Genomic DNA, 56984 nt, shown 5'->3' on the forward strand with positions numbered 1-56984 from the left:
GGATCACCTCCTCGGCCTTCACCTGAACCCGGGTCGACTCCGGCGGCAGCCGCTCGCCCTCCTCGTCCTTCGGCTGGTACGTCCGGGAGATGCCGGACAGCGCCGCCTGCTTCTGCAGGGTGTGGTGGCTCGCGGTGAGCTCGGCGAACGAGCGGCTCTTGACGCCCTTCTCCACGGCGATGATCTGGTTCAGCTTGGCCATCGTGTCTGCTTTCGTCGTTGTATTCCGGCCGGTCCTCGGCGGCGACGGGATGGGTCGTTCGGCGTCGGAGGCTACCTTTCGCCGGCAACCGTCCAGCACCCGATTTCGCCCCGCGGAGTCGTCGCGCGGGCGCTACGCCACCCGCCCGGCGCCGGGCGGGCCCTCGGGAGGACCGAAACGTCGGAGGGGCGACGTAGCCTCGATCGCATGACCGGGAGAGGTCGAAGCGCGGCCACCACCGGCGCCTGGTCCGCGCCCGCCGCGGCGAGCGCCGCCGAGTGGATCGCGCCGGCCGGCGACACCTGGTACCGCCCGGCGCCGCCGCCCGTCGACCTCGCCGGGGGCCTGGCAGTCGGCTGGGCCGCACGGATGGCCGGGCGATACCGGCTGGTTCCGGACGGCTCGGTGGAGCTGCTGTGGCTCGACACCGGCGCGGTCTGGCTCTGCGGCCCGGAAACCACCGCCTGGCAGACCGACCTGCCGCGGCCGGTCGAGGCGGTCGGCATCCGGTTTCGCCCCGGGCAGGCGGCCGCGGCGCTGCGGCTGGACGTCGCCGAACTGCGCGACCGGCGGGTGCCGGTGGACGACGTGTTCGGCGCCCGGTTCGCGCGCCGGCTGGCCGACCAGCTCGACACGGCGCGGGACCCGTCGGCCCGGCTCGACCTGCTGCACGGTACGGCCCGGGGTTGGCTGGCCGAGGCGGCCGAGCCGGATCCGGTCGCCGCCACCGTCGCCGGGCTGCTCGGTGCCGACCCGGCCACCTCGGTGACCGAGCTGGCCGACGAGGCCGGCCGCAGCGGCCGGCAGCTGCACCGGCGATGCCAGGCCGCCTTCGGGTACGGGCCGGCCACCCTGCGGCGGATCCTCCGGCTGCAACGGTTCCTGGCGCTGGCCCGACGCACCGACGCCGGGCTCGCCACGCTGGCCGTCCTCGCCGGGTACACCGACCAGCCGCACCTGTCCCGGGACTGCCGGCAGATCGCCGGCGTCAGCCCCGCGGTACTCGTGGGCGCCCGCCCGGCACCGCTCGCGCCGGCCGGCCGATGACCGATTCGTACACGACGAGGCGGGCGCGGCGGCGCAGGATGAGGGCATGAGTGAGATCGCGCAACGGCACCACAAACTCGCCGCCGAGTTCGATCGACGGGTCGTCGCGGTACCGGACACCGCATGGGACAACGCGTCGCCGTGCACCGGCTGGACGGCGCGCGACGTGCTCCGGCACGTACTGGAAACCTCGTACCGGGACATGCCCGCGCACGTCGGGCTGACCGTGACGATCGGCTCGGTGGACGACGACCCGGTCGGCTCCTGGCGCGGTGCCCGGGACCAGATGCAGGAGATCCTGGCCGATCCGGCGCGCGCCGGGCTGGAGTACGACGGCATGTTCGGGCGCACCTCGTTGCAGCAGACCGTCGCCGGCTTCTGCCTGTTCGACCTGCTGATTCACGGTTGGGACATCGCCCGCGCGACAGGCGGCGACGAGACATTGCCGGCCGACGAGGTGCACTCCACGTACGAGCAGGCGGTCGGGATGGGCGAGATGCTGCGTACCGACGGGGTGTGCGGGCCGGCCGTGCCGGTTCCGTCGGACGCGCCGGAACAGGACCGGTTGCTCGGCCTGCTCGGCCGCGACCCGCGGCACTGACCTGGTCGCCGAATCGGACGCTGAGCGGCGCCGGACCATCGGCGCCGACGCTCGGCGCGCCGGTGCTGCCGCCGCCCGCGTCGCCCGGCGCCGCGGTGGCTCTACCGCCGGCGGTCGCATCGGCGGGCGGTGCGCGGCAGGTGCGTGTCAGTTCGCGCTGTGGCGGGCGCGCGGCCAGCTGTGCGGCTGGCCGTCGGTATGCGGCGGCGTGTGGCCGGCGGTCGCGCCGGGTGGCGGTGCCCCGGGAGTGCTGTCGGCGGTTGCGTGGGCGGCGGTGTGGCGGGTGCGCGGCCAGCGGTGTTGCCGGCCGTCGGTATGTGGCCGGCGGTCGGGTCGGGTGGCGGTGCCCCGGGAGTGCTGTCGGCGGCCCGGTCCGGCGGCGGTGCCCCGGGAGCACTGTCGGCGGTCGCGTCGGGCGGCGGTGCGGTGGGGGTGCTGCCGGCGGTCGGGTCAGTTGGCGGTACGGCGGGCGTCGATCACGCCGGTCAGGTAGCTCTGCACCAGGTCGGTCACGATCTGCTGGGTGGTCGCGTCGGCGCTCGGCGCCTTCCCGTCGGTGCGGCCGACGACGACGTAGAGCAGGTAGTGCCCGTACGGCTGGAGGGTGAAGGCGGTCGGCGACTTCGCCAGCTTGCTCGCCCCCGGCGCGGACAGCGCGGTCAGCGCGCCGTCGCCCGCCTTGCCGAGATTCTTGATCTTGTCGGTGGCCGCCTGGGCGCCGCCCGAGTCGGCCAGGTTGGCGATCCCGATGGTGGCCACGTACCCCTTGGCCGGCGCGGCCACCGTCGCCCGGACCACCTGGTCGCATTTGTACTGCGCGAGCACGCCGCCGACCTGGCCGCGGGCCGCCTTGGCGCAGTCGGTCAGCGGCTTGTCCCGGGCGAGTACGTGATAGACGGCGTCCCGGCCCGGATCGGGGTGCAGGTCGTCGTCGCCGAAGACCTCCTTGACGGTCAGCGGTGCGGGATCGGTGGCCCGCGCGCTGACGTCGATCGGTGACTTCTCCGGCGTGGGGCTGCCGGTCGGCGACTGCGCCCGGGCGGACGGGCTGGTCGACGGCTTGTCGGTCGAGCTGCGCCGGACCAGCGCGTACGACCCGGCGAGCAGGCCCGCCAGCACGACCACGGCGACGATGCCGGCCAGTACCTTCGGCCACAGCCGCGGTCCGCGCTCCGGCGGTGGCGAGACGGTGACCGGCGGCGACACGTCCGCCGGCGTTCCGCCGCCTTGCTGGTACCGGTCGTCGTTCGGTGTGCCGGGCTGCCACCCGCCCGACGGTGGGAACGGCTCGGGCGCGTCCCAGCCCGGCGGGGCGAACCCGGCCTCGTCGGGCCGCGGCGTCGTGGACCCGCCGCCGAGCGGTGCGGTGCCGCCCGCGGGCCAGCCGCCGCCCGGACCGCCCGGACCGCCCGGACCGCCGGGCAAGCCCGCCGGCCCGAAGCCGGGGCCGCCCTGGAAGCCGCCGCCTGGGCCGCTCGGGGCGTCCTGGAATCCGGCCGGCCCGAAGCCGGGGCCGCCCTGGAATCCGCCGCCTGGGCCCCTCGGGGCGCCCTGGACTTCGCCTGGGCCGCTCGGGATGTCCTGGAAGCCGGACGGGGGGATGCCGTGGCCGGCTGGGGCACCGAGGCCGGTGCCGCCCGCAGGGCTGTCGCTACCCGGGCTGCCCGCGGCGGCCTGAAAACCGGAGGGCCCAAAGCCTGGGCCGCCCGCGGTGCCCTGGAATCCGGCGAGCCCGCCGCCTGGGCCGCCCGGGGCATCCTGGAAGCCACCCGGGCTGCCCGCGGTTCCGAGTCCGCCGCCTGGGCCGCCCTGGGCGTCCTGGTAGCCACCCGGGCTGGCCGGGGTGGCGGGGAGGCCGGCGGGGCCGTCACCTGGGCCACTTGCGGCGCCGGGGAAGCCAGCGAAGCCGCCCGGCCCGGCCGAACCCGGGCGGGCGGCGGGGCCGAAGCCGGGGCCGGCTGCGGTGCCGAAGCTGGGGGCGGTGCCGGCTGCGGTGCCGAAGCTGGGACCGGCGCCGAAGCTCGGTGGCGGGGTGAACGGTGGCGCGGCCGGCGGTGGTACCGACGACTGCGTGGTGGGTTGCTCGTCGGACGGTCCCGGCCTGCCGGCACCGTTCGGGGCGTCGGGGAAGCGCTCGGGGCCACCCGGATACCGTGGGTCCCGGTGCGTCATGCGCGCCAGCGTACCCAACCTTTTCGAGGGGACCAGCCGTGTCGAACGACCACTACTTCTCCGCGGATCCGGCCGCGCCGGCGACCCGGGTGCAGGTGTCGTTCACCGCGGCCGGTCGGGAACTGGAACTGACCGCCTCCGCCGGCGTGTTCTCCGCGTCCCGGCTGGATCCGGGCACCGCGGTACTGCTGCGCAAGGCGCCGTTGCCGCGCCGCGCCGGCACCCTGCTCGACCTCGGCTGCGGGTACGGGCCGATCGCGGCGACGCTCGCGGTCAGCGCGCCGGACGCCACCGTGTACGCGGTGGACGTGAACGGCCGCGCGCTGGATCTGGTGCGCGAGAACGCGGCGCGGATCGGGGCCGCCGACCGGGTCGTACCGGCGACGCCCGACCAGGTGCCGGCGGACGTCCGGTTCGACGAGATCTGGTCGAACCCGCCGATCCGGATCGGCAAGCCGGCGCTGCACGAGCTGCTGGAGACCTGGTTGCCGCGGCTCGCGCCCGGCGGGGTGGCCTGGCTGGTGGTGTCGCGCAACCTCGGCGCGGACTCGCTGGCCGGCTGGCTGACCGAGCGCGGCTACGCCGTCGACCGGCACGCCAGCCAGAAGGGGTACCGGGTGCTCAGCGTCAGCCACCGTGCCGACGCGCCGGAGAGTTGATCAAGCGCTGGCGAAGTTGATCAAGCGCTGGCGAAGTTGATCAAGGGATCGGGACACTCGGTGCTGGGCCATCGTGTACGAATCCCTTGATCAACGACCGCCTCCCTTGATCGACGACCGCCTCCCTTGGTCGACGACCGCCTCCCTTGGTCGACGACCGCATCCCTTGATCAACGACGCCATCGCTTGGTCGATGGCCGCGTCTCTTGATCGACTCGGGCGACGGTGCGAATTGGGTTCGCGTTCCGGGCGGTGGGGCGGCAGACTCCGGTAGCCGTGGGGTATGTGGACGTGGCCGGGGTGGCGCAGGTGTTGCCGGATGGCCGGGAACTGTTCTCGGACGTGTCGTTCCGGGTCGGTGAGGGCGCCAAGGTCGCCCTGATCGGCGCGAACGGCGCCGGCAAGACGACGCTGGTCTCGATGGTCGCCGGTGACACGCCGGTGCGGACCGGCGCGATCGCCAGGTCCGGCGGCCTGGGCGTGATGCGCCAGTTCATCGGGATGAACCGGGCGATCCCCGGCATCGATGCGCCGCACGGCGGCTGGACGCTCGGCGACCTGGCGCTGTCGCTCGCGCCGCCCACGGTGCGCGATGCCGGCCGTACCCTCGCGGCGGCGGAGCGGCGGATGCGCGCCGAGGAGACCCGCGGCAAGTTCTCCAATGTGGCCCGGCGGGCCCAGCTGCAGTACGCCGAGGCGCTGGGGGCGTGGGGCGACGCCGGCGGGTACGAGGCGGAGGTGGCGTTCGACGTCGCCGCGATCGAGGTGCTCGACGCCGAGTGGCCGGACGTCAGGGATCGCCGGCTCGACACCCTGTCCGGTGGTGAGCAGAAGCGGTTCGCGCTGGAGCTGCTGCTCGCCGGCCCGGACGAGGTGCTGCTGCTGGACGAGCCGGACAACTTCCTCGACGTACCGGCGAAGCGGCGGCTGGAGCGAGCGCTCACCGCCTCGGACAAGAGCATCCTGTACGTCAGCCACGACCGGGAGCTGCTCGCGAACACCGCCGACCGGGTGGTGACGCTGGAGTCCGGTAGCTGCTGGACGCATGGCGGCGGCTTCGCCACCTGGCACCAGGCCCGCGAGGACCGGTACGAGCGGCTCGACGAGCTGCGTCGCCGGTGGGACGAGGAGCACGCCAAGATCAAGCAGCTGGTGCTGATGTACCGGGAGAAGGCGAAGTACAACGCGGACATGGCGAGCCGGCTGCAGGCGGCGAAGACCCGGCTGGCGAGGTTCGAGGAGGCCGGTCCGCCGCCCGAGCGCCCGCGCGACCAGGACATCCGGATCGACCTGCGCGGCGGCCGGACCGGCAAGCGCGCGGTCATCTGCGAGCAGCTGTCGCTCACCGGCCTGACCGACCCGTTCGACCTGGAGATCTGGTACGGCGACCGGGTCGCGGTGCTGGGCGCCAACGGCACCGGCAAGTCGCACCTGCTGCGGCTGCTGGCGCTCGGCGGTACCGACCCCGAGCCGGGCACCGTGCTGCCCGGTACGCACCTGAAACCGGTGGCGCACACCGGCGTGGTGCGGCTCGGTGCGCGGGTGCGGCCCGGCCACTTCTCGCAGACCCACGACCGGCCGGAACTGTCCGGACGGGTACCGGGGTCCGAAGGGGACGGTTCGGGGAGCCGGCGGTCGCTGCGGGACATCCTGTGGCACGGGGACGGCGACCGGCCCGGCATGGACCGGTCGGCGGCGATGAAGGCGCTCAGCCGGTACGAGCTGGCGTTGCAGTCCGAGCAGGACTTCGACACCCTCTCCGGCGGCCAGCAGGCCCGGTTCCTGATCCTGCTGCTGGAACTGTCCGGGGCGACGTTGCTGCTGCTCGACGAGCCGACCGACAACCTCGACCTGGTCAGCGCCGAGGCGCTGGAGGCCGGGCTCGCGTCGTTCGCCGGTACGGTCGTCGCGGTCACCCACGACCGCTGGTTCACCCGCGGCTTCGACCGGTTCGTCACGATCGCCAACGACGGCACCGTCACCGAGACCCCCGAGCCGGTCTGGGACGTCCGCTGACGGGGCGGTGCGGGCGGTGGGAGACCATGGGTTGGTGTCCATTCCCCGGCAGGCGCACGACGCGCCGGACCCCCAGCAGAAGCTCGACCCGGACGAGGTCTCCCAGGCACTGCCGATCCGGCTGACCGCCGACGACTCGGACGAGCCGTTCGACGTAATCGACGCGCTGACGCTGACCCGGTTCACCAACGGCGAGCAGCCGTTCGCCCGCACCGTACGGCTCGACCGGGTCAAGCCGGAGGCCACCCTGGTCCCGCCGGACGGCCGGCTGCTGCGCGGCGTCCGCGAGGACACCCGCCGCTCCCAGCTGGTCGCCGGTGACGGCTGGACGCTGCGCGCGATCCGCTGGCACAGCGGCGGCGGCGAGGTGACCGTCACCGCGGAGTCCGAGGAGCTCGCCGACCAGGTACTGGAGCGGGCCGTCGCCGGCGCCGCGGCGGAGGAGAAGGTGCCAAGCGACACCGTCGAGATGGGCTTCTGGTACCACTCGAGCCGGCGCGGCGCGTACCGCACGACCAGGCCGATCGCCGCCGCGAACTGGGCCGACATCCGGCGCAACTACGCGCGCGGGGTGTCCGGGGCGCTCGACTCGCTGATGACGCTGACCGCGGAGACGGTCACCGGCCGGCTGCTGCTGTTGCACGGCCCGCCGGGTACCGGCAAGACCACGGCGCTGCGGTCGCTGGCCCGGGCCTGGCGCGACTGGTGCCAGGTCGACTGCGTGCTCGACCCGGACAAGCTGTTCGGCGAGCCGAGCTACCTGATGGACCTGGTCATCGGCGACGACAGCGACGACGGCCGGTGGCGGCTGCTGCTGCTGGAGGACTGCGACGAGCTGGTCCGCGGCGAGGCGAAGTACGCCACCGGGCAGGCGCTGTCCCGGCTGCTGAACCTCACCGACGGGCTGCTCGGCCAGGGCCGCAACGTGATGGTCGGGATCACCACCAACGAGGACCTGCAGCAGCTGCACCCCGCGGTGGTACGGGCCGGCCGGTGCCTGGCGCAGGTGGAGGTGGGGCCGTTCGGCGCCGACGAGGCGCAGGAGTGGCTGGGTGGCGAGGCGACCGCGCCGGCCGACGGCGCGACGCTGGCCGACCTGTTCGCGCTGCGGTCCGGCCGGCGCCCGGTCGAGCTGCGCCGCGAGCCCGAGCCGGCCGGCGGCTTCTACCTGTAACGCCCACGCTGCGGCGACCGCCCGGTTCGGGGTTACCTAGTTGATCTGTTTTGGCTGGTCAGGCGTGGGTTTTCTCACTGTCCACGGGGTGCCGTGACGGGACACCATCGAAGAGTGAGCGCCCCCCGTGAGCTGACCGTGCCCGAGCTGACCGTGCCGGCCGCCGTGCACGACCCGGTCCGCACCCTGCCCATCGTCGTGCACATGGACGACGCCGATACCACGTACGACGTGGTCGACGCGCTGTCGCTGTCCCCGTTCGCCGACGGCGCCCAGCCGTGGGCCCGCACCACCCGGCTCGACCACGTACGGCCGGAGGCGACGCTGCTGCCGGCCGGTGCCGTACCGGTACGGCAGGCGTCCGGTGACCGCCGGGAGGCGCTGCTCGCCACCGGCGACGGCTGGACGCTGCGCGCGGTGCGCTGGCGCGGCGGTGGCGGCGAGGTGACCGTCACCGCGGTCAGCGACGAGCTGGCCCAGCGGATCCTCGCCGAGGCGGTCGCGGACGCCACGACCCCGCTGCTGGAGTCCGCCGACAGCGAGGTCGAGCTCGGCTTCTGGTACCACTCGGCAAGGCGCGGCGGCTACCGCACGGTGCGCGCGGTCGACGCGCCGGAGTGGGCGGACATCCGCGGCAACTACGCCGCCAGCGTCGGCACCGACCTGGACAAGGTGATGGCGTTCCGGCCGCGCCCGACCGCCGGCCGGCTCCTGCTGCTGCACGGCGAGCCCGGTACCGGCAAGACCACCGCGCTGCGGTCGCTGGCCCGGGCCTGGCACGACTGGTGCCAGGTCGACTGCGTGCTCGACCCGGAGCACCTGTTCGCCGACCCCGGCTACCTGATGGACGTGGTACTCGGCGACGACGAGGACGAGGACGACGGCCGCTGGCGGCTGCTGCTGCTGGAGGACTGCGACGAGTTGATCCGCGGCGACGCCAAGCGCACCAGCGGCCAGGCGCTGGCCCGGCTGCTCAACCTCACCGACGGGCTGCTCGGCCAGTCCCGCCGGGTGCTCGTGGCGATCACCACGAACGAGGACCTGACACGGCTGCACCCGGCGGTCACCCGGCCCGGCCGGTGCCTGGCGCACCTGGAGATCGGCGCGCTGCCGCACGAGGAGGCGGCCCGGTGGCTCGGCGATCCCGGCCCGCTCGCCGGCGACGGCGCCACCCTGGCGGAGCTGTTCGCGCTGCGCGACGGCGGCGGCGCGGTCAACGCGGCCCGTACCGTCCGCCCCGCCGGCGGTTTCTACCTCTGATCCCGCGGCCCGGGCCGCGCACCACTGATCCCGCGGCCCCGGGCCGCACCACGGATCGCGGCCCCGGGCCGCACCGCGCCGGTCTGGTGACCGGGCCCGACCCGCCGTTGTGGTGAGAGCTGCGGCACGCCCCGGGCCCGGGGTGGGTCCGGGGCGTGCTCACCGGGCGACGCGGTGCTCCCGCGCGCCCGGCCGGATCAGCTACCGACCTTCGCGGCGACCGCCGAGGTGTCCGTGGTACCGAACCGGATGCCGCGGCGTTCCTTGCCGATCGCGCTGAGCACGATCACCGCGATCAGTACCGGCACGATCGTGGCGGTCAGCGCGAACGGGTACCCGTGCCGTTCGGCGAGCGCGGCCTGGATCGGCAGGTTCAGCGCCGCCAGCAGGTTGCCCAGCTGGTAGGTCACACCCGGGTAGAAGCCGCGGATCTCGTCCGGCGACAGTTCGGTCAGGTGCGCCGGGATGACGCCCCAGGCACCCTGCACCATGATCTGCATCAGGAACGAGCCGAGGCACAGCATCCCCGCGGTGGTGGAGAACGCGAACAGCGGCACGATCGGCAGCGCCAGCACCGCGCAGAAGATGATCAGCAGCCGCCGGCCGAACCGCTGCGACAACGTGCCGGCGACGGTACCGCCGACGATCGCGCCGATGTTGTAGAGCACCACGATCCAGGTGGCGGTGGTCGGGTCCAGCCCGATGCCGCCGTGCGCGGTCTCCTTCAGGAACGTCGGGTACACGTCCTGGGTACCGTGGCTCATCCAGTTGAACGCGGTCATCAGCAGCACCAGGTAGATGAACCGGCGCAGTGTCTTGGCGTTGAACAGCACCTGCGCGATCGAGGTGCGGGTCATCTTGCGCCGCTCCGCGGCCTTCTCCCACACCTCCGACTCGCGGACCCCGAGCCGGACCAGCAGCGCGATCAGCGCCGGGATGATCGACAGGGCGAACATCCACCGCCAGTTCAGCCCGAGCGTGGAGTGCACCAGCAGGAACGCCAGCGAGGCCAGCAGGTAGCCGAACGAGTACCCCTCCTGCAGGACGCCGGAGAAGAAGCCGCGCCGGCTGGCGGGGATCTTCTCCATCGCGAGCGCCGCGCCGAGGCCCCACTCGCCGCCCATCCCGATCCCGTACAGCAGGCGCAGGACCATCAGGGTGGCGAAGTTCGGCGCGAAGGCGCAGAGGAACCCGACCACGGAGTAGAAGCAGACGCAGGCGATCAGCGGCACCCGCCGGCCGGCCCGGTCGGCCCACAGGCCGAACAGGGCGGCCCCGACGGGCCGCATGACCAGCGTCAACGTGGTGATGATCGCGGTCTCGGCGAGCGAGACGTTGAACGTGTCGGCGATGTCCTTGATGACGAGGACGACGATGAAGTAGTCGAACGCGTCCATCGTCCAGCCGAGTAGTGCGGCGAGGAACGAACTGCGTTGGTCCCGGGTGAGTCGCTGCCGCCCGGACGGCGCTATGTCACTCATAGCCGCATCCTGCTCTTGTGGCCGGTGTTTCGCACTATGTCGAACCAGTCGTATTTTGCTGGCTATGGCCGGGCCCATCGGGGCCCGAACCGCGCTAGGCTGGTGCTTGACCGGGGCCACTTTGACCCTGCCGGATCGCGGCGGGTATCGTTGCGGGCTGTTGCGTGTACCGTCCGCGCGCCTGCTCGCACCAGCCCGGCCATCAGGCCCGGTCTCCAGTGCGGCAGGCGTCGATAGCCTCAGGCGGCCGCACCCCGAGACACCGACGACAGACAAGGTAATTCTGTGCGTACGTACAGCCCCAAGCCGGGCGAGATTGCGCGCCAGTGGCACGTCATCGACGCCACGGACGTCGTGCTCGGCCGCCTCGCCAGCCAGACCGCGCAACTGCTGCGCGGCAAGCACAAGCCGACGTTCGCCCCGCACATGGACATGGGCGACTTCGTGATCATCGTGAACGCGAGCAAGGTCGCGCTGACCGGCAACAAGCGTGAGCAGAAGATCGCGTACCGGCACTCCGGTTACCCGGGTGGCCTGAAGCAGGTCCGCTACGTCGACCTGCTCGCCAGCCGCCCCGAGCGTGCGGTCGAGCTGGCCGTCAAGGGCATGCTCCCGCACAACAAGCTCAGCCGGCAGGTTCTGAAGAAGCTCAAGGTCTACGCTGGCCCGGAGCACCCGCACCTGGCTCAGCAGCCGGTGCCGTTCGAGATCACCCAGATCGCGCAGTAGGGCAGGGAGAAGCGTGACCAGCGACATCGAAACCCCCGTCGTGGCCGAAGAGCCGATCCCGACGCCGCGCGCCGCTGACCGTCCGGTGCAGACCGTCGGTCGCCGCAAGGAAGCCGTCGTCCGGGTTCGCCTGGTGCCCGGCACCGGCCAGTTCAAGCTGAACGGCCGCACCCTGGAGGAGTACTTCCCCAGCAAGGTCAGCCAGCAGCTGGTCAAGGAGCCGCTGGTGACCTCCGACCGCCTCGAGGCGTACGACGTGCACGCCAACCTGAAGGGTGGCGGCATCACCGGTCAGGCCGGCGCGCTGCGGCTGGCGATCGCCCGGGCGCTGGTCGAGGTCGACCCCGACCACCGTCCGGCGCTCAAGAAGGCCGGCTTCCTCACCCGTGACGACCGCATGGTGGAGAGCAAGAAGTACGGCCTCAAGAAGGCGCGCAAGGCGCCTCAGTACTCGAAGCGCTGATTTCAGGCACGACCGGCCCTGCGGCCGGGATCGCATTTTCGGCCGGGCACGACACTCGTGCCCGGCCGAAGTGCTCTAGGGTTTGTGTCAATGTCCCGCGTGCCGGCTGCGGCGGACCCGTCTGCCCGCTGGCGGCGTTGGCGGCACGAGCGCATGCGACAGCGGTGTGCACTCGCACCTCCGCCCGGCCAGCGGAGGGACGCCTCGCCCGGCCGGGGGCATCGAAACGAACCCCCAGTGGGGACCTGTCCTGCGGCCGAGCGGGCGATGACATGCCGGTGGCCGCGACGCGATCGAGGTGAGGCGGTGCGCATGGGCCGGCTGTTCGGTACCGACGGGGTTCGGGGCCTGGCGAATGCGGAGCTGACACCGGAGCTGGCGGTCGCCGTCGCGGTGTCCGCGGCGCACGTGCTGGCCCCGGAACCGGACGGGCCGACCGGGAGGCGACCGGTCGCCGTGGTCGGCCGGGACCCGCGGGCCAGCGGCGACATGCTCGAGGCGGCGGTGGTCGCCGGGCTGTGCAGCGCCGGTACCGACGTGCTCCGGGTGGGCGTGCTGCCGACGCCGGCGGTGGCGCACCTGGTCGCCGAGACCGGCGCCGCGTTCGGCGTGGTGCTGTCGGCGAGCCACAACCCGATGCCGGACAACGGGATCAAGCTGTTCGCCGCCGGCGGCCAGAAGCTACCGGACGACGTCGAGGACGCCATCGAGCGGCTGGTCGCGGCGCCCGACGGGTGGCGCCGGCCGCGCGGCGCGGCGATCGGCCGGGCGGTCGACCACGCCGCCGGCGCCGATCGGTACCTGGAGCACCTGCTCGGTTCGCTGCCGCACCGGCTGGACGGGGTGAAGGTGGTCGTCGACTGCGCCAACGGGGCGGCCTCCGCGGTCAGCCCGGAGGCGTACCGGCGGGCCGGCGCCGAGGTGATCGCGATCCACGCCGAGCCGAACGGGCTCAACATCAACGCCGACTGCGGTTCCACCCACCTGGAGACGCTGATCGCGGCGGTCGCCGAGCACGGCGCCGACCTGGGCATCGCGCACGACGGTGATGCGGATCGCTGCCTCGCGGTGACCGCCGACGGTACGCCGGTGGACGGCGACCAGATCATGGGCATTCTGGCGCTGGCGATGCGCGAGTCGGGCACCCTGACCGACGACGTGCTCGTGGTCACGGTGATGAGCAACCTGGGCCTGCACCTGGCGATGCGCGAGCACGGCATCGAGGTCGCGACGACCGCGGTGGGCGACCGGTACGTGCTGGAACTGCTCCGCTCGCGTGGCCTGTCGCTGGGCGGCGAGCAGTCCGGCCACGTGGTGCTGCCGCGGCACGCGACGACCGGCGACGGCACGCTGACCGCCCTGCAGCTGATGGCCCGGATGGCGGCCACCGGCGCGAGCCTGGCGGAGCTGGCCGCGGTGGTCCGGCCGCTGCCGCAGGTTCTGCTCAACGTCCGGGTGGCGGACAAGGCGGCCGCCGTGGACACCGTGGTGCGGGACTCGGTGGCGAGCGCCGAGCGGGAGCTGGGGGACAGCGGCCGGGTGCTGCTGCGCCCGTCCGGCACCGAGCCGCTGATCCGGGTGATGGTGGAGGCCGCGACCCAGCCGCAGGCGGCGGAGACAGCGGAGAAGATCGCCGCCGCGGTGCGCGCCGCCAGCCCGATCTGACGGACCGGCCGCCGTTGCCGGGTCAGAGCAGGCTGGGCAGCAGGGCCGCCGCGAGAATGATCAGGAACACCGGGATCGCGATGACCAGCGCGATCAGTACGATCCGCCGGCGCAGCTGGCGCTGGTCGGACGCCGATGCGAAGTAGTCGCTGACGCCGTCGGTGACTCGCCGGCCGCGCTCGCTCGCGAGGATCTGCCCGGCGACCCCGGACGGGTACTCGGCCGGCGGCGGGTAGCCGTGCGGCGGTGGGTACCCACCGGGCGGCGGGTAGGCGCCCGGCGGGGCCGGCTGGGACTGGCCGGGGTTCGGGCCCGCCATCGGATACGGGCCCGCCGCCGGGTACTGCCCGGGTGCCGGGTACGGGTTCGGGCCGGTCGACGGGTAGCCGCCGGATGGCGCCGCCGGCTGCTGGCCGGGTGCGGGCCAGCCGTGGGGCGACGCGCCGGCGGACGGGTACGGGCCGGGCGGGGCCGGGCCGAAAGAACCTGGTACGCCGTCCGGGGGCGGGGGCGGGCTCGACATCCCGACATCGTAGGGCGCCGCCGCACATACCAGGAGGCTGCGCGTACCCGTGCCGAGGCGCGGGCGGAGCCGTCAGTCGGCGACGGTGGCGCGCAGCCGGGCGAGCAGTTCCTCGGTGAGCGGGGAGTGCCAGCGGCCGATCGGGTAGAGGGCGCCGACCTGCCGGACCGGTTCGGGGTCGAGCCGGCGGGCGACGACCTCGCCGGCCGGCCCGGCGAGCGCCACGGTCGGTACCAGGGCGACGCCCATCCCGGCGGCGACCACCGACTGCATGAACAGGTAGTCGCTGGCGTAGCAGGCCACCTGCGGGGTGAAGCCGGCGACCGCGGCGTAGTGGTCGAGCAGCTGGCCGACGTCGGCCCAGCCCTGCACCCAGCGCTCGTCGGCGAGGTCGGTGAAGGCGATGGTGCGCTGGCCGGCGAGTGGATGGTCGGCGGGCAGGACGACTCGGACCGGGTCCCGGCGCAGCCGCACGTACCGCAGGGACTCGCCGACGCCCCAGTCGTCCGGCGGCCGGGGTGCACCGAAGTGGTAGACGACGGCGAGGTCGGCCTCGCCGCGCCGCAGCTTCGGTACCGCGTCGAACGGCTCGTACTCCAGCACGGTGACCTCGGCGTCCGGCCGGTCGGCGGCGAGCGCGCTGACCGCCTGCGGCAGCAGCCGCTGGCCGGCGGAGGCGAACGTGGCCACGGTGAGCCGGCCGCGGGTGCCTTCGGCGATGTCGGCGATGTGACGCTCTGCTTTCGCGAGCTCGGCGGCGATCACGTCGGCGGTGGCCACCAGCGCGCGGCCCGGCGCGGTCAGCGTGATGCCGGTCGTCCGGCGCTCGACCAGCGGCACGCCGACCTGCCGTTCCAGCGCTGCGACCTGCTGTGACACGGCCGACGGTGTGATCTTCAACAGGCGCGCGGCGGCGCTCAGGCTGCCCCGGGCCGCGGCCGCCCGCAGCACCATCAGGCGGGGTACGTCGATCATTAGCTCTACTTAACACCCCTGGGCCAATTGACCACTACTCCTGGCAGGGATTTCGACGCACAGTAGTTGCCGTGAGCCGACGTTCGCTGTTCCTGCTGCTCGTGCTGTCCGCCACTTGGGGCGCCTCGTACCTGTTCATCGACCTGTCGTTGCGGGGGTTGTCCGCGCCGGTGGTGGTGTTCGGGCGGCTCGCCATCGGTGCCGCGGTGCTCTGCGTACTGGCCCGGGCGAGGCACCGGCGCCCGTTCGCGGCGCTGCGCGGGGACTGGCCGCGGATCGCGCTGTTCGCGCTGTTCGAGATGGTGCTGCCGTACCTGCTGATCGCCTTCGGCCAGAGCCGGATCGCCACCGGTACGGCGAGCCTGCTGGTGTCCACGCAGATGCTCTGGCTGGTGCTGCTGACCCCGCTGATGGTGCGTGGCGCCCGGGTGCGGGCGGTGCAGCTGGCCGGCGTCGGAGTGGGGCTCGTCGGCGTGGCGGCGCTGGTGCAGCCGTTCGGTGCCGGTGGCGCGCCGGACCCGCTCGGCGCGGTACTGGTGACGCTGGCGGCGGCCAGCTACGCGATCGGCTCGCTGCTGCTCGGGTTGCTGCTGCCGGGCCGGCCCACGCTGCCGGTCACCGCGGCCGGCCAGGCGGTCGCCGCGGTACTGGTCGCGCCGGTCGCCGCGGTCGGCCTGCCGCGGGCGATGCCGTCGGCCGGTACCTTCGGCGCGCTCGCGGTGCTCGGCGTGGCCTGCACCGCCGGCGGGTTCCTGCTGTTCAACGTGCTGATCACCCGTGCCGGCGCGGGCACCGCGAGCCTGGTCGCCTACCTCGCGCCGGTGTTCTCGCTGGCGTACGGGGCGCTCGTGCTGCACGAGCCGTTCACGGTGCCGGCCGCGGCCGGGTTGGTGCTGATCGTCGCCGGGACGGCGTTGACCGTGTCCCGGCGGCGGCGCGCGGTTCAGCCGAACACGGAGCCGGCGCCCGCGGCGGTCCGGGTCGGCTCGACCTCGACCACGCGGTAGCGGGCCACGCCGGCGCGGGCGAACGGGTCCTCGGTGACGATCCGGTCGATCGTGGCCCGGTCGACGTGCCGGGCCAGGATCGCCCCGCCGGTACGCGGCACCTGCCGGCCGGAGAGCACGAACGTGCCGTCCCCGTAGTACCGGTCGAGGTAGTCGCGGTGTGCGGGGAGCAGCGCGTCGATCTCGCTCAGCGGCTTCAGGTAGTCGAGCAACAGGATGTACACGCAGGCAGTCTGGCATGGCGCCGGCCGCGACCCGGGAGCACGTTCGTACCGAGGAGGCGGCTTGCTCGGGCTCGCGCCGATTGGCTACTTCAATCAAATCGGCTGCGTGAAACATCGGGGACTGCGCACCGCCGCTGCGCATTTCGCTGCTACCCTGCCGGCATGTGCGGCATCGTGGGGTACGTGGGAGCCGGGTCGGCGTGCACCGTCGTGGTGGACGGACTTCGCCGGCTGGAATACCGGGGGTACGACTCGGCCGGCGTCGCCGTCGTCGCCGACGACGAGGTCCGGGTGGTGAAGCGGGCCGGCAAGCTGACGAACCTGACCAAGGCGCTGGCCGAGCTGCCGCCGACCGACCCGCTGTGCGCCGCGACCAGCGGCATCGGGCACACCCGGTGGGCCACGCACGGCGCGCCGACCGACCGCAACGCGCACCCGCACGCGTCCGCGGACGGCCGGGTCGCGGTGATCCACAACGGCATCATCGAGAACTTCGCCCGGCTGCGCGACGAGCTGGAGGCGGCCGGCGTCGAGCTCGCCAGCGACACCGACAGCGAGGTCGTCGCCCACCTGCTCGCCGCCGAGCTGGCCCGCACCGCGGTCCCGGCCGGCGGTCCCGGCAGCGCGGTCCCGGCCGGCGGTCCCGGCACCGGCGCACCCAGCGGCGCCGGGATCCCCGCGGGCCTCGGTCGCGCCAGCGCCGCCGGCGGGGTCGGCGGCGCCGAGGTGGCGGGCCCGACCAGCGCCGAGGTGGCGGGCCCGGCCGGCGCGGTGCTGGTCGACGACGCGCCCACCGGCACCGGGCTGGTGGCGGCGATGCGGACCGTGTGCGCGCGGCTGACCGGCGCGTTCACCCTGCTCGCGGTGTCGGTGGACGAGCCCGGGCTGGTCGTCGGTGCGCGCCGCAACTCCCCGCTGGTCGTGGGTGTCGGGTCCGGTGAGTACTTCCTCGCCTCGGACGTCGCGGCGTTCATCGAGCACACCCGGGACGCGGTCGAACTCGGCCAGGACCAGGTCGTCGCGATCACCGCGGACGGGTACCAGGTGACCGACTTCGCCGGCGCGCCGGCGCCGACCCACCGGTACCACGTGGAGTGGGACGCGAGCGCCGCCGAGAAGGGCGGCTACGACTACTTCATGCTCAAGGAGATCGCCGAGCAGCCGAAGGCGGTCGCCGACACGCTGCGCGGCCGGCTCACCGAGGCCGGCGAGATCACCCTGGACGAGGTGCGGCTGTCCGACCAGGACCTGCGCGACGTGGACAAGATCTTCATCGTGGCCTGCGGCACGGCGTACCACGCCGGGCTGGTGGCGAAGTACGCGATCGAGCACTGGACCCGGATCCCGTGCGAGGTGGAGCTGGCGAGCGAGTTCCGCTACCGCGACCCGGTGCTGGACCGCTCCACGCTGGTGGTGGCGATCTCGCAGTCCGGCGAGACGATGGACACGATCATGGCGCTGCGGCACGCGAAGGTGCAGAAGGCGCGGGTGCTCGCGATCTCGAACACCAACGGTTCGACGATCCCCCGCGAGTCCGACGCGGTGCTGTACACGCACGCCGGGCCGGAGGTCGCGGTCGCCTCGACGAAGGCGTTCCTGACCCAGCTGGTGGCGTGCTACCTGGTGGGGCTGCACCTGGCGCAGGTGCGCGGAATCAAGTACGCGGACGAGGTCGGTGCGGTGGTCGCCCAGCTGCAGGCGATGCCGGCCAAGGTGGACGAGGTGCTGGCCACGATGGAGCCGGTGCGGGAGCTGGGGCGGTCACTGGGGGCCGCACGCTCGGTGCTGTTCATCGGCCGGCACGTCGGGTACCCGGTGGCGTTGGAGGGCGCGCTGAAACTCAAGGAGCTGGCGTACATGCACGCCGAGGGGTTCGCCGCCGGCGAGCTGAAGCACGGCCCGATCGCCCTGATCGACAACGGCACCCCGGTGATCTGCGTGCTGCCGTCGCCGCGCGGCCGGGCGGTGCTGCACGACAAGATGATCTCCAACATCCAGGAGGTACGGGCCCGCGGCGCCCGCGTCGTCGCGATCGCCGAGGAGGGTGACACCGCGGTCGCGCCGCACGCCGACCACGTGGTGTACGTGCCGCGCACGCCGACGCTGCTCGCGCCGCTGGTGACCACGGTGCCGCTGCAGGTGCTCGCCGCCGAGATCGCCGCCACCCGCGGTCACGACGTCGACCAGCCCCGCAACCTGGCCAAGTCGGTCACCGTCGAGTAGCCCGCGCACCGCGCCAGCGGGAGCCGATCGGATCAGCAGGCGTCGATCAAGGACTTGTGGTCGGCGGGTCGGGCAGGACACGCCGCAGTGGGTCCCTGATCGGCTGGTTGGTGCGCCGCGGCTCCGGGCTCGACGGGCGGGCGGTCACCGGGTCACGTCGAGGACGCCGCGGGCGGAGAGCGCCCGCAGGAAGTCGGCCGGGTCGAAGATCTCGCCGGCCGACGCGACGCCGACGGTCCTCGTCTCGCCGTCGAGGACCCGCCGGACCGCCTCGACCACCAGCGGCGCGGTGACGGCGTAGATGTCCTGCCCGCGGGCCACCGCCCGCCGCTGCGTGCCGCCGGCGTGGACCCGGACGTCGACCGCGAACGTCTGCCCGGACCGGCCCCGGGCGTCGACCGCCGCCGGCGCCGGCGTGTCCGGCGCGGCGATGTCCCGGGCCGCCTCGGTGGTCATGTACGTGCACACCTCGCCGACGTCCAGATGGCTGGGCAGGGTGACCACGTCGGCCATGGTGAACTCGGCGATCACCGTTCGCGGCCCGAGCGGGGCGGGGAAGTCCCAGGTCGTCGTCGCCGGCTCGGCGTCGTGGTACTGCAGCCGGCCGTCCCGGTAGCGCAGCCGCCGGCCGTCGCGCCGCTGGCTCGACACCGCGCCCGCGGCCCGCGTCCCCGCGGTCGGGTGCCAGCTGCTCAGCCCGTACCCGATGTGCACCTCGTCGGCGCGGGTCGCGCCGTCCAGTACCGCGCCGGCCAGCAGGTCGCCGAGGCCGCCGTAGAAGGCCATCGCGGGGACGACGATCGCGCCGGCGGCCCGGGCACGGTCGGCGAAGTGCGCGAAGGTGTCCAGGTTCGCCTCGATCTCGGCGGCGACGTCCAGGTACGGGATGCCCGCGCGCAGCGCGGCCTCGACCACCGGCCCCGCGGTCGTCGCGAACGGCCCGGCGCAGTTGATCACCGCGGCGGCGCCGGCCAGCGCCCGGTCGAGCGCGGCCGGATCGTCGACCGTCGCCGGCCGCACCTCGGTACCAGGGTGGGCCGCCGCGAGCGCCCGGAGCCGGTCCTCGTCGCGGCCGGACAGCACCGGGGTGAACCCGCGGTCCCGCAGCTCGGCGACCACGAAGCGGCCGGTGTGCCCGTACGCCCCGTACACCGTGACCTGGTGGTTGTTCGTGTTCATCGGCCCTCCGCCGTCAGGTCGTCATCGACGGCCTCGCCGTCCGGTCGTGCGCGCCGGCCGCGCCGTCCGGTCGTGCGCGCCGGCCTCGCCGTCCGGTCGTGCTCGACGGGAACCAGCCTGGCAGCGGATCACCGCGGGCACGAGTGGCAGGAACGCCAACTCGCGTACAGTTTCGGACATGCGTACCGTCGCGTTCGCCGTCACCGACGGCATGCTCAGCCTGGAACTGTCGATGGCCCACGAGGTCTTCGCCGGCGGACCGTCCGCCGATCGGTACGACGTCGCCCTGTGCGGTCCGCGCCCGGTCACCGTCGGCCGGTTCCGGCTGGCGCCCGACGCCGGGCTCGACCGGCTCCGGCACGCCGACACGGTGATCGTCCCGGGCTGGGCGGACGTCGACGCGGACCCGCCGGCCGACTTGGTCGCCGCGGTACGGGCGGCACACCAGGCCGGCGCCCGCGTCGCGTCGCTGTGCACCGGTGCGTTCGTGCTGGCCGCCGCCGGCCTGCTGGACGGCCGCCGGGCCACCACGCACTGGGCGCACACCGATGCGCTGGCCGCCCGGTACCCGCGGGTGACCGTCCACCCGGACGTGCTCTACGTCGACAACGGCAGCGTGCTCACCTCCGCCGGCAAGGCCGCCGCGATGGACCTGTGCCTGCACCTGGTACGCCGCGACCACGGCTCGGCGATCGCGAACGCGGTGGCCCGGCGGCTGGTCGTACCGCCGCACCGGGAGGGCGGGCAGGCCCAGTTCGTCACCGCGCCGGTACCGGTGCGCGACGGCCGGCCGCTGGCGGAACTGTGCGACTGGGCGCTGGACCGGCTGGCGGAACCGCTGACCGTGCCGGACCTGGCCCGCCAGGCGAACATGAGCACTCGCAACCTGGTGCGGCACTTCCGCGCGGCGACCGGTACCACGCCGCTGCAGTGGCTGCTGTCCCAACGCATCCGGCGCGCCCAGGAGTTGTTGGAACGCACCGACGACGGCATCGACAGGATCGCCGCCGCCACCGGGCTGGGCAGTGCTGCGACGCTGCGCCGGCACTTCCACCGCACCGTCGGGGTACCCCCCGACACCTACCGCCGCACCTTCCGCGCCACCGCCCCGCCCGAGCCCGCCTGACCCCGCGTCGGTCAAGCCTCGTAGTGGTAGCGGCAGGCGGCGATGCGGATCTCGTCGCCCTCGATCCGAGACACCAGTCGATGCTCATCGGTGATGCGGCGGGACCAGTACCCGTGGAAGCCATGCTTGAGGGGCTCGGGTTTTCCGAGCCCCTCGTTGCCGTTCCGGTCGATATCCTTGATCAACAAGTTGATCCGCCTGAGTACCTTGCGATCCTGTTGCTGCCACCACAGGTAGTCGTCCCAGGCGCTGCCATCCCAGATCAGGATCACTCGATCAGATCCCGCTGCGAGCCTTCGCCACGTTCCAGGCGTTCGATCGACGCCAGCAGGCGGCGCGCGTTGGCGGGGTTCCGCAGCAGGTACGCCGTCTCCTTCAACGATTCGTAGTCGTCCAGCGAGACAATCACGACAGGTTCGTGGCCTGCTCGCGTCACGACGACCTCGGCTGGGCGCCACCTCGACGATCCGTACCGCGGGCCTGCTCCGTACCGGACCAAGCCAGTCCACTGTGGACTTTCTAGTCGGTCGTGCGCGACCAGCCGGTGCGGACGGCGAACGGGGTGGCGATCTTGCCCGGGTCGCGTTCGATCACGTCGCCGAACTCGGGATCGAGGAGGGCGGCGTCGATGCGCGCCATCGTGTCGGCGTCCAGCACGCCGCCGGCCGCCGCCGCGTTGTCGCGAACCTGCTCCGGCCGGGAGGCGCCGAGGATCGCGCTGGACACCGCCGGATTCGTCAGCACCCAGCGGATCGCCAGCTGCGCCAGCGTCAGCCCCTGCTCGGCGGCGATCGGCGCCAGCCGCTGCACCGCGGACAGCACCGCGTCACCCAGGTACCGGCCGACGAACCGGCCACCGCGGTCCTGCGTGGCCCGGCTGCCTTCCGGCATCGGCTGTCCCGGCCGGTACTTGCCGGTGAGCACGCCCTGCGCGACCGGCGACCAGACGATCTGCCCGATGCCGAGCCGCTCGCAGGTCGGTACGACCTCGGCCTCGATCACCCGCCACAGCATCGAGTACTGCGGCTGGTTGGAGATCAGCGGCACCCGCAGCTCGGCGGCGAGCTTCGCGGCCGCCTCGATCTGGTCCGGTCGCCACTCCGAGGTGCCGAGGTAGCCGACCTTGCCCTGCCGGACCAGGTCGGCGAACGCCACCATGGTCTCCTCCAGCGGGGTGCCGTCGTCGTACCGGTGCGCCTGGTACAGGTCGATGTGGTCGGTGCCGAGCCGGCGCAGCGACGCGTCGCAGCTCTCCATGATGTGCTTGCGGGACAGGCCCTGGTCGTTCTCGCCCGGCCCGGTGCGGAGGCACACCTTGGTGCACAGCACGTAGCCGGCCCGGCGCACCCGGCGCAGTGCCGAGCCGAGCACCTCCTCGGCGGCGCCGTAGTCGGGCGCGCCGTACACGTCGGCGGTGTCGAACGTGGTGATGCCGACGTCGAGCGCGGCGGCGACGCACTCGCGCGCCACCTGCTCGGTGTCCTTGCCGTGGGTCAGCCAGTTCCCGTACGTCACGGCGCTGACCTGCAACCCACTGCCGCCCAGTCTGCGATGTTCCATCCGTCCACGCTAGCAACAGCGCACGGTGTCGGCTGTTGGTGCGAGGTCGCTACGGTCGGAGCGGTACGGCAGGCGCTGCCTGCGCGCCGATCGGACGGAGGAGCCCGGTGGCGGTGGGATGCGCGTTGGCGGTCGACCTGGGCACGGTGCACACGGTGGCGATGGTGGGCCACCCGGACGGCCGGCTCGAGCCGCTGCTGTTCGACGCCTCGCCGCTGCTGCCCTCGGCGGTGTTCGCCCAGCCCGACGGAAGCCTGCTCGCCGGCCGGGACGCGGTGCATGCGGCCCGGCTGGCCCCGGAACGGTTCGCGCCGAACCCGCTGCTGCGGATCGCCGACGAGACGATACCGCTGGGCGACGACGTGCCGGTCGCGACGGCGCTGGCCGCGATCCTGGGCCGGGTCGCCGCGGAGGCGACCAGGGCCGTCGGCACCGCCCCCGATCGCGTCGTGCTGACCTGCCCGGCCGGCTGGGCCGAGCGGGAACGGTCGGTGCTGGCGGCGGCGGCGGAGTCCGCGGGTCTGGGCACGGTGCTGTTCGATGCCGCGCCGATCGCCGCCGCGCGGTACTTCCAGCGGCTGTTCGGTGCCCGGGCAGCGCCGCTGACAGTGCTCGATCTCGGTGGTACCGCCGAGGTCTCGGTCGTGTTCGGCGACCGGGTCCTGGCGACCGAACGGCTCGCCGAGGCCGGCGGGCTGAACCTGGACGAGGAACTGATCGACCACCTCGACCGTAGCTACCAGGAGCGGGATTCCGTTGCGTGGCAACGGATCCGTGCGCCAGAGACGCCGGACGACCGGCGGGCGCGGCAGCAGCTGGTCGCCGACGTGCGGGCCGCGAAGGAGATGCTGTCCCGCACCCCGCAGGCGACGGTGCACGTGCCGCTGGTCGGCGTCGACGCGCCGATCTCGCGGGCAGAGCTGGAGGGGATCGCCGAACCGCTGGTCGGCGACGCCATCGAGGCGCTGCGCGACGCGCTCCGGGACGCCGGGCTGGCGTCTCCGCTACCGGGGCCGATGTTCCTGACCGGCGGGATGAGCCGGATGCCGGTGGTGGCCACCGTGCTGCATCGCGAGCTCGGGGTGACGCCGACCGGGGTCAACCAGCCGGAACTGGTCGGCGTGCACGGCGCCCTGCTCGGGCTGCTCGCCCGGTCCGCAGCGGGCGGCGGTGCGGCCGACCCGCGGCGGGCCCGCACCGACCGGGCGTACCGGCTGCTCGCCCAGGCGGAGCAGCTCGCCCGCCGGGTGTCCGCGCCGGCCGATCGGGCGCCGGCCTGGGCCCACCTGGCCGCAGCGGTGGCGCGGGTGGCACCGGATCGGGCCCGGCAGCTCGCCGTCGAGGCCGACGCGGTCGCCCGGGCCACCCACGACGCCCGGTTCCGGGCCGGCGCGCTCGGCGAGGTGATGGCCGCGCTGGCCGCGGCCGACCTGCCCGAGCTGGCGCCGATGGCGTCCGCGGCGGCTCGGACGGTGCTGGCGGTGCCCGACCCGTACTGGCAGGTCATGGCGTTGGGGGAACTCGCGGCGGCGCTGCGGGCGGTGCTGCCGGCCCGTGCGGCTGCGCTGCTCGAGGTCGCCGAGCTGGTCGTCGAGGGGATGGCCGACCAGCAGCAGCGCCGGGACGGCCTGCTCTGCGTCGGGCAGGCGGCGGCGCTGGTCGATCCGGCGCGGGCGGTGCGGATCGCCGGCTACCTCGACGATCCGGACGCCCGGGCGAGCACACTGGCGTCGGCGGCGGTCACCGTCGCGGCGGCCGACCCGGACCGCGGCGCCGAGCTCGCCGCGGAGGCGCTGCGGTGCGCCCGGACGCAGGCCACGCCGAACACCTGGGTCTCCGTGCTGACCTACCAGGTGCTGACCGGGGGCCCGCGGTGCGACCCCGCCACCGTCGAGGAGGCGGTACGGATCGCCTACGGGAGCGGCGATCCGGTCGACCGCGCCTGGCTGCTGGCGTGCTGCGCGGTGCTCACCGACGACGCCGGCCGGGCCGAGCGGTTCGCCGCCGACGCCACCGCGCAGACCCGGTTCGACGACACGGATCCGGGCGTCGCGGCGGGCATCGCCGCGGCCGCCCGGCTGCTGGCCGGGCCGCTGCCGGTGGCGGCCGAGATGCTCGGTACCGCGTGCGCCCGGATGGTTGCCGCGGCGGCCAAGGGCCGCTCGGACGAGTGGCACCTGGCCGGCGTGGCGACGGTGCTGGCCGACCTGGCCCGGCTGCTGGCCGGTGGGCCGATCCGCCCGGCCGACATGTGGTCCTGACCGCCGCCCGCCCGCTCCGCACCGGCGCAGACCGCCGGCGCGGCCGGCGCCGACCAGGCGCGGCGCGGATCGTCGGGGCCGTCGGCATCGACCAGGTGGCGCGGATCGTCAGCGGTGGTCGGCGTCGACCAGGTGGCGCGGATCGTCAGGCGCGGTCGGCATCGACCAGGTGGCGGTGCAGGAAGTGGTGGACGAGGGCGGAGAGGAAGGCGGCCTGGGCGTTGTCCGCGGCCCCGGCATGGCCGCCCTCGATGTTCTCGTAGTACGACACGTCGTGTCCGCTCGTGCGGAGCCGGGCGACCATCTTACGGGCGTGCCCCGGATGCACCCGGTCGTCCCGGGTCGAGGTGGTGACCAGCAGCGGCGGGTAGTCGCCGTCCGGCCGGATCTGGTGGTACGGCGAGAACTCGCGCAGGAACGCCCAGTCGTCGGCGACGTCCGGGTCGCCGTACTCGGGCACCCACAGCGCGCCGGCGAGCAGGCGGTGGTAGCGGCGCATGTCGGTCAGCGGCACCTCGCTGACCGCCGCGCCGAACAGCTCGGGCCGGCGCATCGTCATCAGCGCGGTCAGCAGCCCGCCGTTGCTGCCGCCGAGGATGCCCAGCCGGCTCGGCGTGGTGAGCCCGCGCTCGGCCAGATCCGTTGCCACCGCGGCGAAGTCGTCGTACACCCGGCGCCGGTCGGCGCGCAGCGCGGCGGTGTGCCAGGGCGAGCCGTACTCGGCGCCGCCGCGGGTGTTCGCCACCGCGTACCGGAATCCACGGGCCAGCCAGGTCCGGCCGACGACGCCGGAATAGCCGGGCAGCAGGGAGATCTCGAACCCGCCGTAGCCGTACAGCAGGGTCGGCAGCGGCTCGTCGGTGTCCGGCCCGACCACGAAGTACGGCACCTTCGTGCCGTCCGCCGACGCGGTGAAGTGCTGGCGCACCGCGAGTCCCGCCGCGTCGAAGTAGCGCGGCTCGCGCTTCACCGCTACCGCGTCGTCGCCGCCCGCGGTCCCCAGGTACACGGTGGACGGGGTCAGGAAACCCTCGACGGTGAGCTGGTACTCGTCGTCCACGTCGCTGTCGGTACCGAACGCGGAGGCGTCGCTGTGCGGCGGCAGCGCGGTCAGCGACGCCGCGTGCCACGGCCCGGACTCGGCGGGGGTGAGTACCCGCAGGTGGCTGGAGACGTCACGCAGCTCGGTGACGATCAGCCGGTGCCGGGTCCAGGACCAGCCGGCCAGCGCGGTGCGGTCGTCCGGCGCGAACAGCACCACCAGCTCGGGTGCGGCGCCGTCGGCGGTACTGGCGAGGAACTCGGTGAACCGGGTGGCGAGCAGCGAGCCGGCGGCGTGCTCGATGCCGCCGACCTGCCAGGCCGAGCGCAGCTCGATCAGCAGCCAGTCCCGGTTGACCGAGGCGATCGCGTCGTCCGGCACCGGGATCCGGCGCAGCGTGGCGCCGTCCCGCAGGTACCACTCGGTGCGGTAGAAGTCGACCGAACGGTGCACGAAGTCGCGTTCGAATCCCGGGGTGTCGTCGTGCCACGCCGCCACGCTCGAGTCCGTCGGCTCGCCCTCGTACACCAGCGTGGCGTCGGCGAGCGGGGTGCCGCGCCGCCACTCCCGTACGGTGCGGGGCAGCCCGGCGGTGGTCAGCGTGTCCGGGCCGAAGTCGGTGGCGACGTAGATGCGGTCGGCGTCGATCCAGTCGATCGACGTCTTCGCCTCGGGCAGCACGAACCCGTCGGCGACGAACTCCCGGCGCTCGATGTCGTACTCGCGAACCACGCTCGCGTCCGCCCCGCCCCGGGACAGCGACACCAGCGCCCGGGTGTACTCCGGCCGCAGGACCGTCGCGCCGCCCCACACCCAGTTCTCGCCCTCGTCGGCGGCGAGCCGGTCCACGTCCAGCACCGTCTCCCACGCCGGCTGCTCGCTCCGGTACGACTCCGGGGTGGTGCGGCGCCACAGCCCGCGCGGATGCTGGGCGTCGCGCCAGAAGTTGTACCGGTACGCCCCGCGGCGGGTGACATAGGGGATCCGGTCGTCGGCGTCGAGCACCTCCCGGATGGTCTCGCGCAGCGCCTCGAACTCCGGCCCGGCCAGCGCGGCGATCGTCTCCGCGTTGCGTTCGCGGACCCAGTCCAGCGCGCGCGGCGAGTCGATCTCCTCCAGCCAGAGGTTCTCGTCGTAGTCGTCCGTACCGGTCATGGGCGCGTCCTCCAGGCGGTGCGGGCAGGCGTGCGGTGCGGGCAGGCTACCCAGGCTGCCACAGCCGGCCCCGGCCGTCCCCCCAGCCGTTCGGCGCGTGGGGCCGCTTGAACGCGGGCGGCAGCGCCCGACGGAACTCGAAGGGGCCGCCGGTGTGTCAGGGTGGGGGCGTGATCATCGGGGTGGGAGTGGACGTGGTGTTGGTGGAGCGGTTCGCGCGGGCGCTGCTGCGCACGCCGCTGCTCGCGGATCGGTTGTTCACCGATGATGAGCGGGTGACCGCGGTCGGTCACCCGCGGGCGCCGGAGTCGCTGGCGGCCCGGTTCGCGGCCAAGGAGGCGGTGGCAAAGGCGCTCGGTGCACCGGCCGGCCTGAACTGGCGCGACTGCGAGGTGGTCGTCGACCGGGCGGGCCGGCCGTGGCTGACGGTCACCGGTAGGGTCGCCGACGTCGCCGCCGAGCACGGCATCGCGCGCTGGCACCTGTCGCTGTCGCACGACGGCGGGATCGCCTCGGCCATGGTCGTTGCGGAGGGGAACGCATGAGGCACGCGTACGGGGTGGCGCAGGTGCGTGCCGCCGAGCAGGCGCTGATGGCGACCGTGCCGGACGGCGCCCTGATGCAGCGGGCGGCGGCCGGCCTGGCGGTGCGGGCCGCCGGCCTGCTGGCCGACCGCGGCGTCTACTCGTCCCGGGTGTTGCTGCTGGTGGGGGCCGGCAACAACGGTGGCGACACGCTGTTCGCCGGCGCCCGGCTGGCGCGTCGCGGCGCGCAGGTACGGGCGCTGCTGCTGGCCGGTGAGCACACCCACGCCGCCGGCCTGGCCGACTTTCGTGCCGCCGGCGGCCGGCTGGTCGACGAGGTGTCCGGCCCGGTCGACCTGGTTCTGGACGGGATCGTCGGCATCGGTGGGCGGCCGGGGCTGCGGCCGGACGCGCTCGCGGCGGTACGGGCGGTCGCCGGGACCGGCGCGCCGGTGCTGGCGGTCGACGTACCGTCGGGGGTCGACGTGGACACCGGTGCCGCGCCGGCCGAGTCGGTGTGGGCCGATGTCACGGTCACGTTCGGCACGTACAAGCCGTCCCTGGTGGTGGGGCCGGCGGCGCCGCGGGCCGGTCTGGTCGAACTGATCGACATCGGCCTGGCCCCGTACCTGCCCACCGCCCCGGTGGCGGAGGCGGACGGGCCGTCGGGGTGGTCGGTGTCGCCGGCGCTGCCGGCGCTGTCGGTACCGGACGCCGACGACATCGCCGCGATCTGGCCGGTGCCGGTGCCGTCGTCGGACAAGTACACCCGCGGGGTGGTCGGCGTCGCCACCGGCTCGGAGGCGTACAGCGGGGCGGCGGTGCTGTCGGTCGGCGGCGCGCTGGCCGGCCCGGCCGGGTTCGTGCGCTACGCCGGCCACGCGGCCGACCACGTTCGCCGGGCCTGGCCGCCCGCGGTCATCGCGGACCGGGTCGGTGACGCCGGCCGGGTGCAGGCCTGGGTGGTGGGCTCCGGCCTCGGTACCGACGTGCGGGCCAAGGGTGAGCTGCGCGCCGCGCTCGCCGCCGACGTACCGGTGTGCGTCGACGCGGACGGCCTGACGCTGCTCGCCGACGACCCGGTCGGTTGGCTCGCCGACCGCACCGCGCCGACCGTACTGACGCCGCACGACCGGGAGTTCGCCCGGCTCGCCGGCGCCGAGCCGGGCGACGACCGGCCGGCCGCGGCGCGGGAGCTGGCCGCCCGGCTCGGCGTGACCGTGCTGCTGAAGGGCGACCGGACGGTGGTCGCCAGCCCGGACGGCCGCTGCCTGGTCAACTCCACCGGTACGGCCGTGCTCGCCACGGCGGGCTCCGGCGACGTGCTGTCCGGCCTGCTGGGGTCGCTGCTCGCGGCTGGGCTGCCGGCGGAGCGGGCGGCGATCGCCGCGGCATTCGCGCACGGGCTGGCCGGTCGCGAGGCGGCTACGCACGGGCCGGTGACCGCGATGGATGTACTGTCCGGACTCCGGCCCGTTGTCCGCTCTCTGACCAGCGGGAACGTTGCCGCACACACTTTCAGATGAGGAAGCTGAACCTGTACGCAGGGTAGCGGTCGTACCGCTTTCGGGGGCGGGCGACCGCCCGGTGTGCGGCGATTCCGGGAACGTTCACGGCTACGCAGAGTCGTTCCGGCGGTGCACTGCGCGCCGGGGCCGACGATTCGACGGTGGACGACGCGCGGAACGACAGGCATGATGGCGACGTCCACAACGATTCGTGTTGGGACGCACACACAGCGGTGTCCATCGTCGCGTGCCGGTACCCGCCCGGAACTGGGGGGTGCGGGCGGGCACCGGGCGCGACGTTCCCCGCTCGGCGGGGGTTTGCCGCCTTGGTCTGGCAGCCGGGCCCACCGGAATGGTCCGGGTGTCAGGCCCGAACGGGGAGAGAGGTTCCAGACGCCTCTCTCCCCGTTCGTGCGCACGTTGTTGCGGCGCAGCCCCGCCACCCCTGTTCGCGCCGGCGCTCGCTGCTGTTAGCGGTGTAAATCCTGTTCGCCGCTGCGTGCGCTCTTGCTGGCGGTGTAAAGGCCACCTCTGTTCCTTCTTTCACCCCTCGTGGGGGAACCGTGGGGAGCGGGCTTCGCCCCTCCCCACACCCCTCCCCGTCAAGGGGGCAGTCGCCCCTTGACAATCCCCCACCGGAAAAGCAGAGACGAGATCCTGACCCCGCCTGGCCCGTTTCGGAACGACGGGGTGTCGGTGCGGCCTACCCATCGAGGCCGGACCCGCCACGCCAACCACCCCACCCGGTTGCGGGCCGCCAAGACACGAAGCGACGCGACGCGAAGCGTTGCGAGGCGGGCGTTGCCGTGATGGACATGCCGGGCCCGGGCCCCGGTCTTCTTCGACACGCGCTTGGCGTCGAGGGGCATCGTCACCGGGATGGGTAAGGGGATGGCCAAGGGGAATCCCCTTGGCGGGGAAGGAGCGCGAGGAGGGGGCGAAGCCCTCTCCTCGCATTCCCCCACGCGGGGTAAAGCGGCGAACAGAGGTGGCCTTTACACCCACACGCCGAGCGGCGCCGCGGCAGAGGGAGCCTTCACCCCAGCACGCCGGAAGCGCAGCGCCGGACAGGGGTGGGCTTTACACCGCAGCGCCGGACGCACGCCAGCCGCGCAGCAGCGCTTCGGGGCCACCTCAGCGCAAAGAGGTGGTCGCCGCGGCGGCGCGGCGGCTGAGAGGTGGACCTGGGACACTGGGGGAATGCAGCAGGCCGAGGCGGTGATCGATCTCGACGCGATCTCCAGCAATGTCTCCCATCTTGCCGGCCTCACGTCGGCCGCGGTGATGGCCGTGGTGAAGGCCGACGGGTACGGTCACGGCGCCGTTCCGGCGGCCCGCGCGGCACTGCGCGGCGGGGCGAGCTGGCTCGGGGTGGCGACCCTGACCGAGGCGTTCCAGTTGCGCGACGCGGGGATCACCGCACCGGTGCTGGCCTGGCTGATCGCCCCCGGTACGCCGGTGGACGCGGCGGTGCGGCGCGACGTCGACCTGTCCTGCGCGACGCTCGGTGGCCTTGCCGCTGCCGCCGCGGCGGGGCGGGCGGCGGACCGGCCGGCCCGGGTACACCTCAAGATCGACACCGGTCTCTCGCGGGGCGGTTCGACCGCGGGCAGTTGGCCAGATCTGGTCACCGCCGCGGCGAAGGCGCAGGCGGACGGGGCGGTGCAGGTGGTCGGCGTGTGGAGCCACCTGGCCTGCGCGGACGAGCCCGGGCATCCGAGCGTCGACCGGCAGCTGGCCGCGTACCACGAGGCCCTGGACGTCGCCGAGCGCGCCGGGCTGCGGCCGACGCACCGCCATCTGGCCAACTCGGCGGGCCTGCTGACCAGGCCGGACACCCACTTCGACCTGGTCCGTCCGGGCATCGCGTGCTACGGGTTGTCGCCGGTGCGGGGCTGGCCGAGCGCGGCGGCGCTGCGGCCGGCGATGACGGTCCGGGCGCGGGTGTTGATCAGCAAGCAGGTGCCGGCCGGCACCGGCGTCTCGTACGGGCACACCTACCGCACCGAGCGGCCGGGCACCATCGCGGTGATCCCGCTCGGCTACGCGGACGGGGTGTTCCGGGCGGCGAGCAACGCGGGCCAGGTGTGGCTCGCCGGCGCGCGCCGGACCATCGCCGGGCGGGTCTGCATGGACCAGTTCGTGGTGGACGTCGGCGACGCTCCGGTGGGGGACGGGGACGTCGCGGTGCTGTTCGGGCCGGGCGACGGCGGCGAGCCGACGGCGGACGACTGGGCCGATGTGATCGGCACGATCAACTACGAGGTGGTGTGCCGGCTGGGCATCTCGCGCGCGGTGCGGCGGTACGTCGGCGGCGCGGCGTAATGCCCGATCGACGCAGCAGGGCCCGTACCGCCGGGCTGGTGGGCGCGGCTGTCGGTGCCGCGGCGGCGGGGGTCGCCGGCGGCCTCGCGGTGCGGGCGCTGCTGACCCGGCGCGATCGCGCCCCGGCCCCGGTCGACCCGTACGCGGACGAGCCGTTCGACGCGCTGCCGGCGGACGCGGAGCTGGTCGTCACCACCGACGAGGGCGTCGACCTGCACGTCGAGGTGGTGGAGCCGCCGGGGCGTGGTGCGCCGGCGCTGACCGTCGTGTTCGTGCACGGGTACGCGCTGGATTCCGGCACGTTCCACTTCCAGCGCCGGGCGTTGACCGAGTTGACGTCACCGCGGCTGCGGCTGGTCGCCTACGACCAGCCGGGCCACGGCCGGTCCGGTCGGCTGCCGGCGGGGGAGTACTCGATCGACGCGCTCGGCGGCGCGCTGTGGCGGGTGATCGAGGAGGTCGCGCCGGACGGCCCGCTGGCGCTGGTCGGTCACTCGATGGGTGGGATGACCATCATGGCGCTGGCCGAGCGCCACCCGGAGCTGTTCGAGCCGGGCGGCCGGATCCGCGCGGTCACGTTCGTTTCCACCTCGGCCGGCGAGCTGGCCGGGGTTCCGTTGGGGCTGCCCAAGTTGCTGCCCCGGGCGAGCCTGCTGCCGGCGCTGGCGAACGCGGCGAAGCTGACGCCGGGCATCATCGACCGGGCCCGCGGCGCCGCCGGCGACATCGCGTACCTGCTGACCCGGCGGTACGGGTTCGCCGGTGCGACGCCGAGCCCGGCCGTGGTGAAGTACGTGGAGCGGATGAACGCGCGCACCTCGGTCGAGTCGATCGCCGGCTACGTCAAGACGCTGTACGAGCACCGCCGCTACCGCGCGCTGGAAGCCTTGCGGCACACCAGGGTGCTGGTGATCGCCGGCGACTCCGACGTGTTCACGCCGCTGTCGCACGCGCAGGAGATCACCCGGCTGCTGCCGAACGCGACGCTGCTGGTGTTGCCGGACGCGGGGCACATGGCTTTGCTGGAGTACCCGGACGCGGTCACCGAGCCGCTGCGCGTGCTGCTGGTGGCGGCCGCGAAGAAGAGGAGTACCACGTGATCGGCACCGTCCACCATGAACTGTCCACTGTGGATGATACGCGGGCGTTCGGCGAGCGGCTGGCCCGGTTGCTGCGGGCCGGCGACCTGGTCGTCCTGGTCGGTCCGCTCGGTGCCGGAAAGACCGCGCTGACCCAGGGGATCGGCGCCGGACTGGGCGTGCGCGGTGACGTCACCAGCCCGACTTTCGTGATCGCCCGGGTGCACCCGCCGGACCCGGCGCGGGGCGGTCGGCTGCCGCTGGTGCACGTCGACGCGTACCGGCTGGGCGGCGCGCTGGAGGTCGACGACCTGGACCTGGACGCCAGCGCCGAGGACTCGGTGACGGTGGTCGAGTGGGGGCAGGGACTGGTCGAGCAGCTCGCGGACGCTCACCTGGAGGTGCGCATCGACCGGCTCGACGACGACACCCGCACCGCCACCCTGATCCCGCACGGCGGCGACTGGGCCGACCGCCTCGCCACCCTCTGACACCCTAGCCGGCGGTACCCAGGTCGAAGCCTGCCCGGGGACGTCCGCGCGACCGCGGCATCAGGCGCCGAGGAAGGGCAGCAGCGCGGCGGTGAGCTGGGCCGGGGCGTCCTCCTGGACCAGGTGGCCGGCCCCGGGGACGACGGTCAGTTCGGCCGGCCCGATCAGGCCGGCGAGTTCCCGGCCGCGGTCGAGCGGGATCCACTCGTCGTCGCCGCCCCAGCAGATCAGTGTCGGGATGGCAATGTCGCCGAGCAGGTCCCGGAACTCGTCGGTGTAGCTCTGGTCGGCCTGCGCGATCTGCCGGTAGAACGCGGACTGACCGGTGTCGCCCAGCCACGGCCTGACCAGCGCGTCCAGCGTCGGGGGAGGCAGCCCCGGTGCGCTCGCCGACGCCACGTACCGTCGCACCAGCGCCTCGTGCAGGTGGCCGGGAAGCTGCTCGAACACCTCGGTGTTGGCGCCGACCAGCCGGAAGAACGGCGAACCCCACGGCGCGAGCGCGACCGGGTCGACCAGACCGAGCCGCCGGTACCGGGCGTGGTGCAGCAGCAACGCCCGCAGCGCGACGGCGCCGCCGAAGTCGTGCGCCACCACGGCGGGCGCGGGCAGCCGCCAGTGCTCGAGCAGTTCGGTGAACACCCGGGACTGCGCGCCGAGGGACACGTCCTGCCCGGCTGCCATCGCCGACGCCCCGTAGCCCGGCATGTCCCAGACGTACACCCGGTACGTGGCGGCGAGGGCCGCGGCGACGTTGCGCCACACGTACGAGGCGAACGGGGTGCCGTGCAGCAGGACGACCGGTTCGGCCCCGTCCGGGCCGAGCACGTCCCACCGAACGGTGCCCGATTCGCTCTCGTACGTCCTGCTCAGCCGCCATGTGCCCATTCGCCGATGGTGCCAGTGTCGGGTGCGCTCCGGCGCGGTCGGGGGGCTCGCCGTCTCGGTAACTGCCGACGGCGGCACCGGCGGCCGGTCGGGTGGTCGAAGGTCGGTCCGCGGGCGCGGACGACCGCAAGGCAGGATGGGTACGTGCTGGTACTGGGTGTTGACACGGCGACAGCGGCGGTGACCGCGGTGCTCGCCGAGGTGACCGACGACGATGTGCGGGAACTGGCCACCGAGGTGACCGTGGCCGCGCAGGCGCACGGCGAGCGGCTCGCGCCGGCGATCGAGGCGGTGCTGACCGCGACCGGGCGCACGCCGGCCGATCTGGTTGCCGTGGTCGCCGGTACCGGTCCGGGGCCGTTCACCGGCCTGCGGGTGGGGCTGGTGACCGCCACCGCGCTCGGCCAGACCCTGGCGATCCCCACGTACGACGTGTGCACGCTGGACGCGCTCGGCGCGGTCGCCGGTGCCGGCCGGGTGCTGGTCGCCACCGACGCGCGGCGCAAGGAGATCTACTGGGCGACCTACCTCGACGGGGTCCGGCAGACCGGGCCGGCGGTGGCCAGGCCCGCCGAGGTCGCCGACGGGTTGGCCGTCGACCGGGCGGTCGGTGCCGGCGCGGTGCAGTACGCGGAGATCCTCGGCGTGCCGGTGGCCGACGAGCCGCGCTACCCGGTCGGTACCGCACTGGTCGCGCTGGCCGCCGACCGGATCCGGGCCGGTGCGCCGGGCGAGACGCTGGTACCCCGGTACCTGCGGCGACCCGACGTGACGCCGGCCGCCGCACCCAAGCCGGCCGCCACCCGTTGAGCCGGCGCGAGGAAGCGGGCCCGGGCCGGTGAGCGAGGTGCGGATCGAGCGGCTGCGCTGGTGGCACATCCGCGAACTGCTGCCGATCGAGGACGAGCTGTTCGGCGCGGAGCGGTGGAGCGCGGCGATGTTCTGGAGCGAGCTCGCCGCCGGCCACTACTACCGGATCGCCCGCGACGACACCGGCATCGTCGGCTACGCCGGACTCGCCGTCACCGGCCCGGACGAGGCGTGGATCCACAACATCGCGGTACGCCGGGACCGGCAGCGCGCCGGCGTCGGCCGGGCCCTGCTGGACGACCTGCTCGCGGAGGCGGACCGGCACGGCGCGACGCACGTGCTGCTGGAGGTCGCGGTCGACAACGAGCCGGCCCGGACGCTGTACGGTCGCTACGGGTTCGTCGAGGTCGGCCGGCGCCGCGGCTACTACCAACCGAGCAACACCGACGCGTTGGTACTGAGAAGAGAGGCTTCGGGCAGTGACTGAGCAGGAGCGCGCGGCGGGCGCCGACGGGCCGCTGGTGCTGGGCATCGAGACGTCGTGCGACGAGACCGGGATCGGCGTGGTGCGCGGCACCACGCTGCTCGCCGACGCCGTCGCCTCCAGCATGTCCGAGCACGCCAAGTACGGCGGGGTGGTGCCGGAAGTGGCGAGCCGGGCGCACCTGGCGGCGATGGCCGGCACCATGCGCGAGGCGCTCGACACCGCCGGGGTACGGCTGTCCGATGTGGACGCCGTCGCGGTCACCGCCGGCCCGGGACTGGCCGGCGCCCTGCTGGTCGGCGTCGCCGCCGCGAAGGCGTACGCGCTGGCCGCGAACAAGCCGCTGTACGGGGTGAACCACCTGTCCGCGCACGTCGCGGTGGACACCCTGGAGCACGGTCCGCTGCCCGAGCCGGCGATCGCGATGCTGGTGTCCGGCGGGCACTCCTCGCTGCTGATGGTGGAGGACCTGGCCGGCCGGGTCGAGCCGCTCGGCGCCACCATCGACGACGCGGCCGGGGAGGCATTCGACAAGGTGGCCCGGCTGCTCGGGCTGCCGTTCCCGGGTGGCCCGCCGATCGACAAGGCGGCCCGCAACGGCGATCCGGTCGCGATCGACTTCCCGCGCGGTCTCACCGCGCCGCGGGACCTGCAGCGGCACCGGTTCGACTTCTCCTTCTCCGGGCTCAAGACCGCGGTGGCCCGCTGGGTCGAGGCGCGGCAACGGTCCGGCGAGCCGGTACCGGTGGACGACGTCGCCGCATCCTTCCAGGAGGCGGTCTGCGACGTGCTGTCCCGCAAGGCGATCGACGCCTGCCAGGAGCACGGGATCGACACCCTGCTGATCGGCGGCGGGGTGGCGGCGAACTCGCGGCTGCGGGCGATGGCCACCGAGCGCGCCGAGCGGTACGGGATCCGGGTCCGGGTGCCGCGGCCGAAGCTGTGCACCGACAACGGGGCGATGGTCGCCGCCCTCGGGTCGCATCTCGTCGCGGCCGCGGTACCGCCGTCCACACTGGACATCCCGGCCGACTCGTCCCTCCCGGTGACCACCGTGTCACTCGCCAACCGGATGTGAGCCGTGCTCGACTCGGCGGCAGCACTGGCCAGGCGGCTACGCCTGCCGGGGGGTGCGCGCGGCGCGGCTTCGTGGGACCTCGGCTTGGCCGCCGTGCTGGCAGCCGCGTCCTTCGTGCCGCAACTCGCCGGAAACGGCCTGCAGTTCGGTCAGCTGGCGGTACGCCCGGCTGACACGTGGTCCGTTCTGCTGACCCTGGGTCAGTGCCTGCCGCTGTCGGTACGGCGCCGGTGGCCTTTGCTGTGCCTCGTGGTGGTGACCGGTTCCTTCGCCGCGTTCCAATCGCTGGGCTACCGCACCGACTTCGCCAGTGCGGGGCTGTTCGTCGCGGTGTACAGCGCCGGCGCCCATCTCGGTCGCTCCCGGCGCGGGGTGGCCGCGGTAGCGACCGCCGGCTACGTCGCACTTTCCGTCACCCTGCACGCCCTGCGGTCGCCGGAACGACTGATCGACTACGGCACCTTCTACCTCGCGCTGGTCATCTGCTGGCGAGCCGGCTCCTGGATGCGCGCCAGGCAGGCGGCGGAGGTCGAGCGGCGCCGGGAGAGCGCGCAGCAGGCCACGGCGGCCGAGCGGGCCCGCATCGTCCGGGAGATCCACGACGTGGTGACCCACCACGTGACCGCCATCGTCGTCCAGGCCGACTCGGCCCAGTATCTGGTCGGCTCGGCGCCAGACCGGGCTGTGGACAGCCTCTCTGCCATTAGCGGAACCGGGCGGCGGGCGCTGGCGGAACTGCGGCATCTGCTCGGTGTGCTCGAGGGGCCCGAGGGCGCGGCCGGTCCGCGGCCGGGGGTTCCCGCACCCTCCGTGGAGGAGGCGCCGGCATCCGGTCGGTTCCGCGATCTGGTCGAGCGAACCCGGCTGGCGGGACAGCCGGCGGAACTGTTCGAGGACGGTGACGACGCGCCCATCGCCGGCGCTGCGCAACACGCCGCGTACCGGGTGGTGCAGGAAGCCCTGACCAACGCGGTGAAGCACGCGCCCGGCCGCCGCACCGTGGTCCGGGTACGGTACGGCACGGAGATCCGGATCGACGTCACCAGCGCGGGTCCGGTCATCGCCGAGCGCGCCTTCACCCCGGGACGCGGACTCACCGGCCTGCGCGAACGGGTGAACCTGTGCGGTGGGGAACTGTCCGCCGGTGCCCGACCCGGTGGTGGGTTCGTGGTCAGCGCCCGGATTCCGTCGGCGGGAGTGCGCGAATGACCGGCTCGGCGCCGATCCGCATCCTGGTTTGCGACGACCAGCCTTTGGTGCGTACCGGTTACTCCACCACGTTCGCCGCGCAGCCCGGGTTCGAGGTGGCAGGTGAGGCGAGCAACGGGCGGGCGGCGGTGGACGGCGCCCGCCGGCTGCGCCCCGACGTGGTCGTGATGGATGTCAGGATGCCGGTGCTCGACGGCATCGAGGCGACCCGCCTGCTTGCCGGCCCGGGGGTGCCGGACCCGGTGAAGGTGCTGGTCGTCACCACCTTCAACATCGACGAGTACGTCTACGCGGCGCTGCGGGCCGGGGCGAGCGGGTTCCTGCTCAAGGACTGTCTGCCCGCCCAGCTGATCGAAGGGGTACGCACGGTCGCCGCCGGGGATTCGTTGCTCGACCCGGCGGTCACTCGCCGGCTGATCGGCCGGTTCGCCGCCCGGATCAGGAACGACGATCCCGCCCAACCCTCGGCGGGACACCCGCTGTCCGCGCTGACCCGGCGCGAGACCGAGGTGCTCAAACTGGTCGCTGCCGGGTTGTCGAACGCCGAGATCGCCGGGGTCCTTTTCATCGGTACCGAGACCGTGAAGACCTACGTCTCACGCATCCTCGCCAAGCTCCAGTTGCGCGACCGGGTGCAGGCGGTGGTCCTCGCCTACCGGGTGGGCCTGGTGCGCGACCGCGACTGACCCGGCCGGCGCGACCGGGCGGTCCCCCGTGAGAGCTACCGGGAGTTGTCCACCTTGGGGTGACTTACCCTGCGCCGCCCGATCGTAGCGTTCTGGGCGGATGTCGCGGCACGACGCCGCGGCCGTACCCAGGAGCGTCATCGATGGACAGCGGATCCACACCAGCATCCAGTCCCGCAGTCGGCGACGCACCGAGGGCTTCGCCGCGGCGCCGGCCCGGGCCGGCGCGCTGGGCCTGGCTCGGCGCCGCGGCGCAGGTCGTCTTCCTCGTGGTCATGATCGCCGCCGCGTTCTGGCAGGGCCCGCGCTACAGCGTCCTGAAGCACACCGTCAGCGACATGTCCGCGATCGGCGCGCCGCACGCCATGGTCCCCATCGTCGTCTTCACCGTGTGCGGCGCCGCGACGATCGTCTTCGCGCTGCGCTCGGTGTGGCCGACGCTGCGTCCCGGCGGTTGGCGGGCGGCCCTGGGTACCGCGCTGCTCGCGCTGTCCGTGGTCGGCCTCGGTGACCTGCTGAGCTCGCAGGAACGGCTCGCCTGCCGGATGGCCGACCCGGGCTGCACCGCCATCAAGCAGATCTCCAACGCAGGCGGCAGTACGGACAACGTCGTCACCTCGCTCGGCGTACTGCTTCTCGTCGTCGCCGGGTTCTTCCTGGCCGCGGCGATGCGCCGAACGCCGGGCTGGCAGCGGTGGGCCTGGCCGGCCCGCTGGGCGGCGATCCTGGTCCTTGCCTTCGCCGTCGCCGACGTGCTGACCCAGAACGCGGGCCTGGGCGGGCTGTTCGAGCGGTTGGTCGCGGTGACCGGCGCCGTTGCGGTCGGCGTACTCGCGGTCGGGATCCTCCGTCGCGGCGCAGCTCGCGAGCCCTACCGCGAAACGGTGAGGCCGACGAGAATGGGGTCGTGATCGTACGGATGTGGGAGGCCAGGGCGCATCCCGCCGAGTTCCCGGAACTGCTCGACTGGGTGTACAAGGCGGTCGTGCCGGCGTTCGCGGTGGAGCCGGGGCACCTGGGTACCGAGGTGTTCCGGTCCGGCGACGAGCGGATCGTGGTGCTCTCCCGCTGGCGCGACCAGCCGGCGGAGATCGCCGAACCGCCGGCGCGGCTGGTGCCCCGGCCGCCGCACTCCTGGGACTTCGTCCCGGTCGACCGCTGAGCGACCCCGTGCCTCGCCGGATCCGAACCGGCGGGGCACGCTCGGCCCGAGCCGGTGATGGGGTCCGGCCGCCGAGCTATGCCCCGTCCGGTACCAGGTCGTCGAGCAGCGCGTCCAGCTCGGCGAGGCTGGAGACCCGGGGGCCGGTCCAGCCCGCGGTGTCCGCCCAGGGGTCGGCGATCGCGGTGTCGGCCAGTACCGTCGGCAGCCCCAGCGCCGCCGCACCGGACAGCTCGCCGCTCGCGCCGTCGCCGACGAACGCACACGACGTCGGCGGCAGGTTCAACGCCACCACCGCGGCCAGGTAGGCGCGCGGGTCCGGCTTCGCGTAGCCGAGCGTGCTGGAGAACACCGCCAGTTCGAACCGGTCGACGAACTCGGTCTCCCGCCACAACAGCGGCACCTCGGCGCTGCAGTTGGTCACCAGCGCGAGGCGCCAACCCTTGTCGCGCAAGGCATCCAGCGCGGCCAGTACGCCCGGGGCGGGGTGCAGCTGGCGCCGGGTCAGGGCGAGCCGCTGCCGGACCGCGCTGTCGACCGCGGCGGCGGTGGGCCGGCCACCGACCCGCTCGGCGAGGGTACGCATCGTCTCGGGTAGGTCGCCGAGGTGGCCGGTGAACCGGTCCTTGCGGCTGGCCCGTACCTCGGCGGCGAACCGCTCGGCGTCCACGCCGAGCACCGCGGAGATCCGCCGGGACACCTCGTCCCGCTGTACCGAGGTGTCGCCGGGCACCAGCGTGCCGAACAGGTCGAACAGAATCGCGCGCGTCACGCCCGCACGCTACCGGCCCCCGCCACCCGCCCAGCGCCCGCCCGCCTCCCACCGCCCGCCCGCCGCCCGCCCAGCGCCCGTCCAGGCTCGTTGATCAAGGGATTCGGGAGCATCGTGCCAGGATCGCGGGGACGAATCCCTTGATCAACGCGGCGTGGGAGTCAGGGCGGGAGCAACGCGGCGTGGGTGTCAGGGCGGGACCGGCGCGGCGTGGGGTGTCAGGGCGGGGCCGGCCAGTAGGAGCGGCGTTCGGCCACGGCGGTGAAGCCGAGGGCGCGGTACAGGGCGACCGCGGGGCGGTTGGAGACCGGCGTGAGCACGGCGACTCCGGTGGCGCCGAGCCGGGCCAAGCGGCGGAACGCCTCGGCGATCACCGCGCTGGCGTGGCCGCGCCGGCGGTGCCCCGGATGCGTACCGGCCGGCTCGAGCAGCGCGGTGCCACCCGGCGGGCCGAGCCAGGCGAGGCAGAACGCGGTGATCCGGTCGTCCACCGTGCCGACCAGGTCGAGCTCGGCGCGGTAGCCGGGCACCGCGCGCAGCCGCTGGTACCGCTCGGGAGTGAGCGACGAGCCGGGAAACGCGGCGTGCTGCACGGCCACCCGCTGGGCCGCGTCGGCGGACCGGAACGCCCGTACCGTGGGTTCGGCCGGGGGTTCGGCCACCGCGCCGGGCAGCGGGCGCCACAGGTGCAGCCAGATGTCCGGGTCCGGCTCGTAGCCGGCGGCGAGCAGCGCGCGGGTCAGCGCGCCGGGGCCGGGCGGCGGGTCGATCCAGGGCCCGCCGCCGGCCCGGTCCAGCCGCCGGGACAGGTCGGCGAGGACCGCGTCGGCCAGCGTCGAGTCGTGCAGGTACGCGGGGTTGACGGCGCAGCGGGCACTGCCCGGCTGGTCGCACAGGATCACTGCGGCGCAGCGCCCGGTGGCGTCCCACCAGACCCGGATCTGCTCGTCCCGGATAGCCGGCTCGAACCGCAGCGCCCAGCCGAGGTCACCGGCCTGCAGCTGCCACCCGCAGCCGGCCGACGGTTCCCAGGCGCGCAGCGACGCCAGTACCGTGCCGGCCTCCCGGTCGGTCAACCGGCGCCGGGTGAACCCCGTCTCCACGAAACGGCACCCTATGTGCCGGTGCCCCGGCGCGCGGTAGGGAAATCGTCGAACTGTGTCGCACGGCGCACCGATCCGCCCCAACCCCGCCGTCGATCAAGGGATCGGGACACGGAGTCGTCGCGTTTCGTGCCCGAATCCCTTGATCAACTGACCGCGCGGGGCCGCGCAGGGCCGCGCGGGGCCGCGCGGGAGCCGGAGTGGGGGAGGGGCGGGGGTGGGGGCGGGGTGGGAAACTCGGTCGCGGTGGGGGTGGGGCGGCCGTAGCGTCGGGGGGCGTGCGTCAACTGCCCCTCGCCGACCCCGGTACTCCGGTACACCGCTCACCGGCCGCGTACCTGCGGTGGCTGGTGCGCAAGCAGGCCGGCACGATCCTCGTCGCCATGTGCTTCGGCATCGCCTGGATGCTCGCGCAGGCGCTCATGCCGGCCGCGATCGGCAAGGCCATCGACGCCGGTCTCGGGCACCGCAACACCCGGGCGCTGTTCGACTGGGCGGCGGTGCTGTTCGGGCTCGGCGTGGTCCAGGCCGCCGCCGGCGTGATGCGGCACCGGCTCGCCGTGTCCAACTTCCTGACCGCCGCGTACCGGACCGTGCAGGTGGTCACCCGGCACTCGGTACGGCTCGGCGCGACGCTGCCGAAGCGGGTGGCGACCGGCGAGGTGGTGACCGTGGGCGCGACCGACATCGCCCAGCTCGGCAACTCGCTGGACATCTCCGGCCGGCTCGCCGGCTCGGTCGTCTCGTTCGTCACCGTGGCGATCATCCTGCTCGCCACCTCGGTACCGCTGGGTCTGCTCGTGCTGATCGGGGTGCCGGTGCTGGTCCTCGCGATCGGGCCGATGCTCAAGCCGCTGCACCGCCGCCAGCAGGCGCAGCGGGAGCTCGCCGGCGACCTCACCTCGTACGCGAACGACATCGTGCACGGCCTGCGGGTGCTGCGCGGCGTCGGCGGCGAGGAGGTCTTCGCGCGGCGCTACGCGGCCCGGTCGCAGCGGGTACGGGCGGCCGGCTACCGGGTCGCCGGGGTCGAGTCGGCCCTGGACGCCACCCAGATCCTGCTGCCCGGCGTCTTCGTCGTGCTGGTCACCTGGCTCGGTGCGCGGTTCGCGCTGACCGGGGTGATCAGCCCCGGCCAGCTCGTCGCGTTCTACGGGTACGCGGCGTTCCTGGTGCAGCCGCTGAGCACGCTCACCGAGGCGGCCGACAACCTGACCCGCGGCCTGGTCGCCGCCCGCCGGGTGGTGCGCATCCTCGACATCGAGCCGGAGCTGTCCGACCCGCAGACCCCGGCCGCGGTACCGGACGAGCCGGGCGAGGTGGAGCTGGCCGACGCGGCCTCCGGGGTGCGGATCGCCGCGGGCTCGCTGACGGTACTGGTGGTGTCCGGCCGGCCGTCCGCCGCGCAGCTCGCCGACCGGCTCGGCCGGTACACGGCCGGGTCGGTGCTGTTCCGCGGGGTGCCGCTGGACCGGCTGCCGACCGCCGAGGTGCGTCGGCGCATCCTGGTGTCCGACACCGGGTCGCGGCTGTTCGCCGGCCCGCTGCGGGCCGAGCTGGACCCGTCCGGCGCGCTGCGCGACGAGCGGATCCTGGCCGCGCTGGACGCCGCGTCCGGCGCGGACATCCTGGCCGGTCTGCCGGACGGGCTGGACACCGCGATCGAGGAACGCGGCCGGTCGGTGTCCGGCGGCCAGCAGCAGCGGCTGGTGCTGGCGCGGGCGCTGCTCGCCGATCCGGACGTGCTGATCCTGGTCGAGCCGACCTCGGCGGTCGACGCGCACACGGAGGCGCGCATCGCGGCCCGGTTCGCCGAGTTCCGCGCCGGCCGGACCACGGTGGTGCTGACCGAGAGCCCGCTGCTCGCGGACCGGGCCGACACCGTGCTGTTCGTGTCCGGCGGCGTGCTCGCCGCCGCCGGCAGGCACGCCGACCTGCTCGCGAACCCGGCGTACCGCGCGGTGGTGCTGCGCGGCGAGGACGACGACCGACCCGACGGCACCGGGGACGGGACGGGCACCGTCGCCGGCGCCGAGCCGACCGGCGGGCAGCCGGGCGCCGCGGCGACCGGTACGGGCCGGTCCGGAACGGTGGCCGCGGAACGGATCGGGGCGGTGGCCGCCGACCCGACGCTGCCGCTGCGTGCGGAGGTGACGGAATGACGGTGCAGCTGCCGGTGGCGACGCCGGCCCAGGTCCGGCGGTACGCCCGGACCCTCGCCCGGCGGCACCCCAGGGCGCTGGTGACCGCGCTGGTGCTGCACGCGCTGGCGGCGATCGCCGGGCTCGGCGCGCCGCGGCTGCTCGGCAACCTGGTCCAGGCGGTACAGGACGGGACCACCCGGGTCACGGTGGACAAGGTGGCGCTGGCGATCGCGGCGTTCGTGATCGGCCAGTCGGTGCTGACCAGGTTCGCCCGGTTGGTGTCGTTCCGGCTCGGTGAGCGGGTACTGGCCGAGTTGCGCGAGGAGTTCGTCCGCCGGGTGCTGTCCCTGCCGTTGTCCACAGTGGAGCGTGCCGGCACCGGCGACCTGCTGACCCGTACCTCCCGGGATGTCGACGCGCTCGCCCGCACGGTCCGGTTCGCGGCGCCGGAGACGCTGATCGCGCTGGTCACGACCGTGCTCACGCTCGGCGCGCTGGCCCTGGTCGGCCCGCTCGTCGCGCTGCCCTGCCTGATCGCGGTGCCGATCCTGTGGGCCTCCACCCGCTGGTACCTGCGCCGCGCCACCGCCGGCTACCTGCGCGAGAACGCGGCCTACTCCGACGTCAACGAGGGGCTCGCCGAGACCGTCGAGGGCGCCCGTACCGTCGAGGCGATGCGCCTTGCCCGGCAACGGATCCGGCGCACCGACGGCGACATCGGCCGGTCGTTCGCGGCCGAGCGATACACGCTGTGGCTGCGCTCGGTGTGGTTCCCGGCGGCAGAGGTCAGCTACGTCGTCCCGGTGGTGGCCACGCTGCTGGTCGGCGGGCTGCTCTACACGCACGGGATGGCGAGCCTCGGCCAGGTCACCGCGGCCACTCTCTACGTGCAGCAACTGATCGACCCGGTCGACCGGCTGCTGTCCTGGCTGGACGAGCTGCAGGTCGGCGGCGCCTCGCTGGCCCGCCTGCTCGGCGTCTCCGCCGGCCCGGACGAGGCTGCCGACGCCCGTCCCGGCGCTGCGGGCTCGCCCGGCGGAACGCCGGGCCCCGCTGCCGATCCGGTACCGCTGCCGTCCGGTGCGGCGCCCGCGGTGGTCGCGGCCGGCGTGCATTACTCCTATGTGGATGGTCGGGATGTGCTGCGCGGCATCGATCTGACGGTACGGCCGGGGGAGCGGCTGGCGATGGTCGGCCCGTCCGGGGCCGGCAAGTCGACGCTGGGCCGGCTGCTCGCCGGCATCCACCCGCCGCGGTCGGGTTCGGTGACGATCGGTGGCGTACCGCTGGTCTCGCTGCCCCTCGACCGAAGACGCCGTGAGGTGGCCCTGGTGACCCAGGAACACCACGTGTTCGTCGGTACCGTCGCCGACAACGTGTCGCTGCCCCGGCCGGACGCGACCGAGGCCGAGGTACGCGCCGCGCTGCGCGCCGTCGACGCGCTCGGCTGGGCCGAGGCGCTGCCGGACGGGCTGGCCACCGCGGTCGGCTCCGGCGGTACCGAGCTGTCCGCGGCGCAGGCGCAGCAGCTGGCGCTCGCCCGGCTGGTGCTCGCCGATCCGCACACGCTGGTGCTCGACGAGGCGACGTCGCTGATCGACCCGCGCGCCGCCCGGCACCTGGAACGGTCGCTCGGTGCCGTGCTGGCCGGCCGTACCGTGATCGCGATCGCGCACCGGCTGCACACCGCCCACGACGCGGACCGGGTAGCCGTCGTGGCGGACGGCCGGATCGTCGAACTGGGCCCGCACGCCGACCTGGTCGCCGCCGGCGGCGACTACGCCGCCCTCTGGGACTCCTGGCACGGCCGCCACTGACCGTCACCGCGTTTGCCCGTAGCGCTGGGATTCGGGTGTTGTTGCGCGGATCGGTGATGATGTCGACCGACCTGCAGGAGGCATTGTGACCGATCCGTCCCCATCCGACGAGCCACACCCAGCGGGCGAACCGAGCGAGTCGGGTACGGCGGACGGCGGTGGCTGCCGGGGGCCGGGTGGACGGGCGACGCAGGCGGCCGCGGGCGCCGCCGAGGCCGGCTCGGTCACCGGCCGGGCGGTCGTACCGGTGCCGCACGCCGAGACGGACGACGGGGAGACCGAACCGGGCCCGGTACCACGGCACGGGTGGCGCCGGCTGGTCCCACGGCGGCCGTGGCGGTGGCTGGGCGGCATCGCCGCGCTGGCCACGCTCGGTTCGCTCGCGGTCGGGGTGCTGATCGTCTGGCTGACCCGGCGGCCCGGCCAAGGGCGGGGCACGCCCTCCGGCGCGGGTCACCCGTCCGGCGTGGACCCGTCCTCCGGCAGCGGCCCGACGCCGTCCGGTACCCCGTGGACGCCCGGTACCGGCGGCCATCCCACCGGCGCCGACCCGACCGGCGTGGGTGGCGGCGTCACCGGCGGCCCGACCGGCCCCGACAACGCCGGCTGCACGGTCGAGGGCGTCAATTGCGACCCGGTCGGCAAGGCGTGCGATTCGGCCTGCAGCTCGGCCTGCAGCGGCGTCGGGAGCGACTGCGGCAGGCAGCTCGACGACGCCTGCGCCGGCCCGTCCTGCGGCTCACCGGGCTGCTCCGGCTCCGAGGTGAACTGCGGCGGCGACCCGTCGAACACCGGGCACACGCTGCTGACCTCGCTGATCGGCTCCGGCCTGCCGTTCCTGCACCGCACCGCGACCGCCCCGACCCCGGCGGCCTTCGCCCGCGCCGCGATCGTTCCGGTCATCGCGAGCGGGATGTCGCGCGGTGCGGAGCCGATCGGCGCCGCGGGTGACCCGGGTCGGATCGGGCTGCTGGCGCGGGCCGGGATCGCCGCGATCCGGGCGTACCAGCGGATCTCGCCGGGGTTGCCGACCCGGTGCCGCTACACGCCGACCTGCTCGCGCTACGGCCTGGCCGCGATCGAGCGGTACGGGCTGGTCGCCGGCGCGCGCCTCGCGGTGCTGCGGATCCACCGCTGCACCGCCGACGTGGTACCCGGCACCGCCGACCCGCTGCCGGCCTGACGCCACGGTCCGGCGCGCCGGCGCCGGCCCGGCACTCGTACTCGACAGTGCGTCCACTCGGGGCGACGGCGCCGGCCCGGCAGTCGTGGCGCCGCACCGGTCAGCGCGGATCGGTCGCCAGGATCGACATCATGATCTCGTCGACGTACTCGCCGTCCCAGCGCAGCGCGTCCCGGAACCGCCCCTCGACCTGGAACCCGACCTTCTCGTACACGTGCACGGCGCGCGGGTTGAACGGGTAGACGCCGAGCGAGACGCGGTGCAGCCCGACGGTGTCGAACGCGTGGTCCAGCAGCAGCCGGATCGCCGCACCGCCCAGCCCGCGGCCGACCCAGCGCGGCACGATCATGATGCGCAGGTTGGCCGAACGGTCCGGCGCGGAGAACTCGTTCAGCACGATCTCGCCGGCGCACTCACCGCTGGCCCGGTCGACGATGGCCAGGTCCAGCCGGTCGGCGTGCTCGTGCCGGGTGCGGTACCACTCCTCGACCGCGCGGCGCCGCAGTTCGGGTGTCGAGTCGAAGTCGCGCGGGTGGCTGCCGGTCAGGCGCTGGATCTCCGGATCCTCCATCGCCTCCAGCAACACGTCGGTGTCGGCCACGTCGATGGGCCGCAGCAGTACCCGCTCGCCGGTCAGGGTCGGCTTCTCGGCCAGGCTGATGTCGTTCACCGGCCGACGGTAACCGCTGCCCGCTCGGCCGGCCCGCGCTTTTGCGCCCTGCCCAGGGACGGCATGGCTGGCCGGCGCCACCGGCCGCGAAGCCCGGTGCTCCGACCCCCGGTTCCGCGTCGGAGTGGCGCGTCAGCGAGCGGCGATCCGGGCGGTGACCGCGTCCAGCAGGCGGGCCAGGTCGGCGGCGGCCAGCTCCAGCTCCAGGCCGCGCCGGCCGGCCGAGCAGAACACCGTCTCGTGGTCCTCGGCCGACGAGTCGATGACGGTACGCAGCCGCTTGCGCTGGCCGAGCGGGCTGATGCCGCCGCGCACGTAGCCGGTGGCGCGTTCGGCCGCGGCCGGATCGGCCATCGTCGCCTTCTTGCCGCCGGCCGCGGCGGCCAGCGCCTTGAGATCCAGCGACCCGGTGACCGGGACGACCGCCACCGTCAGTACCCCGTCCACCTCGGCGACCAGCGTCTTGAACACCCGTTCCGGCGCTACCCCGAGCGCCGCGGCCGCTTCCTCGCCGTACGACTCGGCGCGTGGATCGTGGGGATATTCGTGTACCCGGTGCGTCACCCGCTGCCGGGCGACCAGCGCGGTCGCCGGCGTACCTCTGCCTGCCACGGTGCCGCACGCTACCCGCGACGCGCGGTCGGGACGGCAGATATTCGACCGCCCCGGTTGCGCGGTCGGGCCGGCGCCGGCGGCGAGGTCCCGCGGCCGGGCTGAGGTCGGGAGGCCGACGTGCGCAGTCCGGGAGCCGAACCGATGGCCGGCTACGCGCCGCCGGGCGGGGCCGGGAGCGGGTGGGCCAGCAGCGCGGTGGGTGCGCCGGCGATCCGGGTGACCAGCACCGTCGCGGCCCCGGCACCGGACGGCTTCAGCGACCGCCGCAGCGCGTCGGGGTCGAGGGCGATGCCGCGCTTCTTGATCGTCACCACCCCGACGTCGCGGGCCCGCAGCGCCGCCCGCAGCCGCTTCACCGAGTACGGCAGCACCTCCTCGATCTCGTACCCGCGGGCGAACGGCGTGGCCACCTCGGCGTCGGTGTAGAGGTAGCCGACGCCGGGTTCGCCGATGCTGCCGCCGATCGCCTCGGCGAGTTCGGCGACCAGGTGCGCGCGCAGCACGGCGCCGTCCGGCTCGTACAGGTAGCGGCGCAGCGGGCCGACCGGCGCCTCCCGGGTGCCGTCCCCGGTGAGCTCGGCGGCCTCGACGGGGGTGCCGGCCGGCGTACCGGTCAGCACCGTCGCCCGCCGCGGTACCCCGGCGAGCGGGCCGCACCACAGGGCGGCCTCGACGACCTCGCCCCGTACCGACACCCATTCGGCCTCGACGCCGGCCGGCAGCAGCGCGTGGTCGATGCCCGGCCCGAGCTTCAGGCAGGCCGGGCCGCCGGTCAGCGACAGCAGGAACTCCCACGGCGGCGAGTACGCGGCCGGGTCGAACACCCGGCGGCCGCCCGCGCGCCGGGCCGGGTCGCAGAACACCGCACCGCCGGCGGGCAGCTCGCGATGCACCGCGGCGGCGTCGCCGACCACGACCTCGATCCGGTCGGCGAGTCCGAGGGTCTCGGCGTTGGCCGCGGCGACCGCGGCGGTACCGGGGTCCGCGTCGACCGCGGTGACCCTCAGCCCGGCGCGGGCGAACGCGATCGCGTCGGAGCCGATCCCGCAGCACAGATCCACCACCCGGTCGGTGCCGGCGGCGGCGAGTCGCCGGGCCCGGCGTGCCGCGACGGCCGGCCGGGTCGCCTGCTGGAGCCCGTCGTCGGTGAACAGCAGCCGGTCCGCGCCGGCGCCGAACTTGACCGCCGCGCGCTGTCGCAGCCGCGCCTGGCCGAGCGCGGCCGCGGCGAGTTCCGGGCTGCGGCCGCCTCGGCGCAGCCGTTCGACCGCGGCGAGCCGGTCGGTGTCCACCAGCGTCGCCGCCGCGGCCAGCGCCTCACGGCCGGCCTCCGACCGCAGCATCGTCACCTGTTCCGGGGTCACCGCGCCGATGGTGCCGCAGCCCGGCCCGGCCGCGTCGACCACCCACCCGGTCGCCCGGTATCAGCTGGTTCGATGCTCGGTGGCCTGTTCATCGACCACGCAGTCCGGCCCGGGGTAGACCAGGTTCTCGTGCCCGTCGGGGAAGCGGACCAGGTACGGCGGGTTGCCGTGCTCGCCGCGCACCTCGACGATCTCGCCGACCCGGTCGTGCTCACCGACCGTACGGCCGTGTACGTGCAGGTGTTCGCCAACTGTTGCCCGCATGCTGCTCACCTCCGTCCCTCCAGTCTGCGGCGGCGCCCGCGCGGGCGCGTAGCGTTCGGCCCGGCCGGCCGAAACATCGGCGTGGCGATTGGCACTCTCCTTGACGGAGTGCCAATGGTCGACCTAACCTTCGGTTAGCACTCTCGCGACAGGGGTGCTAACGGAGCCGCCCGACGGGCGACCTCGTTAGGGCTCCTGAGAGTGTCACCACACGAACTGGCCAGCGGTCCGGCCACCCGCGACGACGGATCCGCCGGTCACCCAAGGCATGCAGATGAGTACCCCAGGAGGGTCTTGCCGTGACCACCGCGACCAAGGTTGCGATCAAGCCGTTGGAGGACCGGATCGTGGTCCAGGCCAACGAGGCTGAGACCACGACCGCGTCGGGCATCGTGATTCCCGACACCGCCAAGGAGAAGCCGCAGGAGGGCACCGTCCTCGCCGTCGGCCCCGGCCGGATCGACGACAAGGGCAACCGTGTCCCGGTCGACGTCAAGGAAGGCGACGTCGTCATCTACTCGAAGTACGGCGGCACCGAGGTCAAGTACGCGGGCGAGGACTACCTGATCCTCTCCGCGCGTGACGTCCTCGCGATCGTCGAGAAGTGACGCTCTCGTAACCACTCGCCCCGGAGTCGACCGCGTGTCGACTCCGGGGCGGTTCCATCTTTGAACGAAAAGGACCGGGGATGCCCAAGATTCTCAGCTTCTCCGACGACGCCCGGAAAGGCCTGGAGCGCGGGGTCAACGCGCTCGCCGATGCGGTCAAGGTGACCCTCGGTCCGCGCGGGCGCAACGTCGTACTGGACAAGAAGTTCGGCGCGCCGACGATCACCAAGGACGGCGTCACCGTCGCCAAGGAGATCGAGCTCACCGACCCGTACGAGAACCTCGGCGCGCAGCTCGCCAAGGAGGTCGCCACCAAGACCAACGACGTGGCCGGCGACGGAACCACCACGGCGACGGTGCTGGCCCAGGCGATGGTCCGGGAGGGCCTGCGCAACGTGGCCGCCGGCGCCAACCCGACCGCGCTGAAGCGCGGCATCGACGCGGCCGTCGCGGCGATCTCCGACGAGCTGGTCGCCAAGGCCACCGAGGTGGACACGCAGGAGCGCATCGCGCACGTCGCGACGGTCTCCGCGCAGGATGCCACCATCGGTGAGCTGATCGCCGAGGCGATGGAGCGGGTCGGCCGGGAGGGCGTCATCACCGTCGAGGACGGTTCGACGCTCACCACCGAGCTGGAGATCACCGAGGGGATGCAGTTCGACAAGGGCTACCTCTCGCCGCACTTCGTCACCGACCCGGAGGCCGGTGAGGCGGTGCTGGAGGACGCGCACATCCTCATCACCACCGAGAAGATCTCCTCGGTCGAGGACCTGCTGCCGATCCTGGAGAAGGTCCTGGAGACCAGCAAGCCGCTGCTGATCATCGCCGAGGACGTGGACGGCCAGGCGCTGTCGACGCTCGCGGTCAACTCGATCCGCAAGACGCTCAAGGCGTGCGCGGTGAAGGCGCCCGGCTTCGGCGACCGCCGCAAGGCGATGCTGCAGGACCTGGCGATCCTGACCGGCGCCGAGGTCATCTCGTCCGAGCTGGGCTACAAGCTCGACTCGGTCGGCCTGGAGGTGCTCGGCAGCGCGCACCGCGTCGTCGTCACCAAGGAGACCACCACGGTCGTCGACGGTGCCGGCAGCGACGCCGCGGTCGCCGACCGGGTCGCCCAGATCAAGCGCGAGATCGACGAGTCCGACTCCGACTGGGACCGGGAGAAGCTCAACGAGCGGCTCGCGAAGCTCTCCGGCGGCGTGGCGGTCATCAAGGTGGGCGCCGCGACCGAGGTCGAGATGAAGGAGAAGAAGCACCGCATCGAGGACGCCATCTCGGCGACCAAGGCGGCCGTCGAGGAGGGCACCGTGCCCGGTGGCGGCGCCACCCTGGTGCAGGTGGCCGGCAAGCTCGACGGCGGGCTCGGCCTGTCCGGCGACGAGGCGACCGGCGTCAAGCTGGTCCGCACCTCGCTGGTCGCGCCGCTGCGCTGGATCGCCGAGAACGCCGGCCGGGACGGTTACGTCGCGGTCGAGCGGGTCCGCGAGGCGGAGTTCGGGACCGGTCTCAACGCCGCCACCGGCGAGTACGTCGAGCTGGCCAAGGCCGGCATCATCGACCCGGTGAAGGTGACCCGCAACGCGGTCGCCAACGCGGCGAGCATCGCGAGCCTGCTGCTCACCACCGAGAGCCTGGTTGCCGACAAGCCGGAGGAGGAGCCGGCCGCCGGTGGCCACGGCCACGGCCACGGCCACCAGCACGGCCCCGGCTTCTAGGCCAGGCACGACGAAGCGGGCCGCCCAGACTGGGCGGCCCGCTTCGTCGTCGCTTGCTAGGCGGAGACGAGTTCCGGCTGGTCCGCGCCGGACAGGCGGGCGTCGAGGCGGCGCAGGTCGACCCGGCGCCGCCGGCGGTCGGCCAGGTCCTCCCAGCCGTCGTCGATCAGCCGCTGCCGCTCCGACTCGCTGAGCCCACCCCACACGCCGTACGGCTCGTGCACCGCCAGCGCGTGCGCGGCGCACTGGGCCCGTACCGGGCAGGTCCCGCAGACCGCCTTGGCGGCCCGCTCGCGGCGGGTCCGGGACGGCCCGCGTTCGCCGTCCGGATGGAAGAACATCGCGCTGTCCAACCCGCGGCAGTTGCCTGCGAGCTGCCAGTCCCACCGGTCGGTGTTGGTACCGGGTAGGCGACGAATGTCTGCCATCGGTCCTCCCTGCGCGGCGGCGGCCGCGTCGGTCGTTCAGTGCGGCGGACGCCGCGTCGGTCGTTCGGTCCCTCGGTCGTTCGGTGCGGGTGGTGCTCCGGTTTCGTGTCGTGCGGCCATCGCCGCGGGTGGCGCCGGGACCCGCGTCACGTGGCCGGATCGGCGAGGATGGGCGCATGCCTGCCTCGACCGAGCCGATGCCGGGTGCCCGGCGCTCGCCTTCGCCGTACCCTCGGCCGTCGGGCGGCAAACTGCCGGCCGGCGGGTCGGTGGACCGGGCCGAACGGGCGCTCTGGTTCGGCCGGCCGGCACGGGCGTTGTCGCTGCTGGCTGCGGTACCGGCGACTCCGCGGTCGGCGTGGCTGCGGGGCGTGGCGCTGATCGCGCTCGGCCGGTACGGTGCGGCCGACGACACCCTGCTGCCCACCGCGCTCGGCCGGTACGGTGCCGGCGACGGGGCGCTGCTGCCCACCGCGCCGGGAGCACGGCCGGTGCTGCGGTCCGGGAGCGGGCGGCGGTATGTCTCGCTGGCGCTGTCCGCGCTCGGCAGCTCGGCGCGCCAGCGCGGCCGGTACGACCGCGCTGCGGAGCTGGATGCCGCGGCGCTGGAGGCGGCCGGTACCGACGTCGAGGCGCGGGCCGACGCGCTCGTCGGGCTGACCGCGGACGCGATCGGTGCGGGTACCCGGGCGATGGCGGAACGCCGGCTGGCGGCGCTGCGCGAGGTGGCCGACCCGGGCTGGCGCACCGCCGTACGTTGCGGTTGGGTTGCGGCCGAATTTTCCCTCCTTTCTGATCTGCCGGAAACCGCGGCAGCCGCGGCGTACCGGGCGGTACGGTGCGCCGAAATGGCGCAGGCGCCGCGCCATCTTGCGAAGTCTCTGCTCTTTTATGGCGTTTCGGTGCGGGAAGTTGCCCGTAGACAAGCGGTCGCACCCCTATTCCGGTCCGCGGCAGTGATACTGAGAAGAGCGGAGCGGCTCGCGGCGGCGGTCGAGGCGTTCCCGGTGTGGGGAGTGGCGTGCCGGCTGCGACAGGAGACCTTGAAGGAGGTCGCCGTGACGGGGGAAGCTGTGGCGCAGAACACGTACACCACAATCGCGTCATGAGCCCGAGTCACCGGGGTCTCTCTGTCTGGGAGAGAGGAGAAGCACGTGCGCTCGGTGCTCGTCTGTGTACGAACGCCCGTGGCGGCGCAACGCATCGCTGCCTGGGCTGCGCATCTCGGCGTCGCTGCCGCGGTGCGGACGGCGCTGTCCGGTGAGGAGGCGCTGGCCCGGATGGGCGAGCGTCCGGCGGACGTCGTCCTGATCGATGTCGGAATGACCCGGCCTGACCCGGTGCAGTTCACCCGCCGGGTTCTCAGCCGCGGTCCACACACCGCACTCGTGCTCGTCGGCGCCGACGACCCGCGGGCCGCGGCGGCCGCGGTCGCCGCCGGCGCCCGCGGCGTGATCCGCGCCGGCGAACACGGGGAAGACCTGGTCAGCGCGCTGGCTCAGGGCATCCTGCTGGCATGCCCGAACGGCCGGCAGAATCCGGTCGGTACGCCGACACTGGGTCGCCCGGCGCAGTCGCCGGGCCCCCGGCGGGGCGTGCTCACCGAACGTGAGCTGCAGGTACTGCGGGGAATGAGCGAGGGGAAGAGCAACGCCGAGATCGGCCGCGAGCTGTTCGTCTCGGAGGACACGGTGAAGACGCACGCCCGTCGACTGTTCCGCAAACTCGGTGCGCGCGACCGTGCGCACGCCGTGGCGTCCGCGTTCCGCTCCGGCCTGGTCAGCTGAGAGGGCGGGTGGTGGAATCCCGCGCGATTCCACACCGCGCCCGATGCCGGGTGGCCCGCGTGGGTGGTCCGGATCGGCCGGCCCGTGCCGGCCGGGTCCGGTCGCCCGACCTGCACCAATGGGCACCGTCAGGGGCCCACGGGTGCCCTGATTGGCCAAGACCTCTATGCGAAGATCGCCGCAAACACGCTACCGTTCGGCGGAAGGTTCGTAACGGGAGAGTGCGAGCGGGCGATGACATCACCGGAGGCGGGGCTCACCGAGCTCGCCGTACGCGCCGGCGGCGGCGACCGCGCTGCGGTCGAGGAGCTGTTGACGCGGATCCGGCCGATCGTTGTCCGTTACTGCCGTGCTCGACTCGGTCGGACCGGCCGCGGCGCGTACACGACGGCTGACGACGTGGCGCAGGAGGTGTGTATCGCCGTGCTGGGTGCACTGCCCCGGTACCGGGCGGGCGGATCGCCGTTCACCGCGTTCGTCTTCGGCATCGCCGCGCACAAGGTCGCCGATGCCCACCGCGGCGCCGCCCGGGACCGGTCCGAGCCGGTCGCGACGCTGCCCGAGCAGGTGGACCTGAACGCCGGGCCCGAGGCGCGGGCGATCGCGCTGGATGCGGCCGGCCGGATGCGCGGCCTGCTGGAGCGGCTGACGCCGCAGCACCGCGAGGTCGTCGTGCTCCGGGTCGGCGTCGGCCTGACCGCCGAGGAGACCGGCAACGCCCTGGGCATGACCGCCGGCGCGGTCCGGGTCGCCCAGCACCGCGCGCTGAACCGGCTGCGGGCCCTCGCCGCCGAGCTGTACGACGAGGTCGGAGTATGAGCGATCGAATCATGAGGCGGGGCGTGTTCGTGCCTCGTGCCCGGTCGGAGCGAAGCGGAGACCGGCCATGAGTACCCGGTCCGATCCGCCCGCCGAGACGGGCGAGACCACCCCGTCCGAGGACGCGGTGGCGCGCGACGACCGCGTCCTCGACGCCCTGCTCGGGCTGGCCGACGACGACATCCGGTACGACGATCCCGCGCTGCAGCTGCTCGCGGCGTGGCGGGAGGACATCCTCACCGACGAGAGCGGCGCGACGGATGCCCCGTCGGGCCGGCCGCCGCAGCTGCCCCGGATCCGGCGTGGTGGACCCACCGGGCCGGCACCGGACCGGTCCCGGCCGCGCCGGGCCGCGCGGGCGCGTCGCCGGTCGGGTCGGCTGGTGCTGGCCACCGGGTTCGCGGTGCTGGCCGCGGGCGGGTTCGCCGGGGTGGCGATGGCCGCCGGTGGTGCCGCACCGGACAGTCCGCTGTTCCCGGTGACGAAGGTGATCTATCCGGACCGGGCGGCGGTCGCCGAGCACCGCTCGGCCGCGGCCGCCGACGTGGACGATGCCCGCAAGGCGGCGAAGGAAGGCCGCGACGACGACGCCCGGCGCTACCTCGCCGACGCCGACAAGCACGTCCGGCACCTGCCCGACGATGCGGCCCGAACGCTGCGCCGCAAGGCCGACGAGGTCCGCCGCGGGCTGAGCCCGTCCCCGGACGGTGCCGGCGGGCCGGGGCCGACGCCCAGTCTGATGCCCAGCCCCGAGCAGCCGTCCCCGCAGGCCAGCGACACCGGGTCGGCGGAGCCGTCGCCCTCCGACTCGTCCGCGGGCGCCGGGAACACGACGCCCGGCGGGGAGGACTCGGCGAGTCCCGAAGCCTCCACGAAGGCGGAGTCGTCGAACGAGGGCAAGCCGGGCCACGGCAAGGGCCCGCACCGGGACGACGACGGGAAGTGAGCCGTCGGCCCGGCGTGCGCCGGGTCAGCCGTGGTCGGTGGCCTGGGCCCCGTCGACGTAACCCCGCGCGTACTCCCAGGAGACGTAGTGGTCCGGGTCGGGCTGGTAGGCCGGCTCGTGCAACCGTGGGTGGCCGTGCTCGAGCACGTGGTGCAGGCTGCTGCGCAGCAGTTCCCAGGCGACGTAGTGGGCCGCATGGCAGTCGTCGCAGTCGAACACCACGCCGCGGATCCCGGTCGGCTCCAGGAACCGCTGGAACTCGTCCAGCTCGGCCAGCTCGGCGGTGACCTCGTCGCGCTCGTCGTCGGCCAGCGGCCGCCCGGGCACGCCGCCGAACAACCCGGCGGCCGGATCGGTCGGGTCGTTCGCGAAGGGGTCGAGCGGCTCGTCACGCACGAACCCACGGTATCGCCTGGGTACGCTCGTTCGCCGCCCGTGCGCCGCCGGGTGATCCCGACAACCAGGCAGGTTCCACGCCGGTACGGGCGTCCCGCAGTGCCGTGGACCGCACCCGGGAGCAGCCCGCGTGGCTGGCAAGTTGCCGGGCGTAGGATCGGAACACGCGGCCGGTGGCAGCGCTTGACGCCCGGCGTGCCGACGGTTCCCGCGTGCCGGAAGACGACCAGGCCCGGCCACCGGGGTCAACCAAGATCGGATCAACATGGCTGCCACGCATCCCGTCGACCATTCCCAGGACCTGCCGCTCGGCGCCGCCGCCCGGCTACCGCTCGGCCTCACCTTCGACGACGTGCTGCTGCAGCCCGTCGAGTCGGACGTCGATCCGGCCGAGATCACCCCGGCAACCCGGCTGACCAAGGACATCGAGCTGGCCATGCCGCTGGTGTCCTCGGCGATGGACACGGTCACCGAGGCGCGGATGGCGATCGCGATGGCACGGCTGGGCGGCATCGGCGTGCTGCACCGCAACCTGTCCATCGACGACCAGGCGAGCCAGGTCGACCTGGTGAAGCGGTCCGAGGCCGGCATGATCACCCATCCGGTGACCTGCTCGCCGGACGACACCCTTGCCGAGGTCGACGCGCTGTGCGCCCGGTACCGGATCTCCGGAGTCCCGGTGGTGGGGCCGGACGGCGTGCTGCTCGGCATCGTGACCAACCGCGACATGCGGTTCGTGGCCGACAAGCAGACCAAGGTCGGCGCGGTGATGACGCCGCAGCCGCTGGTGACCGCGCCGGTCGGGGTGGCCCGCGCGGACGCCTTCGCGCTGCTGCAGCAGCACAAGGTGGAGAAGCTGCCGCTGGTGGACGACGACGGCCGGCTGCGCGGTCTGATCACCGTGAAGGACTTCACCAAGTCCGAGCAGTACCCGGACGCGACGAAGGACCCGGCCGGCCGGCTGCGGGTGGCGGCGGCCGTCGGCATCGGCGACGAGTCGTACAAGCGGGCCCGCACGCTGGTGGACGCCGGGGTCGACGTGGTCGTGGTGGACATGGCGCACGGCCACAGCCGGGCCGTGATGGAGATGGTGTCCCGGATCAAGGCGGACACCGGGGTGCAGGTCATCGGCGGCAACGTGGTCACGTACGAGGGGGCCAAGGCGCTGGCGGAGGCCGGTGTCGACGCGGTCAAGGTCGGCGTCGGGCCCGGCTCGATCTGTACCACCCGGGTGGTCGCCGGGGTGGGGGTGCCGCAGATCACCGCGATCATGGACACGGTCGCCGCGTGCAAGCCGCTCGGCGTGCCGGTGATCGCCGACGGCGGGATGCAGTTCTCCGGTGACATCGCGAAGGCGGTCGTGGC

55 protein-coding genes (2 of these 55 cut by a window edge) are annotated in these 56984 nt (G+C 73.9%); 35 read left to right on the forward strand and 20 right to left on the reverse strand.

Features of this window, described 5'->3' with window-relative positions; genetic code table 11:
* Window positions 1-202: the 5' portion of a DUF7873 family protein gene (locus Asera_RS10665; RefSeq protein WP_030446792.1), read on the reverse strand. It extends 530 nt beyond the left edge of the window; only the first 202 of its 732 coding nucleotides appear in the window; the start codon lies at window positions 200-202; the stop codon falls past the left edge of the window.
* 207 nt (window positions 203-409) lie between these two features.
* Here Asera_RS10665 and Asera_RS10670 point away from each other — a divergent pair, with 207 nt between their 5' ends.
* Together Asera_RS10670 and Asera_RS10675 are read left to right on the forward strand one after the other, a co-directional pair.
* Window positions 410-1249, forward strand: a complete 840-nt coding sequence (locus tag Asera_RS10670; protein WP_084131684.1) for a helix-turn-helix transcriptional regulator — start codon at window positions 410-412, stop codon at window positions 1247-1249.
* 46 nt (window positions 1250-1295) lie between these two features.
* Window positions 1296-1850 (forward strand): TIGR03086 family metal-binding protein, encoded by a 555-nt coding sequence (locus Asera_RS10675; RefSeq protein WP_030446794.1) that lies wholly within the window; start codon window positions 1296-1298, stop codon window positions 1848-1850.
* Between the two features lie 450 nt (window positions 1851-2300).
* On the opposite strand, the gene Asera_RS10680 is transcribed toward Asera_RS10675, so the two are convergent.
* Window positions 2301-3275, reverse strand: coding sequence for a hypothetical protein (locus Asera_RS10680; RefSeq protein WP_030446795.1), 975 nt, complete (start codon window positions 3273-3275; stop codon window positions 2301-2303).
* 785 nt (window positions 3276-4060) lie between these two features.
* Here Asera_RS10680 and Asera_RS10685 point away from each other — a divergent pair.
* The 4 genes from Asera_RS10685 to Asera_RS10700 all read left to right on the forward strand — a co-directional run bounded on the left by Asera_RS10685 (window position 4061) and on the right by Asera_RS10700 (window position 9131).
* Complete coding sequence (locus tag Asera_RS10685; RefSeq protein ID WP_030446796.1) at window positions 4061-4681, forward strand: class I SAM-dependent methyltransferase; 621 nt, start codon at window positions 4061-4063, stop codon at window positions 4679-4681.
* 276 nt (window positions 4682-4957) lie between these two features.
* Complete coding sequence (locus Asera_RS10690) at window positions 4958-6697, forward strand: ATP-binding cassette domain-containing protein (protein WP_030446797.1); 1740 nt, start codon at window positions 4958-4960, stop codon at window positions 6695-6697.
* Window positions 6698-6731: 34 nt separating this feature from the next.
* On the forward strand, window positions 6732-7871 hold the full coding sequence (locus Asera_RS10695) for a DUF5925 domain-containing protein (protein WP_244843821.1): 1140 nt from the start codon (window positions 6732-6734) through the stop codon (window positions 7869-7871).
* Between the two features lie 114 nt (window positions 7872-7985).
* Window positions 7986-9131 (forward strand): DUF5925 domain-containing protein, encoded by a 1146-nt coding sequence (locus Asera_RS10700; protein WP_244843823.1) that lies wholly within the window; start codon window positions 7986-7988, stop codon window positions 9129-9131.
* 197 nt (window positions 9132-9328) lie between these two features.
* On the opposite strand, the gene Asera_RS10705 is transcribed toward Asera_RS10700, so the two are convergent.
* Complete coding sequence (locus Asera_RS10705) at window positions 9329-10612, reverse strand: MFS transporter (RefSeq protein ID WP_030446800.1); 1284 nt, start codon at window positions 10610-10612, stop codon at window positions 9329-9331.
* Window positions 10613-10897: 285 nt separating this feature from the next.
* Here Asera_RS10705 and rplM point away from each other — a divergent pair, with 285 nt between their 5' ends.
* The 3 genes from rplM to glmM all read left to right on the forward strand — a co-directional run bounded on the left by rplM (window position 10898) and on the right by glmM (window position 13469).
* A complete protein-coding gene (gene rplM / locus Asera_RS10710; RefSeq protein ID WP_030446801.1) occupies window positions 10898-11341 on the forward strand; it encodes a 50S ribosomal protein L13 in 444 nt (147 codons plus the stop codon).
* A gap of 13 nt (window positions 11342-11354) precedes the next feature.
* Window positions 11355-11804 (forward strand): 30S ribosomal protein S9, encoded by a 450-nt coding sequence (gene rpsI, locus Asera_RS10715; protein WP_035296862.1) that lies wholly within the window; start codon window positions 11355-11357, stop codon window positions 11802-11804.
* A gap of 312 nt (window positions 11805-12116) precedes the next feature.
* Window positions 12117-13469, forward strand: coding sequence for a phosphoglucosamine mutase (glmM, locus tag Asera_RS10720; RefSeq protein ID WP_030446803.1), 1353 nt, complete (start codon window positions 12117-12119; stop codon window positions 13467-13469).
* A gap of 22 nt (window positions 13470-13491) precedes the next feature.
* On the opposite strand, the gene Asera_RS10725 is transcribed toward glmM, so the two are convergent.
* The gene (locus tag Asera_RS10725) at window positions 13492-13992 is read right to left on the reverse strand and encodes a hypothetical protein (protein WP_051802345.1); all 501 of its coding nucleotides are present in this window, start codon (window positions 13990-13992) and stop codon (window positions 13492-13494) included.
* Between the two features lie 72 nt (window positions 13993-14064).
* Window positions 14065-14967, reverse strand: a complete 903-nt coding sequence (locus Asera_RS10730) for a LysR family transcriptional regulator (protein WP_030446805.1) — start codon at window positions 14965-14967, stop codon at window positions 14065-14067.
* Window positions 14968-15038: 71 nt separating this feature from the next.
* On the opposite strand from Asera_RS10730, the gene Asera_RS10735 reads away from it, so the two are divergent.
* Window positions 15039-15974: a DMT family transporter gene (locus tag Asera_RS10735; protein WP_035296865.1), complete on the forward strand. Its 936-nt coding sequence runs from the start codon at window positions 15039-15041 to the stop codon at window positions 15972-15974.
* On the opposite strand, the gene Asera_RS10740 is transcribed toward Asera_RS10735, so the two are convergent.
* Window positions 15911-16198: a YciI family protein gene (locus tag Asera_RS10740; protein WP_030446806.1), complete on the reverse strand. Its 288-nt coding sequence runs from the start codon at window positions 16196-16198 to the stop codon at window positions 15911-15913. The genes Asera_RS10735 and Asera_RS10740 overlap by 64 nt on opposite strands.
* A gap of 162 nt (window positions 16199-16360) precedes the next feature.
* Between Asera_RS10740 and glmS the strand changes: the two genes are divergently transcribed.
* Entirely contained in the window at window positions 16361-18421 is a 2061-nt protein-coding gene (gene glmS, locus Asera_RS10750; protein ID WP_030446807.1) for a glutamine--fructose-6-phosphate transaminase (isomerizing), read from the forward strand.
* Between the two features lie 144 nt (window positions 18422-18565).
* Here glmS and Asera_RS10755 read toward each other — a convergent pair whose 3' ends face one another.
* On the reverse strand, window positions 18566-19600 hold the full coding sequence (locus tag Asera_RS10755) for a saccharopine dehydrogenase family protein (protein ID WP_030446808.1): 1035 nt from the start codon (window positions 19598-19600) through the stop codon (window positions 18566-18568).
* 178 nt (window positions 19601-19778) lie between these two features.
* Here Asera_RS10755 and Asera_RS10760 point away from each other — a divergent pair, with 178 nt between their 5' ends.
* Complete coding sequence (locus tag Asera_RS10760) at window positions 19779-20726, forward strand: helix-turn-helix domain-containing protein (protein ID WP_030446809.1); 948 nt, start codon at window positions 19779-19781, stop codon at window positions 20724-20726.
* Between the two features lie 11 nt (window positions 20727-20737).
* On the opposite strand, the gene Asera_RS10765 is transcribed toward Asera_RS10760, so the two are convergent.
* The 3 genes from Asera_RS10765 to Asera_RS10775 all read right to left on the reverse strand — a co-directional run bounded on the left by Asera_RS10765 (window position 20738) and on the right by Asera_RS10775 (window position 22286).
* A complete protein-coding gene (locus Asera_RS10765; RefSeq protein ID WP_030446810.1) occupies window positions 20738-20998 on the reverse strand; it encodes a Txe/YoeB family addiction module toxin in 261 nt (86 codons plus the stop codon).
* Entirely contained in the window at window positions 20995-21162 is a 168-nt protein-coding gene (locus Asera_RS33030) for a type II toxin-antitoxin system Phd/YefM family antitoxin (RefSeq protein ID WP_280529724.1), read from the reverse strand. The genes Asera_RS10765 and Asera_RS33030 overlap by 4 nt, the downstream gene beginning before the upstream one ends.
* Before the next feature lie 83 nt (window positions 21163-21245).
* Window positions 21246-22286, reverse strand: a complete 1041-nt coding sequence (locus tag Asera_RS10775) for an aldo/keto reductase family protein (protein WP_030446812.1) — start codon at window positions 22284-22286, stop codon at window positions 21246-21248.
* Between the two features lie 107 nt (window positions 22287-22393).
* Here Asera_RS10775 and Asera_RS10780 point away from each other — a divergent pair, with 107 nt between their 5' ends.
* Window positions 22394-24547 (forward strand): Hsp70 family protein, encoded by a 2154-nt coding sequence (locus Asera_RS10780; RefSeq protein ID WP_051802347.1) that lies wholly within the window; start codon window positions 22394-22396, stop codon window positions 24545-24547.
* 145 nt (window positions 24548-24692) lie between these two features.
* On the opposite strand, the gene Asera_RS10785 is transcribed toward Asera_RS10780, so the two are convergent.
* On the reverse strand, window positions 24693-26744 hold the full coding sequence (locus Asera_RS10785) for a prolyl oligopeptidase family serine peptidase (RefSeq protein ID WP_030446814.1): 2052 nt from the start codon (window positions 26742-26744) through the stop codon (window positions 24693-24695).
* 170 nt (window positions 26745-26914) lie between these two features.
* On the opposite strand from Asera_RS10785, the gene Asera_RS10790 reads away from it, so the two are divergent.
* From Asera_RS10790 to tsaE, 5 genes are all read left to right on the forward strand, one after another.
* Window positions 26915-27289 carry a holo-ACP synthase gene (locus Asera_RS10790; protein ID WP_030446815.1) on the forward strand — a complete coding sequence of 125 codons (375 nt, stop codon included), beginning with the start codon at window positions 26915-26917 and terminating at the stop codon, window positions 27287-27289.
* Complete coding sequence (locus Asera_RS10795) at window positions 27286-28794, forward strand: NAD(P)H-hydrate dehydratase (protein WP_030446816.1); 1509 nt, start codon at window positions 27286-27288, stop codon at window positions 28792-28794. Before Asera_RS10790 ends, Asera_RS10795 begins: the two co-directional genes overlap by 4 nt.
* Window positions 28795-29976: 1182 nt before the next feature.
* Entirely contained in the window at window positions 29977-31101 is a 1125-nt protein-coding gene (alr, locus tag Asera_RS10800; protein WP_030446817.1) for an alanine racemase, read from the forward strand.
* Between the two features lie 38 nt (window positions 31102-31139).
* Window positions 31140-32201: an alpha/beta fold hydrolase gene (locus Asera_RS10805; protein ID WP_342344416.1), complete on the forward strand. Its 1062-nt coding sequence runs from the start codon at window positions 31140-31142 to the stop codon at window positions 32199-32201.
* The gene (gene tsaE / locus Asera_RS10810; protein ID WP_030446819.1) at window positions 32198-32671 is read left to right on the forward strand and encodes a tRNA (adenosine(37)-N6)-threonylcarbamoyltransferase complex ATPase subunit type 1 TsaE; all 474 of its coding nucleotides are present in this window, start codon (window positions 32198-32200) and stop codon (window positions 32669-32671) included. Before Asera_RS10805 ends, tsaE begins: the two co-directional genes overlap by 4 nt.
* A gap of 60 nt (window positions 32672-32731) precedes the next feature.
* Here the strand turns inward: tsaE and Asera_RS10815 are convergent, their stop codons facing one another.
* A complete protein-coding gene (locus tag Asera_RS10815) occupies window positions 32732-33559 on the reverse strand; it encodes an alpha/beta fold hydrolase (protein ID WP_030446820.1) in 828 nt (275 codons plus the stop codon).
* A 144-nt stretch (window positions 33560-33703) separates the two neighbouring features.
* Here Asera_RS10815 and tsaB point away from each other — a divergent pair, with 144 nt between their 5' ends.
* The 7 genes from tsaB to Asera_RS10850 all read left to right on the forward strand — a co-directional run bounded on the left by tsaB (window position 33704) and on the right by Asera_RS10850 (window position 38988).
* Window positions 33704-34369 (forward strand): tRNA (adenosine(37)-N6)-threonylcarbamoyltransferase complex dimerization subunit type 1 TsaB, encoded by a 666-nt coding sequence (gene tsaB, locus Asera_RS10820; RefSeq protein ID WP_030446821.1) that lies wholly within the window; start codon window positions 33704-33706, stop codon window positions 34367-34369.
* 28 nt (window positions 34370-34397) lie between these two features.
* Window positions 34398-34856, forward strand: coding sequence for a ribosomal protein S18-alanine N-acetyltransferase (gene rimI / locus Asera_RS10825; RefSeq protein WP_030446822.1), 459 nt, complete (start codon window positions 34398-34400; stop codon window positions 34854-34856).
* The gene (gene tsaD, locus Asera_RS10830) at window positions 34849-35931 is read left to right on the forward strand and encodes a tRNA (adenosine(37)-N6)-threonylcarbamoyltransferase complex transferase subunit TsaD (RefSeq protein WP_030446823.1); all 1083 of its coding nucleotides are present in this window, start codon (window positions 34849-34851) and stop codon (window positions 35929-35931) included. Before rimI ends, tsaD begins: the two co-directional genes overlap by 8 nt.
* Before the next feature lie 84 nt (window positions 35932-36015).
* Window positions 36016-37140, forward strand: coding sequence for a sensor histidine kinase (locus Asera_RS10835; RefSeq protein ID WP_035296869.1), 1125 nt, complete (start codon window positions 36016-36018; stop codon window positions 37138-37140).
* The gene (locus Asera_RS10840; RefSeq protein WP_030446825.1) at window positions 37137-37826 is read left to right on the forward strand and encodes a response regulator; all 690 of its coding nucleotides are present in this window, start codon (window positions 37137-37139) and stop codon (window positions 37824-37826) included. The genes Asera_RS10835 and Asera_RS10840 overlap by 4 nt, the downstream gene beginning before the upstream one ends.
* Window positions 37827-37969: 143 nt before the next feature.
* Window positions 37970-38737 (forward strand): DUF998 domain-containing protein, encoded by a 768-nt coding sequence (locus Asera_RS10845; RefSeq protein WP_084131686.1) that lies wholly within the window; start codon window positions 37970-37972, stop codon window positions 38735-38737.
* Entirely contained in the window at window positions 38734-38988 is a 255-nt protein-coding gene (locus tag Asera_RS10850) for an antibiotic biosynthesis monooxygenase family protein (protein ID WP_030446827.1), read from the forward strand. The genes Asera_RS10845 and Asera_RS10850 overlap by 4 nt, the downstream gene beginning before the upstream one ends.
* A 76-nt stretch (window positions 38989-39064) precedes the next feature.
* On the opposite strand, the gene Asera_RS10855 is transcribed toward Asera_RS10850, so the two are convergent.
* On the reverse strand, window positions 39065-39760 hold the full coding sequence (locus Asera_RS10855) for an HAD family hydrolase (protein ID WP_030446828.1): 696 nt from the start codon (window positions 39758-39760) through the stop codon (window positions 39065-39067).
* Between the two features lie 218 nt (window positions 39761-39978).
* The gene (locus Asera_RS10860) at window positions 39979-40863 is read right to left on the reverse strand and encodes a GNAT family N-acetyltransferase (RefSeq protein ID WP_051802349.1); all 885 of its coding nucleotides are present in this window, start codon (window positions 40861-40863) and stop codon (window positions 39979-39981) included.
* A 278-nt stretch (window positions 40864-41141) separates the two neighbouring features.
* On the opposite strand from Asera_RS10860, the gene Asera_RS10865 reads away from it, so the two are divergent.
* The 3 genes from Asera_RS10865 to yidD all read left to right on the forward strand — a co-directional run bounded on the left by Asera_RS10865 (window position 41142) and on the right by yidD (window position 46007).
* Window positions 41142-43025 carry an ABC transporter ATP-binding protein gene (locus tag Asera_RS10865; protein WP_084132700.1) on the forward strand — a complete coding sequence of 628 codons (1884 nt, stop codon included), beginning with the start codon at window positions 41142-41144 and terminating at the stop codon, window positions 43023-43025.
* Complete coding sequence (locus Asera_RS10870; protein WP_030449253.1) at window positions 43022-44824, forward strand: ABC transporter ATP-binding protein; 1803 nt, start codon at window positions 43022-43024, stop codon at window positions 44822-44824. The genes Asera_RS10865 and Asera_RS10870 overlap by 4 nt, the downstream gene beginning before the upstream one ends.
* Window positions 44825-44909: 85 nt before the next feature.
* Window positions 44910-46007 (forward strand): membrane protein insertion efficiency factor YidD, encoded by a 1098-nt coding sequence (yidD, locus tag Asera_RS33035; RefSeq protein ID WP_244843827.1) that lies wholly within the window; start codon window positions 44910-44912, stop codon window positions 46005-46007.
* Window positions 46008-46107: 100 nt separating this feature from the next.
* Here yidD and Asera_RS10880 read toward each other — a convergent pair whose 3' ends face one another.
* From Asera_RS10880 to Asera_RS10895, 4 genes are all read right to left on the reverse strand, one after another.
* Window positions 46108-46677: a GNAT family N-acetyltransferase gene (locus Asera_RS10880; RefSeq protein WP_030449255.1), complete on the reverse strand. Its 570-nt coding sequence runs from the start codon at window positions 46675-46677 to the stop codon at window positions 46108-46110.
* A gap of 132 nt (window positions 46678-46809) precedes the next feature.
* Complete coding sequence (gene ybaK, locus Asera_RS10885; protein ID WP_030449256.1) at window positions 46810-47289, reverse strand: Cys-tRNA(Pro) deacylase; 480 nt, start codon at window positions 47287-47289, stop codon at window positions 46810-46812.
* Window positions 47290-47441: 152 nt separating this feature from the next.
* Complete coding sequence (locus tag Asera_RS10890) at window positions 47442-48635, reverse strand: class I SAM-dependent methyltransferase (RefSeq protein ID WP_030449257.1); 1194 nt, start codon at window positions 48633-48635, stop codon at window positions 47442-47444.
* 81 nt (window positions 48636-48716) lie between these two features.
* On the reverse strand, window positions 48717-48920 hold the full coding sequence (locus Asera_RS10895) for a DUF1918 domain-containing protein (RefSeq protein WP_030449258.1): 204 nt from the start codon (window positions 48918-48920) through the stop codon (window positions 48717-48719).
* A gap of 299 nt (window positions 48921-49219) precedes the next feature.
* On the opposite strand from Asera_RS10895, the gene groES reads away from it, so the two are divergent.
* On the forward strand, window positions 49220-49528 hold the full coding sequence (gene groES / locus Asera_RS10900) for a co-chaperone GroES (RefSeq protein WP_030449259.1): 309 nt from the start codon (window positions 49220-49222) through the stop codon (window positions 49526-49528).
* Between the two features lie 80 nt (window positions 49529-49608).
* Window positions 49609-51243, forward strand: a complete 1635-nt coding sequence (gene groL, locus Asera_RS10905; RefSeq protein WP_030449260.1) for a chaperonin GroEL — start codon at window positions 49609-49611, stop codon at window positions 51241-51243.
* 56 nt (window positions 51244-51299) lie between these two features.
* Here groL and Asera_RS10910 read toward each other — a convergent pair whose 3' ends face one another.
* The gene (locus Asera_RS10910) at window positions 51300-51671 is read right to left on the reverse strand and encodes a WhiB family transcriptional regulator (RefSeq protein WP_030449261.1); all 372 of its coding nucleotides are present in this window, start codon (window positions 51669-51671) and stop codon (window positions 51300-51302) included.
* A 176-nt stretch (window positions 51672-51847) separates the two neighbouring features.
* On the opposite strand from Asera_RS10910, the gene Asera_RS10915 reads away from it, so the two are divergent.
* From Asera_RS10915 to Asera_RS10930, 4 genes are all read left to right on the forward strand, one after another.
* Window positions 51848-52780, forward strand: a complete 933-nt coding sequence (locus Asera_RS10915) for a hypothetical protein (RefSeq protein ID WP_051802944.1) — start codon at window positions 51848-51850, stop codon at window positions 52778-52780.
* 45 nt (window positions 52781-52825) lie between these two features.
* Window positions 52826-53458: a response regulator transcription factor gene (locus tag Asera_RS10920; protein ID WP_051802945.1), complete on the forward strand. Its 633-nt coding sequence runs from the start codon at window positions 52826-52828 to the stop codon at window positions 53456-53458.
* A 234-nt stretch (window positions 53459-53692) separates the two neighbouring features.
* Window positions 53693-54277 carry an RNA polymerase sigma factor ShbA gene (shbA, locus tag Asera_RS10925; protein ID WP_030449264.1) on the forward strand — a complete coding sequence of 195 codons (585 nt, stop codon included), beginning with the start codon at window positions 53693-53695 and terminating at the stop codon, window positions 54275-54277.
* 67 nt (window positions 54278-54344) lie between these two features.
* Entirely contained in the window at window positions 54345-55223 is an 879-nt protein-coding gene (locus Asera_RS10930; protein ID WP_030449265.1) for a hypothetical protein, read from the forward strand.
* 24 nt (window positions 55224-55247) lie between these two features.
* Here Asera_RS10930 and Asera_RS10935 read toward each other — a convergent pair whose 3' ends face one another.
* Window positions 55248-55619: a DUF5319 family protein gene (locus Asera_RS10935; protein ID WP_030449266.1), complete on the reverse strand. Its 372-nt coding sequence runs from the start codon at window positions 55617-55619 to the stop codon at window positions 55248-55250.
* 265 nt (window positions 55620-55884) lie between these two features.
* Here Asera_RS10935 and guaB point away from each other — a divergent pair, with 265 nt between their 5' ends.
* Window positions 55885-56984, forward strand: the 5' portion of a protein-coding gene (guaB, locus tag Asera_RS10940; RefSeq protein WP_051802946.1) for an IMP dehydrogenase. It continues 427 nt past the right edge of the window; 1100 of the gene's 1527 nt are visible here — the first part of the coding sequence; it begins with the start codon at window positions 55885-55887; its stop codon lies beyond the right edge, outside the window.

This window comes from Actinocatenispora sera (genome assembly GCF_018324685.1).
GTDB lineage: Bacteria > Actinomycetota > Actinomycetes > Mycobacteriales > Micromonosporaceae > Actinocatenispora > Actinocatenispora sera.

Coding starts and splice junctions, on each gene's coding strand:
- Asera_RS10670 (WP_084131684.1), top strand. CDS start 410: ATGACCGGGAGAGGTCGAAGCGCGGCCACCACCGGCGCCTGGTCCGCG.
- Asera_RS10675 (WP_030446794.1), top strand. CDS start 1,296: ATGAGTGAGATCGCGCAACGGCACCACAAACTCGCCGCCGAGTTCGAT.
- Asera_RS10705 (WP_030446800.1), bottom strand. CDS start 10,612: ATGAGTGACATAGCGCCGTCCGGGCGGCAGCGACTCACCCGGGACCAA.
- glmM (WP_030446803.1), top strand. CDS start 12,117: ATGGGCCGGCTGTTCGGTACCGACGGGGTTCGGGGCCTGGCGAATGCG.
- Asera_RS10725 (WP_051802345.1), bottom strand. CDS start 13,992: ATGTCGAGCCCGCCCCCGCCCCCGGACGGCGTACCAGGTTCTTTCGGC.
- Asera_RS10730 (WP_030446805.1), bottom strand. CDS start 14,967: ATGATCGACGTACCCCGCCTGATGGTGCTGCGGGCGGCCGCGGCCCGG.
- glmS (WP_030446807.1), top strand. CDS start 16,361: ATGTGCGGCATCGTGGGGTACGTGGGAGCCGGGTCGGCGTGCACCGTC.
- Asera_RS10755 (WP_030446808.1), bottom strand. CDS start 19,600: ATGAACACGAACAACCACCAGGTCACGGTGTACGGGGCGTACGGGCAC.
- Asera_RS10760 (WP_030446809.1), top strand. CDS start 19,779: ATGCGTACCGTCGCGTTCGCCGTCACCGACGGCATGCTCAGCCTGGAA.
- Asera_RS10775 (WP_030446812.1), bottom strand. CDS start 22,286: ATGGAACATCGCAGACTGGGCGGCAGTGGGTTGCAGGTCAGCGCCGTG.
- Asera_RS10785 (WP_030446814.1), bottom strand. CDS start 26,744: ATGACCGGTACGGACGACTACGACGAGAACCTCTGGCTGGAGGAGATC.
- Asera_RS10795 (WP_030446816.1), top strand. CDS start 27,286: ATGAGGCACGCGTACGGGGTGGCGCAGGTGCGTGCCGCCGAGCAGGCG.
- alr (WP_030446817.1), top strand. CDS start 29,977: ATGCAGCAGGCCGAGGCGGTGATCGATCTCGACGCGATCTCCAGCAAT.
- Asera_RS10815 (WP_030446820.1), bottom strand. CDS start 33,559: ATGGGCACATGGCGGCTGAGCAGGACGTACGAGAGCGAATCGGGCACC.
- Asera_RS10840 (WP_030446825.1), top strand. CDS start 37,137: ATGACCGGCTCGGCGCCGATCCGCATCCTGGTTTGCGACGACCAGCCT.
- Asera_RS10845 (WP_084131686.1), top strand. CDS start 37,970: ATGGACAGCGGATCCACACCAGCATCCAGTCCCGCAGTCGGCGACGCA.
- Asera_RS10870 (WP_030449253.1), top strand. CDS start 43,022: ATGACGGTGCAGCTGCCGGTGGCGACGCCGGCCCAGGTCCGGCGGTAC.
- Asera_RS10890 (WP_030449257.1), bottom strand. CDS start 48,635: ATGCTGCGGTCGGAGGCCGGCCGTGAGGCGCTGGCCGCGGCGGCGACG.
- Asera_RS10895 (WP_030449258.1), bottom strand. CDS start 48,920: ATGCGGGCAACAGTTGGCGAACACCTGCACGTACACGGCCGTACGGTC.
- groL (WP_030449260.1), top strand. CDS start 49,609: ATGCCCAAGATTCTCAGCTTCTCCGACGACGCCCGGAAAGGCCTGGAG.
- Asera_RS10910 (WP_030449261.1), bottom strand. CDS start 51,671: ATGGCAGACATTCGTCGCCTACCCGGTACCAACACCGACCGGTGGGAC.
- Asera_RS10915 (WP_051802944.1), top strand. CDS start 51,848: ATGCCTGCCTCGACCGAGCCGATGCCGGGTGCCCGGCGCTCGCCTTCG.
- shbA (WP_030449264.1), top strand. CDS start 53,693: ATGACATCACCGGAGGCGGGGCTCACCGAGCTCGCCGTACGCGCCGGC.
- Asera_RS10930 (WP_030449265.1), top strand. CDS start 54,345: ATGAGTACCCGGTCCGATCCGCCCGCCGAGACGGGCGAGACCACCCCG.